Annotated in this window: 51 protein-coding genes and 1 pseudogene (2 of these 52 only partly in view); 39 read left to right on the top strand and 13 right to left on the bottom strand. The window is 61.3% G+C overall.

The window, feature by feature from the left end:
* The 14 genes and pseudogenes from ACUN9Y_RS05640 to ACUN9Y_RS05575 form a co-directional block, all read left to right on the top strand.
* Window positions 1-1,749 carry the 3' portion of a type VI secretion system Vgr family protein gene (locus ACUN9Y_RS05640; protein WP_445459707.1) on the top strand. The gene continues 912 nt to the left of window position 1, outside the view, so the window shows 1,749 of its 2,661 coding nt (coding positions 913-2,661); its start codon lies off the left edge, out of view; its stop codon occupies window positions 1,747-1,749.
* A 6-nt stretch (window positions 1,750-1,755) separates the two neighbouring features.
* Window positions 1,756-2,646, top strand: a complete 891-nt coding sequence (locus ACUN9Y_RS05635; protein ID WP_445459706.1) for a DUF4123 domain-containing protein — start codon at window positions 1,756-1,758, stop codon at window positions 2,644-2,646.
* Window positions 2,643-5,477, top strand: coding sequence for a T6SS effector BTH_I2691 family protein (locus ACUN9Y_RS05630; RefSeq protein WP_445459705.1), 2,835 nt, complete (start codon window positions 2,643-2,645; stop codon window positions 5,475-5,477). Before ACUN9Y_RS05635 ends, ACUN9Y_RS05630 begins: the two co-directional genes overlap by 4 nt.
* Window positions 5,478-5,480: 3 nt before the next feature.
* Window positions 5,481-6,503, top strand: coding sequence for a DUF6708 domain-containing protein (locus tag ACUN9Y_RS05625; RefSeq protein WP_445459704.1), 1,023 nt, complete (start codon window positions 5,481-5,483; stop codon window positions 6,501-6,503).
* A 552-nt stretch (window positions 6,504-7,055) separates the two neighbouring features.
* Window positions 7,056-8,075, top strand: a complete 1,020-nt coding sequence (locus ACUN9Y_RS05620; RefSeq protein WP_445459703.1) for a DUF6708 domain-containing protein — start codon at window positions 7,056-7,058, stop codon at window positions 8,073-8,075.
* Window positions 8,076-8,455: 380 nt separating this feature from the next.
* Window positions 8,456-9,481 (top strand): DUF6708 domain-containing protein, encoded by a 1,026-nt coding sequence (locus ACUN9Y_RS05615; protein WP_445459702.1) that lies wholly within the window; start codon window positions 8,456-8,458, stop codon window positions 9,479-9,481.
* 589 nt (window positions 9,482-10,070) lie between these two features.
* On the top strand, window positions 10,071-11,117 hold the full coding sequence (locus tag ACUN9Y_RS05610) for a DUF6708 domain-containing protein (RefSeq protein WP_445459701.1): 1,047 nt from the start codon (window positions 10,071-10,073) through the stop codon (window positions 11,115-11,117).
* A gap of 164 nt (window positions 11,118-11,281) precedes the next feature.
* The gene (locus ACUN9Y_RS05605; RefSeq protein ID WP_445459700.1) at window positions 11,282-12,199 is read left to right on the top strand and encodes a tetratricopeptide repeat protein; all 918 of its coding nucleotides are present in this window, start codon (window positions 11,282-11,284) and stop codon (window positions 12,197-12,199) included.
* 141 nt (window positions 12,200-12,340) lie between these two features.
* Window positions 12,341-12,649: pseudogene (locus ACUN9Y_RS05600) on the top strand (transposase); the annotation flags it as partial.
* A 75-nt stretch (window positions 12,650-12,724) separates the two neighbouring features.
* Window positions 12,725-13,645 (top strand): tetratricopeptide repeat protein, encoded by a 921-nt coding sequence (locus ACUN9Y_RS05595; protein WP_445459699.1) that lies wholly within the window; start codon window positions 12,725-12,727, stop codon window positions 13,643-13,645.
* A 364-nt stretch (window positions 13,646-14,009) separates the two neighbouring features.
* Entirely contained in the window at window positions 14,010-15,032 is a 1,023-nt protein-coding gene (locus ACUN9Y_RS05590) for a DUF6708 domain-containing protein (protein ID WP_445459698.1), read from the top strand.
* Window positions 15,033-15,293: 261 nt separating this feature from the next.
* Complete coding sequence (locus tag ACUN9Y_RS05585; RefSeq protein WP_445459697.1) at window positions 15,294-15,572, top strand: PAAR domain-containing protein; 279 nt, start codon at window positions 15,294-15,296, stop codon at window positions 15,570-15,572.
* Window positions 15,573-15,891: 319 nt separating this feature from the next.
* Entirely contained in the window at window positions 15,892-16,134 is a 243-nt protein-coding gene (locus ACUN9Y_RS05580; RefSeq protein WP_445459696.1) for a FitA-like ribbon-helix-helix domain-containing protein, read from the top strand.
* Window positions 16,131-16,553 (top strand): type II toxin-antitoxin system VapC family toxin, encoded by a 423-nt coding sequence (locus tag ACUN9Y_RS05575; RefSeq protein ID WP_445459695.1) that lies wholly within the window; start codon window positions 16,131-16,133, stop codon window positions 16,551-16,553. The genes ACUN9Y_RS05580 and ACUN9Y_RS05575 overlap by 4 nt, the downstream gene beginning before the upstream one ends.
* Window positions 16,554-16,939: 386 nt before the next feature.
* Here ACUN9Y_RS05575 and ACUN9Y_RS05570 read toward each other — a convergent pair whose 3' ends face one another.
* The 5 genes from ACUN9Y_RS05570 to ACUN9Y_RS05550 all read right to left on the bottom strand — a co-directional run bounded on the left by ACUN9Y_RS05570 (window position 16,940) and on the right by ACUN9Y_RS05550 (window position 24,037).
* A complete protein-coding gene (locus ACUN9Y_RS05570; protein WP_445459694.1) occupies window positions 16,940-18,574 on the bottom strand; it encodes an ABC transporter ATP-binding protein in 1,635 nt (544 codons plus the stop codon).
* A 24-nt stretch (window positions 18,575-18,598) separates the two neighbouring features.
* Complete coding sequence (locus ACUN9Y_RS05565) at window positions 18,599-19,483, bottom strand: ABC transporter permease (RefSeq protein ID WP_445459693.1); 885 nt, start codon at window positions 19,481-19,483, stop codon at window positions 18,599-18,601.
* 42 nt (window positions 19,484-19,525) lie between these two features.
* On the bottom strand, window positions 19,526-20,452 hold the full coding sequence (oppB, locus tag ACUN9Y_RS05560; RefSeq protein WP_445459692.1) for an oligopeptide ABC transporter permease OppB: 927 nt from the start codon (window positions 20,450-20,452) through the stop codon (window positions 19,526-19,528).
* Window positions 20,453-20,516: 64 nt separating this feature from the next.
* Window positions 20,517-22,271, bottom strand: a complete 1,755-nt coding sequence (locus ACUN9Y_RS05555; protein WP_445459691.1) for a peptide ABC transporter substrate-binding protein — start codon at window positions 22,269-22,271, stop codon at window positions 20,517-20,519.
* Between the two features lie 143 nt (window positions 22,272-22,414).
* The gene (locus ACUN9Y_RS05550) at window positions 22,415-24,037 is read right to left on the bottom strand and encodes a peptide ABC transporter substrate-binding protein (protein ID WP_445459690.1); all 1,623 of its coding nucleotides are present in this window, start codon (window positions 24,035-24,037) and stop codon (window positions 22,415-22,417) included.
* 377 nt (window positions 24,038-24,414) lie between these two features.
* On the opposite strand from ACUN9Y_RS05550, the gene prfB reads away from it, so the two are divergent.
* The 7 genes from prfB to ACUN9Y_RS05515 all read left to right on the top strand — a co-directional run bounded on the left by prfB (window position 24,415) and on the right by ACUN9Y_RS05515 (window position 31,229).
* A protein-coding gene (prfB, locus tag ACUN9Y_RS05545; protein ID WP_445459689.1) for a peptide chain release factor 2 occupies window positions 24,415-25,513 on the top strand; the annotation gives its coding sequence in 2 pieces (ribosomal slippage) (window positions 24,415-24,489 and window positions 24,491-25,513; 1,098 coding nt in all).
* A 164-nt stretch (window positions 25,514-25,677) separates the two neighbouring features.
* Entirely contained in the window at window positions 25,678-27,204 is a 1,527-nt protein-coding gene (lysS, locus tag ACUN9Y_RS05540) for a lysine--tRNA ligase (protein ID WP_445459688.1), read from the top strand.
* Window positions 27,205-27,386: 182 nt separating this feature from the next.
* Window positions 27,387-27,773 carry a hypothetical protein gene (locus tag ACUN9Y_RS05535; RefSeq protein ID WP_445459687.1) on the top strand — a complete coding sequence of 129 codons (387 nt, stop codon included), beginning with the start codon at window positions 27,387-27,389 and terminating at the stop codon, window positions 27,771-27,773.
* A 229-nt stretch (window positions 27,774-28,002) separates the two neighbouring features.
* On the top strand, window positions 28,003-29,418 hold the full coding sequence (locus tag ACUN9Y_RS05530) for an MFS transporter (RefSeq protein WP_445459686.1): 1,416 nt from the start codon (window positions 28,003-28,005) through the stop codon (window positions 29,416-29,418).
* 55 nt (window positions 29,419-29,473) lie between these two features.
* Window positions 29,474-29,785, top strand: coding sequence for a BolA family protein (locus ACUN9Y_RS05525; RefSeq protein ID WP_445459685.1), 312 nt, complete (start codon window positions 29,474-29,476; stop codon window positions 29,783-29,785).
* A complete protein-coding gene (locus tag ACUN9Y_RS05520; RefSeq protein WP_445459684.1) occupies window positions 29,782-30,657 on the top strand; it encodes a hypothetical protein in 876 nt (291 codons plus the stop codon). Before ACUN9Y_RS05525 ends, ACUN9Y_RS05520 begins: the two co-directional genes overlap by 4 nt.
* Window positions 30,654-31,229 (top strand): GNAT family N-acetyltransferase, encoded by a 576-nt coding sequence (locus ACUN9Y_RS05515; RefSeq protein WP_445459683.1) that lies wholly within the window; start codon window positions 30,654-30,656, stop codon window positions 31,227-31,229. The genes ACUN9Y_RS05520 and ACUN9Y_RS05515 overlap by 4 nt, the downstream gene beginning before the upstream one ends.
* Before the next feature lie 217 nt (window positions 31,230-31,446).
* On the opposite strand, the gene ACUN9Y_RS05510 is transcribed toward ACUN9Y_RS05515, so the two are convergent.
* Together ACUN9Y_RS05510 and rsmD are read right to left on the bottom strand one after the other, a co-directional pair.
* Window positions 31,447-31,677 carry a cell division protein ZapB gene (locus ACUN9Y_RS05510; RefSeq protein WP_445459682.1) on the bottom strand — a complete coding sequence of 77 codons (231 nt, stop codon included), beginning with the start codon at window positions 31,675-31,677 and terminating at the stop codon, window positions 31,447-31,449.
* A gap of 119 nt (window positions 31,678-31,796) precedes the next feature.
* Window positions 31,797-32,414, bottom strand: a complete 618-nt coding sequence (gene rsmD, locus ACUN9Y_RS05505; protein ID WP_445459681.1) for a 16S rRNA (guanine(966)-N(2))-methyltransferase RsmD — start codon at window positions 32,412-32,414, stop codon at window positions 31,797-31,799.
* 92 nt (window positions 32,415-32,506) lie between these two features.
* Between rsmD and ftsY the strand changes: the two genes are divergently transcribed.
* The 4 genes from ftsY to rpoH all read left to right on the top strand — a co-directional run bounded on the left by ftsY (window position 32,507) and on the right by rpoH (window position 36,923).
* Window positions 32,507-34,153, top strand: a complete 1,647-nt coding sequence (gene ftsY, locus ACUN9Y_RS05500; protein ID WP_445459680.1) for a signal recognition particle-docking protein FtsY — start codon at window positions 32,507-32,509, stop codon at window positions 34,151-34,153.
* Window positions 34,150-34,818 (top strand): cell division ATP-binding protein FtsE, encoded by a 669-nt coding sequence (gene ftsE, locus ACUN9Y_RS05495; protein ID WP_445459679.1) that lies wholly within the window; start codon window positions 34,150-34,152, stop codon window positions 34,816-34,818. Before ftsY ends, ftsE begins: the two co-directional genes overlap by 4 nt.
* Window positions 34,815-35,915: a permease-like cell division protein FtsX gene (ftsX, locus tag ACUN9Y_RS05490; protein ID WP_445459678.1), complete on the top strand. Its 1,101-nt coding sequence runs from the start codon at window positions 34,815-34,817 to the stop codon at window positions 35,913-35,915. Before ftsE ends, ftsX begins: the two co-directional genes overlap by 4 nt.
* Before the next feature lie 141 nt (window positions 35,916-36,056).
* Window positions 36,057-36,923 carry an RNA polymerase sigma factor RpoH gene (gene rpoH / locus ACUN9Y_RS05485; protein ID WP_445459677.1) on the top strand — a complete coding sequence of 289 codons (867 nt, stop codon included), beginning with the start codon at window positions 36,057-36,059 and terminating at the stop codon, window positions 36,921-36,923.
* A gap of 192 nt (window positions 36,924-37,115) precedes the next feature.
* On the opposite strand, the gene slmA is transcribed toward rpoH, so the two are convergent.
* The 5 genes from slmA to coaBC form a co-directional block, all read right to left on the bottom strand.
* Window positions 37,116-37,727: a nucleoid occlusion factor SlmA gene (slmA, locus tag ACUN9Y_RS05480; RefSeq protein ID WP_445459676.1), complete on the bottom strand. Its 612-nt coding sequence runs from the start codon at window positions 37,725-37,727 to the stop codon at window positions 37,116-37,118.
* Window positions 37,728-37,825: 98 nt separating this feature from the next.
* Window positions 37,826-38,740 (bottom strand): acetylglutamate kinase, encoded by a 915-nt coding sequence (gene argB, locus ACUN9Y_RS05475; RefSeq protein ID WP_445459675.1) that lies wholly within the window; start codon window positions 38,738-38,740, stop codon window positions 37,826-37,828.
* 34 nt (window positions 38,741-38,774) lie between these two features.
* On the bottom strand, window positions 38,775-40,157 hold the full coding sequence (locus tag ACUN9Y_RS05470; RefSeq protein ID WP_445459674.1) for a phosphomannomutase/phosphoglucomutase: 1,383 nt from the start codon (window positions 40,155-40,157) through the stop codon (window positions 38,775-38,777).
* A 36-nt stretch (window positions 40,158-40,193) separates the two neighbouring features.
* Window positions 40,194-40,667 (bottom strand): dUTP diphosphatase, encoded by a 474-nt coding sequence (gene dut, locus ACUN9Y_RS05465; RefSeq protein ID WP_445459673.1) that lies wholly within the window; start codon window positions 40,665-40,667, stop codon window positions 40,194-40,196.
* 45 nt (window positions 40,668-40,712) lie between these two features.
* Window positions 40,713-42,107: a bifunctional phosphopantothenoylcysteine decarboxylase/phosphopantothenate--cysteine ligase CoaBC gene (gene coaBC, locus ACUN9Y_RS05460; RefSeq protein WP_445459672.1), complete on the bottom strand. Its 1,395-nt coding sequence runs from the start codon at window positions 42,105-42,107 to the stop codon at window positions 40,713-40,715.
* A 471-nt stretch (window positions 42,108-42,578) separates the two neighbouring features.
* Between coaBC and radC the strand changes: the two genes are divergently transcribed.
* The 12 genes from radC (at window position 42,579) to ACUN9Y_RS05400 (ending at window position 52,976) form a co-directional block, all read left to right on the top strand.
* Window positions 42,579-43,253: a RadC family protein gene (radC, locus tag ACUN9Y_RS05455; RefSeq protein ID WP_445459671.1), complete on the top strand. Its 675-nt coding sequence runs from the start codon at window positions 42,579-42,581 to the stop codon at window positions 43,251-43,253.
* Between the two features lie 341 nt (window positions 43,254-43,594).
* Window positions 43,595-43,831 carry a 50S ribosomal protein L28 gene (rpmB, locus tag ACUN9Y_RS05450; protein ID WP_445459670.1) on the top strand — a complete coding sequence of 79 codons (237 nt, stop codon included), beginning with the start codon at window positions 43,595-43,597 and terminating at the stop codon, window positions 43,829-43,831.
* A 49-nt stretch (window positions 43,832-43,880) separates the two neighbouring features.
* Window positions 43,881-44,036: a 50S ribosomal protein L33 gene (gene rpmG, locus ACUN9Y_RS05445; RefSeq protein ID WP_021819788.1), complete on the top strand. Its 156-nt coding sequence runs from the start codon at window positions 43,881-43,883 to the stop codon at window positions 44,034-44,036.
* A 165-nt stretch (window positions 44,037-44,201) separates the two neighbouring features.
* Entirely contained in the window at window positions 44,202-45,032 is an 831-nt protein-coding gene (gene mutM / locus ACUN9Y_RS05440; RefSeq protein ID WP_445459669.1) for a bifunctional DNA-formamidopyrimidine glycosylase/DNA-(apurinic or apyrimidinic site) lyase, read from the top strand.
* Between the two features lie 78 nt (window positions 45,033-45,110).
* Window positions 45,111-46,307 carry a class I SAM-dependent rRNA methyltransferase gene (locus ACUN9Y_RS05435; protein ID WP_445459668.1) on the top strand — a complete coding sequence of 399 codons (1,197 nt, stop codon included), beginning with the start codon at window positions 45,111-45,113 and terminating at the stop codon, window positions 46,305-46,307.
* A 224-nt stretch (window positions 46,308-46,531) separates the two neighbouring features.
* On the top strand, window positions 46,532-46,891 hold the full coding sequence (locus tag ACUN9Y_RS05430; RefSeq protein ID WP_445459667.1) for a putative signal transducing protein: 360 nt from the start codon (window positions 46,532-46,534) through the stop codon (window positions 46,889-46,891).
* A gap of 172 nt (window positions 46,892-47,063) precedes the next feature.
* Window positions 47,064-47,489 carry an acyl-CoA thioesterase gene (locus ACUN9Y_RS05425; protein ID WP_445459787.1) on the top strand — a complete coding sequence of 142 codons (426 nt, stop codon included), beginning with the start codon at window positions 47,064-47,066 and terminating at the stop codon, window positions 47,487-47,489.
* Window positions 47,490-47,658: 169 nt separating this feature from the next.
* On the top strand, window positions 47,659-48,018 hold the full coding sequence (locus ACUN9Y_RS05420) for an XRE family transcriptional regulator (protein ID WP_445459666.1): 360 nt from the start codon (window positions 47,659-47,661) through the stop codon (window positions 48,016-48,018).
* Window positions 48,015-48,551, top strand: a complete 537-nt coding sequence (locus ACUN9Y_RS05415; RefSeq protein WP_445459665.1) for an RES family NAD+ phosphorylase — start codon at window positions 48,015-48,017, stop codon at window positions 48,549-48,551. The genes ACUN9Y_RS05420 and ACUN9Y_RS05415 overlap by 4 nt, the downstream gene beginning before the upstream one ends.
* A gap of 336 nt (window positions 48,552-48,887) precedes the next feature.
* A complete protein-coding gene (gene ald, locus ACUN9Y_RS05410; protein ID WP_445459664.1) occupies window positions 48,888-50,003 on the top strand; it encodes an alanine dehydrogenase in 1,116 nt (371 codons plus the stop codon).
* 111 nt (window positions 50,004-50,114) lie between these two features.
* Window positions 50,115-51,167: a tryptophan--tRNA ligase gene (trpS, locus tag ACUN9Y_RS05405; protein WP_445459663.1), complete on the top strand. Its 1,053-nt coding sequence runs from the start codon at window positions 50,115-50,117 to the stop codon at window positions 51,165-51,167.
* A 129-nt stretch (window positions 51,168-51,296) separates the two neighbouring features.
* The gene (locus tag ACUN9Y_RS05400) at window positions 51,297-52,976 is read left to right on the top strand and encodes an NAD-dependent malic enzyme (RefSeq protein ID WP_445459662.1); all 1,680 of its coding nucleotides are present in this window, start codon (window positions 51,297-51,299) and stop codon (window positions 52,974-52,976) included.
* A 265-nt stretch (window positions 52,977-53,241) separates the two neighbouring features.
* Here the strand turns inward: ACUN9Y_RS05400 and acnA are convergent, their stop codons facing one another.
* Complete coding sequence (acnA, locus tag ACUN9Y_RS05395) at window positions 53,242-55,986, bottom strand: aconitate hydratase AcnA (protein WP_445459661.1); 2,745 nt, start codon at window positions 55,984-55,986, stop codon at window positions 53,242-53,244.
* Between the two features lie 171 nt (window positions 55,987-56,157).
* Here acnA and ACUN9Y_RS05390 point away from each other — a divergent pair, with 171 nt between their 5' ends.
* Window positions 56,158-56,367: a CPXCG motif-containing cysteine-rich protein gene (locus ACUN9Y_RS05390; protein WP_445459660.1), complete on the top strand. Its 210-nt coding sequence runs from the start codon at window positions 56,158-56,160 to the stop codon at window positions 56,365-56,367.
* A gap of 222 nt (window positions 56,368-56,589) precedes the next feature.
* A protein-coding gene (locus ACUN9Y_RS05385; RefSeq protein ID WP_445459659.1) for a peroxiredoxin crosses the window boundary here: on the top strand, window positions 56,590-56,741 show its start. Its footprint extends 451 nt past the window's final position; only the first 152 of its 603 coding nucleotides appear in the window; it begins with the start codon at window positions 56,590-56,592; its stop codon lies beyond the right edge, outside the window.

The raw sequence follows: 56,741 nt of genomic DNA, 5'->3' as shown, positions 1-56,741 counted from the left end.
GACGATCACTTTCGCGGCGAGCGCCTGACGCTTAATCGCCTGGAGGCGCTGGAATCCAAGGCCAAGCGCTTTCATGGCGCCGGCGGCGCCCGCCAGCTCGAAGTGGGGCGCTGGTTCGAGCTCAGCCAGCACGCCCGCCACGACGGTGGCGGCAGTGACGAGCGCGAATTCCTGGTGCTGGGCCTTACCATTCATGCCGAGAACGCCCTGCCGGTCTCGGCTCATCTCAATACCCTGCCGGGCAGTCTGCAGGCGCCGCTCGATGACGCCCGCCGTGCCCATGGGTTAGAAGACGATAGCCTCCACCACGATGACTACCAGCGCGCCGGCACCGGTCATTATCTGGTCGACTTCGAGACACAGCGACTAAGCCAGCCCTACCGCAGCACCCTCGACCACCCGCGCCCGACCGTCGGCGGCCCCCAGACCGCCATCGTGGTCGGCCCGGAGGGCGAAGAGATCCACACCGACCACCTCAACCGGGTCAAGGTCCGGTTTCACTGGGACCGGCAGGCAACATCCGGCCAGGGCAATGATCAATCGAGCTGCTGGCTACGGGTCTCCCAGCCCAATGCGGGTCAAGGCTGGGGCGGGGTATTCGTGCCGCGAGTCGGGCAGGAGGCCATGATCGAATTTCTCGAGGGCGACCCCGACCGGCCCCTGATCACCGGACGCGTCTACAACGGTGACCAGACGCCCCAGTGGCATTCCAACGGCCTGCTGTCGGGCTTCAAGACCAAGACCTATCGCGGCGGCAAGTACAACGAACTGGTGTTCGATGATGCCACCGACCAGGAGCGGGTGCGGCTCAATTCCGAGCACGCCAAGAGCCAGCTTAACCTCGGCTACCTGATCCACCAGAACGGCAATACCCGCGGCGCCTTTCGCGGTACCGGCTTCGAGCTGCGCACAGATGCCTACGGCGCCGTTCGCGCCAACGAAGGCCTGCTGCTGACCAGTTGGGGCCAGATCGGGGCCGGCGGAGAACAGCTTGCGCTGTCACCCGCGTATCAGCAGTTGTCGAGTGCATACCGGTTGGCAGAATCGCTTAGCGACAGTGCCACCGGTCATAACGCCGAAGCCCTCGACGCGCGTGATGATATCAAGCAGGCCAGCGACGACGCCCAAGGCACCTATGGCGTCGCCGACGCCAGCCGCGACCTGGACCAGAGCACCGCCAGAGGGGCAAGCCAGGGCGGCAGGGGGGAGGCCGATCACTTCAAGCGCCCCTGGCTGCACCTTGCTTCTCCTGCCGGTATCGCCATGAGCACCCCGCAATCGACCCACCTCGCCCAGGGGAAGTCCCTGAGCATCACCAGCGGCGAAGACATCAACCTGGCCACCGGCAAGAGCCTGATTGCGTCGCTGTCACAGCGGTTGTCGTTATTCGTCCAGCGCGCTGGCATCAAGTTGTTTGCGGCCCAAGGCAAGGTCGAGGTCCAGGCGCAAAGCGACAACCTGGAGCTGACCGCCGAGAAGGATGTGACTGTTACCTCGACGGAAAACCGCGTGCACATCGACGCCAAGGAAGAGATCCTGCTGTCCAGCGGCGGCGGCTATATCCGCTTGAAAGGCGGCAATATCGAGATCCACGGCCCCGGCAAGATCGACGTCAAGGGCGCCCAGCACAGCTTTGCGGGTCCTGCGAGTCTTAACAGTCAGTTGCAAGAGCTGCCGGAAGGGGGGTGTGAAACCCAAATGATGGGTGCCGATCAGCAGCGAGCGGGCGCCACCCCGCTAGGGAGTTAGAGGCCCATGTCCGAGAACCCGGTGTTGGCAGATGAGCCGATGGCTAGCTGGCTGAAGACCTATCGTTACGCCTTGTTGAACCCGTTGACGGTGGAAGCGGATGCGTGGGCGGACCTCCCCAGCGAGCCGCTGGCGAACCCCTTGGCCAAGGTTCGGCCACACCTGCAACCCCATTTGGTTCTCTTGGAGGATATAGATGCCGGCGAGCGGGCGGCTCTTTCCGAGCGAATCGAGCGCTATCGGCGCCGTGGCGTTGCCTACTTTTGTGCTCTTCTCGACAGTCCCGCCCCTGCCGGTCACGTCGTGGAGCACTTAAAACAGCACCTGGTGCAGCGTCGTCCAGGCGACCAAAGGCGGTGGTGGCTGAGGTATTACGATCCCCACGTATTTCGTCACCTCTGCTGGCAGTGGGACGATGGACAAATGGATCGATTGCTTGGGCCCATCAATGCATGGTGCTGGCCGAATGATCGCGGGCAGTGGCACCGCCGCGGCCACCAATCCAGCGAGCCTCAGCAGTTTCATCATTTACTGTTATCCGGGCGACAGTGGTCGCAAATCGATAGACTGGCGTTGCTGAACAGCACCCTGGTCACCTTGATGATGTCTGCCCCCGAGCGAGAGCAAAATCAGGTGCTCTGGCAATGGACCGATGCCCTGCTGGAACAGGCGAGGCAAGCATCGGTGAAGGATGATGACGGTTGTAAACTCTATGTGGAGCAAGCCGTCTGCTTCCATCCGAACATCCATGCTCATCCCGCACTGCGGTCACGGCTCGATCAAGTCCGTCAACAGGGTCACAGCTATATCGAGGTCTGCGCTGATCTTGATGAGGCCACGATGGAACGTCTGGCCGGTGAGTTGGATGACCGAACCGATAGCAAGGAGGCTCCATGAGCGAAGAACCGAACAAATCTATCGGGGACTGTCCCTTCTGCCAGAAGGGGGGATTACCCATCCTGCCTCTGCGTTATGCAGTGACGAGAACCGATAGTGGCAGCTCGGCTCCCCAAGGGCCCGCGTTGAGCGCACCCTTTGGCGCTGGCGTAGCGGATATCGCTCTGCCAGAAGGGCAAGCCTATACATTGAGGTTGGCGCGGGGTGGCTACCTCTATGTCTTCAATGAAGTACGAGGTAGTTGGTCAGGTTACGTGGTGACAGAGCGAGGTTTTCTGTTTCCCTACGTCACGGAAGTCAAACAGAGTGTCCTGGCAAGGATCGACCCGAACAATGTGCAGGAAGGCATTGATGCCTTGTTGCAGCCGCCTGCCAACGAGACCGAGTTTTCATGCGCCTCGAACCCTGATCATCACTACCCAGGGCGCTGTATCACGATTCCCGATGCCGACCAGGCCGACAACATCTATCTGGCCTTCTCCGATACCGCCTGGACCAAGCGGGTGTGGCATGAGCACGCTACCAATGTGCCAATCGAGGGGACGGAGATACGTCGGCGCGATCATATGCGGAAAGTATCGCTTGCCGAGTGGCGTGGCGGGAGTGCCGACCACGCAGCGGCGATGTCTGAGCTGGAGAGCCGTGTGGCGGAAAGCCACTACCAGTGGTCTCCCCTCAGTCAGTGTTCGGTATCTGGAGCAGCGGAGGGCGAGATTGCTCCCTCATCTCCGTTTGGGCATAGTCGAGTAGACCTAAATGGTCTCCTGGGGCATACCGGAGGGCTCATGCAGTGGGCCGACGAGCAGGTCGAGCCCCTTTCCGCGCCGGCCATGATGATCGCCGTGGATGATCCGGTAGGGGTGGCTGCCGACCTGGCAGACTTGATGAGAGTGCGGCTTCAGGAGTTCATGAATCAGGACGATTGGCAGCGACCGCTGGCGATCTCGGCCTTGATTGACTCGCTCCAGGAAGCGATTCGCAATCAAGCCGAGGTCTCGACGATTCGCGCCGAGCAACAGAAAGCCGTGGATCGAGTAACACCCGGCCATGGGATGCTCGCAAGGGATGGTGGGCTCGACCTGCGCAATCATCATGCGAGACAACTCGAGAACAATAACGATTACCGACGCCGCTGGGAGCAGCGGTTGAAAGATGCCAAGCAGGAAGCCGTTGACGGTTTGAGTGGAGAGGACCTGGATACGGCCGCGGACGATGCTTGGGAAAAGTACGAAAGCAAGTTGGAAGACGGTCAGCCGAGGCAGTGGCGTGAAAACGTCTATCAGAGAGCGCTGGCCGAATATGATCAGAACCATCTGGTACCTCTGGCACGGGCTCACCAGGCTTGGCTACGCGGCGAAGCGATGTTCCGGTCGTTTGCTTGCAACCATGACGATGCGGACGCCGAATCGGGGGTGGGCTACATCCAAGCATTGTTGCTGTGTATACAGGATACCCAGGAAAACCAGATATGCTTCGACAACTATCAAGCCTGGTTGGAGGCGAGTACTGCCGATGGCACCAACTTGCTGCAACGTGCTCTCGTTCATAACCAACAGTCCGTGCTCGATGCCTTTACGGGGGTCGATACATCCTCTCCGGATATCCCCTATGACAAATGGGCCTCGCTGATCGGCCTGTACAACAGCTCCCTTAAACACCTGGAATCAGATGGCAAGAACCTTGTAGCCCAGTTGGTCGTTGCAGTAGGCGGGCCGATCATGCTGATCCTCAACAAGGTGATCGATACCGGACTCGAGAGGCTGGTTGTATTTCTCGGCGTCATCGGCGGCTCGCCGATCAAGATGGTGCGGCATACCGGGACGGTCAGCGACGCTCTGGATGCCATGGTCAACATGATGAAGAAGCTCAACCCCGAGGCGCTAGGGGACGTTGACGCCCAATTACTGAAGCGGCGGTTGGAGATACGCTCACGTGGCCAACGTCGAGAAGTGGCATTAGGGCGTAACTCGCAGGGCCAGCCGGTGCAACAGGTGAGGATGCGAGTCGACCGCCTCGCCTTGATAGATATTGAAGGAGAACTCGGCGACCGCCAGTCGATAAACCGGGCAGCCAATGCACTGCTGGAAATGGACGAGTGGCCGACCAATCAAGTGGCGCGATATAAGGCAATCTTCGATACCAATGCCAGGCTCGCAGTGGTCGGTTTGATTTTTCAGGTGTTTTCTTCCTACCAGTTAACTAAGAAGCTGGATGACAGTATGGATCATAAGCGCACTGAGAATAACTGGCGTAATTTTTCTAGCTGGGGGGCGGTTGTAGCTGGGGTTGGGAACATAATGCATGATGGGATTGAGAAGGGAGCAGGATCTGGCTATAGAAGGCTAGCAGAGTTGGCGAATAAATCGTGGGTGAAACGGTTTGGAGGGTTCTCGCGCGCACTTGGTTTTGGGGCAGCAGTTATCATGTCGGCCTTTGATGTCTATCATACTGTCAGAGAGTTGCGTAGCGGTAATGTTGGGATGGCGGGGCTCTATCTTACGTCCGCTTTCTCGGGTGTCGGGGCCGCTTTGCTTTTAGGTGGATATTTGGGAGCGGGTTTTACGACCTTTGGTATTTTTCTTTCGGCGACAGGTATTGGTGTTGTTCTGGTTCTTGTTGGCATTGGAATTGCGCTCTTGATAGGGTTTCTTGAAAATGATGCGATCCAAGAGTGGATGAACAGGTGTGCCTTTGGAAAGTTGAAAAATGAACGTTATGGAGAGCTCGGTATAGAGCTTTCGCAGTTTGAGATGGCTATGAAAGAGATGGGTGTCGATGCCAGTAATAGAGGACAGATTGAGACATCGCCATGTTTGGTTTTAGGGGGGTAGTGAATGGATTTTACTGGACTTGGAAAGTTGTCTGCATACGAAGTCGGTCGCCCGTTGAGTGATGTTGAATATAAAGGAAGGCTGGATAGTAAAAAGTCGGTGACAGATAGGGCTATGGATTGGATTTCTGTTGTCAGAATAAATAGCTCTTATCTGGATCTTGTCGATCGCTGGTATGCAGGCAAAGGTGCAGCAGCGTGGCTGGGTTGCGCGGTTATTGTCACTTTGTTCGCTATGATTGGTGGGATTTTGGTCGTTTCGTTAGAGAAGAATGATCTTGCTACATGGGTTTTTTTTGCAGTTGCTTTTATTCTCTCTATTCCATTTTTTTGGGGAGGGTTATATGTTTTGCGATTAGATTCTTTTCGCCAAACACACTATCCTGTGCGGCTCAGTCGTCGGGATAGGTTGGTCTATGCTTTTAGACCTGATGGAACTGTGATTCGAGCCGATTGGGATGAATTGGTTTTTTGTGAAATAAAAAACAAACTAACCATGGGAAGAACTTCTTACGATGTTAGGGCGTATGTTTTGTATGACGATGGCGTAACTATTAAGGACGTCTTCACACTCTGTTATCCAGATTATGGTGATAGAGAGTCGCTAATGATGCTATGGGAGTACGTCCGACAGTATATGGAAGACCCGGAGGGCGTCAAGGATTGTTATGCCATCACTGAGTTATGTCCTCCCGTCGATGGCCGTCGGGAAGGCTTGGCGTTCGGTGTGGTTCGTATCTTTGCGGGTACTGCGCACCACTTTGTTGTGCAGTTGTTAGTATCGCCAATAGCAGCACTGGAAATTCTTGGACGCTGGTTTGCCATGTACACGTGCAAAGTGCCGCGCTGGCCGGATGAAATAGAAGCTGCTTGTCAGATTGATCCCGACGACCCCTATCAAAAGGACTGGCGTGATAATGGAAAGTACGACTTCTGGGAATTCGGTTGGCCGCTGATCTGCTTTTTTGTAGGGCTTGGTGTGCTGGGAGTTGGGCTCACTTTCCTGGTGCGAGAGTTATTGGCTTAAACGCCGAAACATGACCGATTTTTCTGGTCAAGCTGGCTGTAGGGTCTCGAATGTCCAATTGACGAAGAGGGGCTATGCTTTGATTACTGAGGAAGCCTCCTTCGTCAGTTCGTCCAGAAGCATCGAGATGGATATCGAGCTTGTGTAAGCCAGCGAAGACAATACTCAAAATTCGTACTGAGATCGAGGACGTTCCTGGCCATCGGATGATAGACGCAAGTCAACAGGGCTGTATTTCTTCGGAAAATCTCTTCAACAGCGTCAGGTGTTAGGCACCTGTTGCTTGGCCATTGACAGTATCTTTACTGCCCTCGCCGAGACAACTCTCTGTCGTCGCGGCCTTCAAGCCCCCAAGGTTTTTATCTCTCAGTGTGTAACTTCTTGACCATCGTGGCTAGCGCTCGTCGGCCTGTTGTCCGATAAAAGGCGCTGCGAGTATTTTGACCAGGAGATAGAAAGGTCCAAGTTGGCTATGAATGAGTTGGGTGTTACTAAGGTAAGTGAAAGTGGCGCCAGTGCTGACGTCGGGGTTTTGACAAGGGAAGGCTGCTAATGGATTTCACCGGGTTGAATCGCTTCACAGCCTACAAAGTTGGTAGGCCGATAACCGATGCGGAGAAAAAAGGGTGGTTAAATCAAAAAGAGTCAGCAAGTGATGATTTAATAGACTGGCTTTCCGTGATAAAAATAAATAGTTCTTATGTTGAAGTTGTGGATCGCTGGTACTGTATCAGAGGGTTTTCGGCATGGATGGGAGGTGTGATAGGAATTCCGCCTTTAGTTTTTTCGCTTTTATTTTTATTCTCTTCTTTTAAGGAGGAGGGGGTTATGTTAGTGACCGGAGTGTTATTTTCTCTGGTCTTGTTTTTGTTTTCATTGGTCGGGTGGTGGTTGATGCGCCATGATATCCTACGTCTGACTCATTATCCCGTCAGGCTGAATAGAAAGACACGAAAAGTCTATGTTTTTCGTCATGATGGGAGTGTTTTTTGTGTGGACTGGGATCGTCTTTTTATATTTTTAGTGCCCGATTCTTCCTCCGTGTTTAATTCCAGTGATATTCGAGCTCATGTGTTAGGGGAGGATGGTCAAACGGTAACTGACACCTTCGCAATCGGGTATCCATTTCTTGGCGATGATGCTGGGGCTATGAAGCTTTGGGAGTATATCCGCCGATATATGGAAGACCCGGAGGGCGTCAAGATTTGCTCTGATATTGCCGAGATTTGTATGCCCATTGATGGACGTCGAGAGGGAGTGAGATTCGGATTGATTCGCACCTTTTCTTCGATGGTCAAATGGCCTTTTTTCGGACAGTTTTTATTTTCTCCGATTTGGTCGATGACGACGATCGGTCGATGGGTTGCCATGTATACAAGCAAAGTGCCGCACTGGCCGGAAGAAATAGAAGCTGCTTGCCCGATTGATCCCGACGACCCCTATCAAAAGGATTGGCGTGATAATGGCAAGTACGACTTCTGGGAATTCGGTTGGCCGCTGATCTGCTTTTTTGTAGGACTTGGTGTGCTGGGAGTTGGGCTCACCTTCATGGTGCGGGAGTTATTGGCTTAAACGCCGAGCCACGGCCGATTTTTTTGGTCAGTCTGGCTGTAGGGTCTCGAATGTTCAATTGACGAAGAGTCAATTTTTTCTAGGTCGAGTTTTTGGGGAAGTTCTCTAGTTATTGGGATGGTTTTGTCATCTGCCGGGGTTGGTATTGTCTTGGTGGTTTTGCGATAGGTTTTTCGGTATGTATAGACTTTATTAAAGATGATTCGCTTCACGACTGGATGTAACTCTGTATTTTTTGAAAATCGTCTGGCGAGAAAGACAAAAACATAGAGGAAGAAATGAAACAGCTTGAGTTTTCAATGAAGGAACTTGGAGTCAGATGTGTGAATAGTTCATCCCGAAATTCGACAGCAGAATCTATTCCGCATGCGGGGTGAGAGATGGATTATACGGGTTTGGGAAGATTTTCTTCTTATAAGGTAAATCGTTGCTTAAAAGAGGATGAGAAAAAAGGACGTTTGGACCAAGGTCGATGTGCTAGTAGCCATCCCTTGAACTGGATGTCGGTTATCAGGATTAATAGTACATATTTAGACCTTGTGGATCGATGGTATGTTTGGAAAGGGTTCTCGGTTTGGCTTGGGGGCATGGTCCTTCTTATTTCCTCGGGATTAGCAATAGGGATTTTTTTGGCCGCCTTGCAGCGAAACGAGACAGCCGGTTGGTTTTTTGCTGGAGTAATAATAGCGCTTTGTCTATTTTTTTTTCTTCTTTCCGTTTGCACGATTAGATTGGATGCCTTTCGCTACACGCACTACCCGATTCGCTTGAATAGAAAGTCAAGAAGGGTTTATGCCTTTCGCCCTGATGGAACTGTTATTCATGCATGCTGGGATGATCTTTTTATATGCTCGGTTTCTAGTGAGTCGTCAATGGCGTTGGAGGTTAATGATATCCGAGCGCACGTTCTCGCTGATGATGGTGTGACCGTAGTAGATACTTTTACCCTCGGTTATCCTCACCTTGGAGATAAGGATGGGCTTCTGAATTTGTGGGAGTTTATTCGTGCTTATATGGAGGCGGGCGATGGTGTAAAAGAGGGTTATCGGAATGTGGAGCTTTGTTTGCCCGTATACGAAAATAGAGAAGGAATGGCGTTCGGGATTTTTTCGTCTTTTTCAGTGGCGGCGAAGTGGCCTTTTATAGGTCAGTTGTTATTCTCATGGCTGCTTTCGCTGAATGTTTTAGGTCGCTGGTTTGCCATGTATACAAGCAAAGTGCCGCGCTGGCCGGAAGAAATAGAAGCTGCTTGTCAGATTGATCCCGACGACCCCTACGAGAAGGATTGGCGTGACAATGGAAAGTACGACTTTCGGGAATTCGGTTGGCCGCTGATCTGCTTTTTTGTAGGGCTTGGTGTGCTGGGAGTTGGGCTCACTTTCTTGGCGCGAGAGTTATTGGCTTAAACGCCGAGCCAAGACTGATTTTTCTGGTCAGTCTGGCTGTAGGGTTTCGAGTGTCCAATTGACGAAGAGGGGCTATCCTTTGATTGCTGCAGAAGCCTCCTTCGTCAGTTCGCCCAGAAGCATTGAGATGGATACTAAGCTTGTGTAAGCCAGGGAAGACAGTACTCAAAATTCGTACTGAGATCGAGGACGTCCCTGGCCATCGGACGATAGACGCAAGTCAATAGGGCTATATTTCTTCGGAAAATCTCTTCAACAGCATCACGTGGAATATTGGCTCATCCGTCCGGGATACCCCCAGCCTAAAGGGATGGTAGAACGCTTCAATGGCGGCATCAGCGCTGTACTGGTCACCGTCGGTGCGAATCAAGGGAGGATCTTGAGAAAACGTCCAAGCGTTGCTGTTGAATCTGCATTTACTGCACCCAGCAGAAAGCGCTACACCACCAGCCACCGATAACGGCGATGATGTACTGATTGAAAAGTGCTCTGATATTTTTCACAGACGAGTCATTAATCACTCGGGATCGGTAGCTACGAAAGAGATGAGTGTCGAAGCCAATAATGGAGATAGGCGTGAGACATTGCCATGCTTGTCTTTAGGGGGGGGGGGGGAGTGGATTTTACAGGGCTAAATAAATTTAATGCGTATAAAGTTGGTCGGGCTATAAGTTATGACGAGATGTCGGTAGAGCTCGATAAGTATAGTTCGGTCAGCGAGGAAATTGTTGATTGGATTTCAGTAATAAAGATCAATGATACGTATTTAGAGGTTGTTGATCGCTGGTATGCTCGCAAAGGATTCTCTACATGGTTGGGGATGCTGTTTTTTGTGCCATTTTTGGTGACGATTTTTGCATTTTTATGGCTAATGATCGAAAAGAATAGTTTGTCAATGTGGCTGGGCGGGGCTTTAGTTATCGCCATTTTCTCGTTATGTGTGTGGGTTGCGGCCTGGGGGATTAGTATGGATGCGTTCCGCCAAACTCATTATCCCATTCGTCTCAATAGAAAGACTAGGGATGTGTATGCTTTCCGGCCGAATGGCACTATTATTCAGGCCAAATGGGAGGACCTTTTTATTTTTGAAGTAAAGAATCAGTTGACGATGGGGCAAGTGTCTTATGATATTAGGGTCCATGTGCTAGGAGAAGATCGAAAAACTATCGAAGATACATTTACGTTGGCATATCCTGACCATGGCGATAGGGAGTCGTTGCTGATGTTGTGGGAGTATATTCGACGCTATATGGCAAATGATAATGTTGAGGGGTGCTATAAGGTGACAAAAATTTGCCCTCCTATAGATGGTCGAAAGGAAGGTTTTATATTTGGAGTCGTCCGTGTCTTTGCGACTACTGCCAATCATCTTTTTGTGCAGATGTTGATCTCCCCAATGGCGGCATTAGAGGTTCTTGGACGCTGGTTTGCCATGTGCACGTGCAAGGTCCCGCGTTGGCCGGAAGAGATAGAGGCTGCCTGCCCAGTTGATCCTGACGACCCCTATCAGAAGGATTGGCGTGACAATGGAAAGTACGACTTCCGGGAATTAGGTTGGCCATTGATCTGCTTTTTTGTAGGGCTTGGTGTGTTGGGAGTAGGGCTCACCTTCCTGGTGCGAGAGTTATTGGCTTAAACGCCGAAGCATGACCGATTTTTTTGGTCAAGCTGGCTGTAGGGTCTCGAATGTCCAGTTGACGAAGAGGGGCTATGCTTTGATTACTGCAGAAGCCTCCTTCGTCAGTCTATCCATTGGAGAAGGTGTTCGACTACATGTTCTCTTTTTTGGGGAGGCGAGAAGTGGACAGAAGCAAGCCTTGTTTGAGATGCACTTTTCGTTTTTCAATTGTTCTCATTTTCTTTCTTTTTTCGCAGATGGCAGTTTCTGATATTATCTACGAAAATCCAGATGGCCGAGAGTATGGTGAAGATTTAAGAGAGGGGACGCTTCAAGACTTCGAGAGGGCGTCATCTCAGATTCCCGTGACAGAAGCCGCCGTAAAAGCACAGTATATTATTGGGTTGTTATATACAAAAGGATATGAGCGGTGGGGGGTTGAACGTGATCTTGATCAGGGCCTGACACTCCTTCAGAGTGCATGGAAGAATGGTGCCGCTGATGCAGGGTATACATTGGCACATATTTATTTGCAAGGCCTTGGTGTGACGAGAGATTCGGAGCTGGCGCTCGAGTATTTGCGAGAATCTTCTAACATGGGATTTCTTCTTTCCTTGAGAGAACTCGGTCGGGCTTATATAGGTGAGGAAGAGGATTGGGAAGACCAAGTTGGACAAGATGTATCTTGTGGCCTGGCTTTATTGGAGCGTGCGGCTAACTCGGGTGATTTGAAATCTGCAATGTCCCTTGCAAGTATTTATGCTAAAGGAGAGCTAGTCGAGAAGGATTTTGTAGCGGCGCGCGAATGGACATATAAGTGGGCCGAATCCCAGTATGGTACCGACCCGAATGCATTTTCTTGGCTAGCGCGCTTCTATGAACAAGGGTTAGGTGTTGGAAGGGATTTGGTTCAAGCTTACAAATTTTATGATTTGATGGACCCGGCAGGAGCAGATGGTAAGGCCCGCCTAGCGGAAGAAATGACCGATGAGCAGATCGCTGAGGCGATTCGGCAGTCCCGAGCCTGGCAGGAAGAGCATAATACGTTTGTGCCAAGCTACTATAATCTCGAATATCAGGAAGACGGTAGTTTTCGATAGGTAGTTTTCGATAGGTAGCTTTCGATAGGTAGCTTTCCATATCCATATCCAAATCCATATCCGAACCCATACGACTAGATTCCTGAATCTGTGGTGCCGATGCCGGCACCACGGACCTAGGGGCCAGCCAGTACCAGTGTCTGGGCTGAAATGGCGAAGGCACTGGCCACCCTAGCACGACGTTCAGAGCAAGTGGTGAGGCGTCGGACCTCCGGCCTGACCAACGCGCGCCTGGAGGGTATGAATCGTTTTTTCCAGGCCGCGCGTTCACACGCACGTGGTTATCGGAACGAGGCCAGCTTCATCGCCATGAACTATCTGATTGGCAGCCCGGAGGGACGTCTGCCTGACAGGTTAAATCCACATGAAGTGGAGAAGAACCGAAAAATGACAAGTCGAATCCGCCAGTTATTACTGGTAGCGGCGAAGGTGGGTGTTGTGTATCGATAACGGCTAACTACGAAGACGATCATTTAGGGAAGAATGTCAGCCTGGTTGTTGTTTTTCGGGATTATGGATTAGGACATGGTAGAAAAATTGCTAGATTCACGATGCTTCTATAAGGTTGCTTTTTTATTGTGCCTTTTTTCTTTTGGGACGCCTAGCGCTTTTAGTGAGGTGATTTACAGTAACCCTGTCGAGAATGAGTATGGCCAAGACTTAAAGGATTCTTCACTTGAAGAACTGTTGTTTGAGGCTAGTGATCAGAGTGGTGGCGAGCAGAGCGTTAAAGCTAACTATCTGTTAGGGATTATTTTTATTAATGGCGATGAAAAATGGGGAGTGCGTCGGGACTTTAACAGAGGAAGAGGTTATCTTCTTGATGCTTGGGAGGATGGAGCGGCTGATGCCGGTTATACATTGGCCAGCATTTATTTAAAGGGTGTTGGTGTTGAAGTGAATCATGGTAAATCACTTATGTATCTCAGGAAGTCTGCTGAAATGGGACTTCTACTATCTCAGCGAGCGCTGGGGCGAGCTTGTTTAGGGGGCAGTGAACAATGGTCAAGTCTCCTTGAGATGAATGTAGAAAAGGGATTGTTTTGGCTTGAGATGGCTGCAAATTCAGGAGACATAAAGTCGGCTATGTCTTTAGCAAGTGTATACGCACAAGGTGAGTTGGTGGATAGAGATTTTGAAGCGGCTCGTGCCTGGGCATACAAATGGTCAGAGTCTCGCTATGGTGTAGATGTAAATGCATTCGAGTGGCTTGCGCGTTTTTATGAGAGGGGGCTAGGGACTGAAAAAGACCTTGTGCAGGCATATAAATACTATGACCTTATTGACCCTTCTGGCGCAGATGATAAAGCTCGTTTGGCCGAAGAAATGACTAGTGAACAGATCAGTGAAGCTATACGCCAATCTCGTGAATGGCAAGAGGAACATAATATATTTGTACCAAGCTATTACAATCTTGAGCACCAGGCAGACGGTAGCTTTCGATAAACCTCTTGCCGCTATCCAAAGCCTTATCCTGAATCCGTGGTGTCGACACCGGCACCACGGATTCAGGGACCTGCTAGCACCAGTGTGTGGGCAGAAATGGTGAAGCAACTTCACCCGGAGCATCGGTCAGGTGACGTCGACACTAATGGTTTAGACGCCTGTCGTCGCGGACTTCAAGCCTTCAGGGGTTCGATTGTTAAGTGTCCAGTCTCTTTTCCGTTGCGACTAGCGCTCGTCTCCCTGCTGGCCGATGTAGATGAAACGGAGAAATCCGAGCTGGCAATGAAAAATATCGGGGGTAAGTCCGGTGAGAAAGTTTCTAGTGTTGCGACAGCAGGGACCTCCCTGCAGGGCTGTTAATTAGATGGATTTTACCGGTCTTAATAGATTTAATGCGTATAAGATTAATCGGCCGCTGAGTGACGAGGAGCGGGTTGAGAGTTTGGACACGAACCGGTCAGAAGAACTTGATCCTTTTGATTGGTTGTCTACGATAAAGTTAAATAGTACGTATATGGAGTTGGTGGACCGTTGGTATCCATGGAAAGGTTTTTCTTCGTGGCTTGGTATTATTTTTTTTGCTCCCCTTTTGTTTTCCATTGTTACCGTTGTATTGTTGATGTTTGAGAAGAACGAGTTGGACGTGTGGGTTGCTGGGTCATTTATTGTTGTTTTGTTTTCATTGTGCGCTTGTTTATTTGCCTGGGTTGTTAGCATGGATGCGTTTCGGATGACGCACTATCCTGTTCGGCTGAACAGGAAAGATAGAAAGGTGTATGCGTACCGGCCAGACGGGTCGGTGATTCGAGCAGATTGGGATAGTCTTTTTCTGTGTAGAGTAAAGAATAAATTGACTATAGGTCAGGTTTCATTTGATATTCGTGCTCATGTGTTAGATGAGAGCGGGGAAGTTGTTAAAGAGACCTTTACACTTGGATGCCCTTGTCTTGGGGGCGCGAATGACGCGTTGCAATTTTGGGAGTATGTCAGGATCTATATGGAGGATCCTGACGGTTTAGAGAAAGTTCAAGACGGCGTCGGAATGTTACTTCCCATAGATGGCCGAAGGGAAGGTTTTTCGTTTGGGGTGGTCCGTGTTTTTGCCTCAACTGCTAATCATCCATTTGTCCAGTTACTTGTGTCGCCCATAGCCGCCTTAACCATTCTTGGACGCTGGTTTGCCATGTGCACGTGCAAGGTCCCGCGTTGGCCGGAAGAGATAGAGGCTGCCTGCCCAATTGATCCTGACGACCCCTATCAGAAGGATTGGCGTGATAATGGAAAGTACGACTTCTGGGAATTCGGTTGGCCGCTGATCTGCTTTTTTGTAGGACTTGGTGTGCTGGGAGTTGGGCTCACCTTCTTGGTGCAGGAGTTATTGGTTTAAACGCCGAGCCAAGAACGATTTTTCTGGTCAAGCCGGCGCAGAGCACCGGGGTGTTCAGCGACGCGCTGGCTGTCATGGTCAATATGATGAATAAGCTCAATCCCTAGGCTCTATGGGACGATGAAAACTGGCCAAAAACGCCCTGGGCTTTTTCACAGGTGAGTCATTAACTAGTCGGGATCCGACAATTAGACTAAACGTCGTCCATGTGGTCGACTTTCGGCTGGCTACTGCGCGACACATCAACAAGGAGTGTTTGCCATGTTTGGTTCTGGAGACGGTGTCATCGTGTTGGGCGATGCCACTTCCCATGGCGGGAAGGTCATTTCCGCGCAATCCAATTATCTGCTGAACGGGACGGCGGTGGCGGTGGTGGGGGATATGGTCGCGTGCCCGCAGAAGGGGCATGGGGTGTGCAGCATTATCGAGGGGCATCCGACGATAACCATCAACGGCAAGAGCGTGGCCTTTCATGGCTGCCACACCGCCTGTGGGGCGACGCTGATCTCCGCAGCCGGTGGGGTGCATGGCCTGGGGTGAGGCGGTGTTGTCGACCCCGGTTGCCGGCCACTTTCGGTGGCGTTACCGCCTTCGCCGAGGCGGCGTTCTGTCGTCGAGGCCGTCAAACCTTCGATCCGCCTTACGTCACCGGGCGTGTATAGAAACGACGGTGGCGAGTGGTCCTCTGGAATGAGGTTCTTGTCGGAACGTTCTGATTTTTCACGAGAATACCATTCGCTATCCTTGTTTTCAGGCTGTCCTCATGAATCAGCCAGCATGACATCTGTTGCCATGCATAGGCGCACGCGTTTGCTCTGCGCTATCATTGATATCAATGCAATCATATGATGAGGTTGGCATGGCATCGATCACGATTCGCAATTTGGATGAAGAGTTGAAGGCCCAGCTTCGCATGGAGGCGGCCAGGCATGGCCATTCCATGGAGGAAGAGGTCCGTATCATTTTGCGTCGTGCCCTGAATCAGCCTAAGGCAAAGGGGCTAGGGACTCGCATACGTGAGCGATTCGCAGATGCGGAAGGTATCGAACTGGACGTGCCGCCAAGGTCTGATACGCCTCGTGATTCGGGCTTCGGCGCATGATAGTTCTTGATACCAATGTGCTATCCGAACTGATGCGGCCCAAGCCGGACGCTCGGGTTATCGACTGGCTGGATAGGCAGGACGCTAATTCCGTTACCATTTCCGCTATTACAATTGCAGAAATTCTCTATGGCATCGAGCGCCTGCCAGACGGTAGGCGCAAGCGTAGCTTTGCGGCCAAGGCGGCGGCAATGTTCGAGGAAGATTTCTCAGGACGCATTCTATCGTTCGATAGCGGGGCTGCGATTCACTACGCAGAGCAAGTCGCTGCCAGTGAGAGTGCTGGAAGGCAGGTTCACATGGCCGATGCCCAGATTGCGGCCATCTGCATCCAGTATGGAGCGGAATTGGCGACACGCAATATAAAGGATTTCGAGACCTTCAGCGTCGAGACGATCAACCCGTGGGAAATGGGCTAATACCGGTATCACCGACGGTACGGCGGCTGGTTCGGATGTAGTGGTCAGGTATTCTTTTGCCACCGATTTTTGCGCATTCCACCCGCCTTATTCACGACCCTAGCGAATAGGGGTGTTAACCGAATGGTGCACGGCCTCTGCTCGCACTTAGGCGTTGGAGCCGACGGGTGGCCGGTGGCAATACTCGCGTGGCGTTTCACAGGTCGGGTCTTTATGATGTTTTACACACAGTTCTGTGCAAAGAGACAGCCGTGTTCATCGGCCAACATCGCCGGGGCGGCGTTCTGTCGTCGCGGCCGTCAAGCCTTCAAGGATTTGAGCGTTCAGCGTTGAGTTTTTTTACCTTCGAGCGAGTGCTCGTCGGCCCTTCGGCCGACGAGCCTCGATCAGGCCACGTCATCGAGCATGGCGGCGGCCAGCAGGCGCTGGGTGTACTCGGTCTTCGGGTTGGCGAACAGCGCTTCGGCGCTGCCCTGTTCCACCACTTCGCCGTCCTTCATGACCAGCACGGTATCCGATAGCGCGCGGACCACGGCCAGGTCGTGGCTGATGAACAGGTACGTCAGGCCGTGCTTGTGCTGTAGATCGCGCAGCAGGTCGATCACCGTGACCTGCACCGAACGGTCCAGCGCCGAGGTCGGCTCGTCCAGCAGCAGGAACTCGGGCTTTAGCACCAGGGCGCGGGCAATGGCGATGCGCTGACGCTGGCCACCGGAGAACTCGTGGGGGTAGCGGTTGCGCATGGACGGGTCGAGTGAGACTTCCTCTAGTGCCGCCATGACCTCGCGGTCACGCTGGGCGCGGGTCAGGTGCGGGGCGTGGACCTTGAGCCCTTCGCCGATCACTTCGCCCACCGTCAGGCGCGGCGAGAGCGAGCCGTAGGGGTCCTGAAAGACCACCTGGAGGCGCGAGCGCAGCGGTCGCATGGCGTTCTTGTCGAGGGTGTCGATGCGCGTGTCGCCGAAGTGAATCTCGCCCTTGCTCTTCAGTAGGCGCAGTAGGGCACGCCCCAGAGTCGACTTGCCTGAGCCGGATTCGCCGACGATGCCCACGGTCTGGCCGCGCCGAATCGACAGGCTGATGCCGCGCACGGCCTCGAAGTAGTCGCTCGGCCCAAACAGGCGTTTTTTCAGCGCGAAGCGCACCCGCAGGTCACTCGCTTGCATCAGCATGGGCTCGGTGTCGGCCACCATGGCCTTGCGCCCGCGCGGCTCGGCGTCGATCAGCATGCGGGTGTACTCATGGCGTGGGTCGCGAAACAGTGCCTGGGTCTCGCCGCTCTCGACGAGCTCGCCCCGGCGCATGACGCACACCCGGTCGGCGAAGTGACGCACGATGGTCAGGTCGTGGGTGATAAATAGAATTGCCATGCCGTAGCGGCGCTGCAGATCCTTGAGCAGTTCCAGAATCTGGGCCTGAACGGTGACGTCCAGCGCCGTGGTGGGCTCGTCGGCGATCAATAGCTCGGGCTCACCGGCCAGTGCCATCGCGATCATCACGCGCTGGCGTTGGCCGCCGGAAAGCTCATGGGGCAGGCTCCGGGCGCGCCGCTCGGGCTCGGGGATGCCGACCTGGTTGAGCAGGTCGATGGCCTTGGCAGTGGCGGCGCGGCCCTTGAGCTTCTGGTGGCGGTCGAGTACCTCCTTGATCTGGTCGCCGATGCGGTGCAACGGATTGAGCGAGGTCATCGGTTCTTGAAAGATCATGGCGATGTTGCCGCCGCGAATCCGGCGCATGCGCTTGGACGTGGCGGCAAGCAGGTCCTCGCCCTTGAAGCGAATCGCACCGCGGGTCCGGGCCAGGTCCGGCAGCAGGCGCATGGCGGCGGTCGAGGTCACCGACTTGCCGGAGCCGGACTCGCCGACCAGGGCCAGGGTCTCGCCGGGTGCGATGGTGAAGCTGACGCTCTTCACCGCGGGCACGGCGCCGTGGGGCAGGTCGAAGTCCACCGACAGCCCATCGACCTCGAGCAGGGGCGTTACCGGCCCTTCGCTGGTGTCGTGCGTTGATGTGTCGCTCATGGCGATCTCCATTGCTGGGCTGAGTTAGCGCGTCTTGGGGTCGAGGGCATCGCGCAGGCCGTCGCCGAGGAAGTTCAGGCAGAACAGGGTCAGGGCCAAGAAGACCGAGGGCACCAGCAGCATCCACGGCGAGGTCTGCATCATGTCTGTACCCTCCGAGATCAGCACCCCCCAGCTGGTCAGCGGTTCCTGAACGCCGAGGCCGAGAAACGACAGAAAGCTCTCGAGCAGGATGACCTTGGGCACGGTCAGGGTGACGTAGACGATGACCGGGCCGATGGCGTTGGGGATCAGATGGCGGGTGACGATCTTGCCGTCCTTGACGCCGAGGGCGTGGGCGGCCTCGATGAACTCGCGCTGCTTCAGCGCCAGGGTCTGGCCGCGCACGATACGCGCCATGTCGAGCCACTCGACGGCGCCGATGGCGGCATAGATCAGGAAGATGTTGCGCCCGAACACCACCATCAGCAGGATCACCAGGAACATGAACGGCAGCGAGTACATGATGTCGACGAAGCGCATCATCAGGTTGTCGAGCCGTCCGCCGACGTAGCCGGAGATGGCGCCGTAGAGTACGCCTATCACCAGGCTTACGAAGGTCGCGACCAGAGCCACGGACAGCGACACGCGACCGCCATACAGGGTGCGGGTAAGCAGGTCGCGGCCGTTGGCGTCGGTGCCGAGCCAGTGGCCGCCTTCCAGGGTCGGGCCGGTGTCGAAGGCGTTCCAGTCGACGTCGGCGAGCCCCCAGGGGGTCAGCCAGGGCCCGACGATGCAGGCCAGGGTGACCAGGCCTAGAAGGGCCAGGCTGACCATGGCGGCGCGGTTCTGTGACAGGCGCCGCCAGGCGTCTTTACCGAGGCTCTCGCCGGCGACGGCGGGGCTCGCCTCGAGGGTCGATGCGGTCATGGCAGGGGTCTCCAGCACGGGTGGCGCGGGGAATTCGTTACGTCAGTCGTCATAGCGAATCTGCGGATCGAGGGCCGAGTAGATCAGGTCGACAATCAGGTTCATGAGTACGATCAAGGCGCCATAGAACACCACGGTGCCCATCACCAGGGTGTAGTCGCGGTTGAGCGCGCCCTGGACGAAATAGCGGCCGATGCCGGGGATACCGAAGATCTGTTCGATGACCACGGAGCCGGTGATGATGCCGGCGATGGCCGGGCCGAGATATGACGTGACCGGCAGCAGCGCCGGTCGCAGGGCATGGCGCCAGACCACCTCGGTCTCGGTCAGCCCCTTGGCCCGGGCGGTGCGAATGTAGTGGCTGCCCATCACCTCGATCATGCTGGCCCGCATCATCCGCGCGATGTAGGCGATCTGCTGGATCGACAGCGCGATCACCGGCAGCACCAGGTTGGGCAGGGCGCCGTCGTTCCAGCCTCCCGCCGGTAGCCAACCGAGCAGTACCCCGAACACCAGGGCGAGCAGGGGCGCGACGACGAAGTTGGGCACCGCGATACCGGCGAGCGCGGTGCCCATCACCGTGTAGTCGATGGCGGTGTTGCGTTTGAGCGCGGCGATGATGCCGAGTGGCAGGCCGATGAGCAGGGCGAGCAGAATCGCCAGGCCGCCGATCTCGAGGCTGACCGGAAAGCCCTGGGCGATCAGCTCGCTGACGCTGAAGTCCTTGTACTTGAACGAGGGGCCGAAATCGCCTTGGACAATATTTCCCAGGTAGCGGATGTACTGCTGCCACAGGGGTTCGTCCAGGTGATAGGCCGCCATCAGGTTGGCCTCGATCTCCGGGGGCAGCGCGCGTTCGCCGTCGAAGGGGCCGCCGGGGGCGACCCGCATCAGGAAGAAGGCGATGGTGATGACGATCAGCATCGTCGGAATCGCCTGGGCGAGGCGCTTCAAGGTATACATCAGCATCGCCGGGGCTCCTGGGGTGAAAGGAAGAGTGAAGTGAAGGGTGAAGTGACGGGCTGAGGGCGCGTCATGGTTGGGTCTCCTGGCGTTTGCCGCCGTCATCGTCGCCGTCATCGTCGCCGTCATCGCCGCGGCCGCCATCGTCCTCGGTCGCGGGTTTGGATACGGGCTTGGACACGTAGCGCAGCGGGTGCACGTCCAGGGCGGTGGACTGCCAGCCCTGCACCCGCGGCGACACGAGATGGGCGCTGATGTAGTCATAGATCGGCAGCAGCACGTTGGCGTCGAGCAGGCGCTGCTCGGCCTCGGTCATGAGTGCGGCGCGCTTGGCGGGATCGAGTTCCAGGGTGCTACGGCGCACCAGTTCGTCGTAGTCGGGATCATCGAATCCGGTACTGGTGGCCGCCGAGCCGCCGGTGGCATAGGCATTCAGGAAATCAAACGGATCGTCGACGGTGGCGATCATGCCATAGCGGGCAAGCTCGAAGTCGCCCTGGCGCAGGGTGGCGAAGTGTACGGCGGCCTCGCGGTTGATCAGTTCTAGCTCGACGCCGAGCGGTTTCCACATGGCGGCGATGGCCACGGCGATCTTCTTGTGATCTTCCAGAGTGTTGTAGGAGAGCGTCAGGCGTAGCGGTCGCTCCGGGCCGTAGCCGGCTTGCTCGAGCAGTTGCCGGGCCCGTGCAAGGCGCGCTGGCATATCGGCCGCGGCCAGGGGCTCGTCGCCGAGGCCGAGCCGGCCCTGGGAAGAGCCGCTCACCGAACGCGGCACGTACCAGTAGGAAGGCGTCTGGCCCATGCCGATCAGGCGTTCGGTGATCACCTCGCGGCGCAGGGCCAGGTTCAGCGCTTCGCGAATGCGAGCATCGCTAAGCGGCTGGCCGCCGCGCACATTGGCCATATAGAAGTAGCTGCCGGTCAGCGGCCCGACCTTCAGGGCGTCCGGCAGGTTGTCCTGCACCCAGGAGAAGCGGGAGGACGGCACGCCGGAGTAGGAGATATCCAGGTCACCGGCGCGGAAGCGATTAAGCGCGGCGCTAGGGTCTTCGATGGCATGGAAGACCACGCCGTCCAGCGCCACCTCGTCGGCGGCGTAGTAGCGGGGGTTGCGCTCTACCTCGATGCGATCCTGGGGTCGCCAGTCGGCGAGCACGAAGGCGCCGCTCGAGACCATGACCCCGGGCCGAGTCCATTCATCGGGGCCCCCTTCGATCAGGTGGCGCGGCAGGGGGGCGGCCTCGGTCATCGCCAGGGCCTGCAGGAAGTACGCGGTGGGCTCGGACAGGCGGATGACCAGGGTCTGATCGTCCAGGGCCTCGACGCCCAGCGTCTCGGGCGGCGCCTGGCCGGTATTGATCGCCCGGGCATTGACGATGGGGTAGTAGAGGTTGGCGTTATGGTTGGCGGTCTCCGGCATCAGCAGCCGGCGAAAGCCATACACGGCGTCGTCGGCGGTGAGCGGCTCGCCGTCTGACCACTCGGCCTCGCGCAGGTGAAAGGTATAGGTGGTGCCGTCGTCTGACAGCTCCCAGGAACTGGCGAGTCCCGGGACCAGGCTGCCATCGGCGCCATAGTCGATCAGGCGATCGAACAGCTCTCGGGTGATGCGGCTTTCCCAGTTGCCGCTGACCTGCTGCGGATCCAGGGTGCCGGGTTCGGCGCCGTTGCCGACCTGCAGGGTGGCGGCCTGGGCGCTTTCGGTGGCGCCCAGCAGGGCGATCGCCGCCAAGGCGGATGCCGTCATGCCACGCACGGCGCCAGACCTGGCAGCAGACCTGGCAGCAAAAGGGCGCAGGCCCTGAAACAGGTGTCTTGGCAGCATGCTGTCATCCTCTCGTTAGCCGGGCTTCTCGTCAGCCGGGCCTTTCGTCTGCCGGGCCTTTCGTCTGTCGGGCTCTGGATCCCGGCGAAGGCGGCCAAGGGCTGGCCGCCGTCACTGGTTTATCGTGCTAGGTGCCAGCGGCCTTACTCGTCAAACGAGATCCAGCGAGAGGGGTGGTCGTCATCGATGTTGTCTTCCCAGCCGGAGATCGCCGGGTTCACCAGGTTGCGCGAGACGTAGTACAGCATCGGCACCAGGGCATTGTCGTTCAGTGCCAGTGCCTCGGCCTGCTCGAGAAGGGCCTTGCGCGCATCGCTATCCAGGGTCTGGGCGGCCTCGTCGTAGAGGGTGTCGAACTCCTCGTTGGCATAGGCGCCGTAGTTGTTTCCGGCCCCTGCCTGGAGCAGCGCCAGGTAGTTTTCGGCGTCGTTGTAGTCGGCGATCCAGCCGGCGCGGGCCACGTCGAAGTCACCCTCGGCGATGGTCTGGTAGTGCACCGTGGCCTCGGCGTTGACGAGTTCCACCTCGACTCCCAGCGGGCGCCACATGGATGACACCGCGATGGCGATCTTCTTGTGCTCGTCGGTGGTGTTGTAGCGCAGGCGCAGGGTGAGGGGGTTGTCGGAGCTGTAGCCCGCTTCTTCCAGCAGTGCCTTGGCCCGGGCCATGCGCGCATCCATGTCGCCGGTGATGTCGTTGCCGTCGGCGTCGGTGAAGGTGACGGTCTGCACGTCATAGTTGTTGATACCGTCGGGCACGAAGGACAGCGCCGGCTGGAAGGTGCCGCCCATGATCTGCTGTGACAGCACATTGCGGCGCACCGCCATGTTCAGCGCCTCACGCACCTTGGGGTCGGTGGTGGGATGGCCTTCACGGTGGTTGAAGACGTAGTAGTAGCTGCCGAGATAGGTGGCCATGTGGGTGGCCTCGGGCACTTCTTCTTTCAGCAGCGGGTACATGCTGGAGGAATACTCGGTCATGATGTCGAGCTCGCCGGCGCGAAAGCGCGAGACGCCGGCGTTGCGGTCTTCGATGGTGTGATAGCGGATGCCATCGAGGGCCACCTCGTCGGCATCGTAGTATTCGGGGTTCTTGCTCACCGTGATGCGCGACTGGGAGATCCACTCCTGGGGCGTGAAGGCGCCGTTGGTGACGATATTGTCCAGGTCAACGAACTCGCGACCGAATTCGTCGTAGGTGTGCTTCGGCGCGGGATAGGCCGTGTAGTGGGTCAGCAGCTGAACGAAGTAGGGGGTCGGTGCCTTGAGGTGAACGACGAAGGTGCTCGCGTCCGGGGCCTCGACGCCCAGCGCCTCAAGCGGCTTGTCGCCGGTATTGACCGCCTCGGCGCCCTGCACCGGGTACAGCATGTAGGCGTACTTGGAAGCGTTGGCCGGGTCGAGCAGGTGCTGCCAGCCGAACACGAAGTCGGCGGCGGTGACCGGCTCGCCGTCGGACCAGCGGGCGTCCTCGCGCAGGTGGAACGTGTAGGTCTTGCCGTCTTCCGAGACCTCCCAGTCACTGGCCATGCCGGGCAGGATCTCGCCGCTGGGGGACTTCTTGACCAGGCCCTCGTAGACATCCATCAGCACCTGGGACTCCCAGACACCGCCGGAGACCTGAGAGGTGTCAAAGGAGGCCAGCTCCCCGGTCACGCCAAGGTCGAGGGTAGCGGCGAGGGCGGCGGTGGGCGCCATGGCGAGGGCCGACAGGGACAGCCCGGAGGCGAGCGCCAGGCGCGCCCAGGATGGACGAATCGAGGTCATGATGAGTTCCTTGCGTGGGTTGTTGTTGTGGCAGGACGCGCACATTGGGCTAATTTCGCTTAGCGCTCCGGCCTTCTTTAGACCATCACGGCTGGCGCCTGCCATGTCCATGTGAAAATTTTCATAGCGTCTTTCATTTCGTGGATGACCCCCGGCGGGTGGCGTCGAGTCGTGGTTCACGGGATGACGACGTACGACGTTTTGGCTACAATGCTTCCCCTTTATGGCGGCCCGGTTGGCCGTTTTTTTCCCTTTGATCCGCGTCCCCCTGACGCGCGCGGCTTCTAGCGGGCATGACTTAGCGGCTTCGCCCGACAAGTCGGCTCGATGGACCAGTGACGCACGGGCACGGCGGCGGATGTGGAAAGGCGACGCCCATGTTGGAAACCAATCCGATTCACAACCTCATCAAGGACCTGTCTGAACGGACAGACGTCCTGAGGGGGTATCTTTGACTATGCCGAAAAGAAAGATCGGCTAGAGGAAGTCACCCGCGAGCTCGAGGACCCGAACGTCTGGAATGATCCGGACTATGCCCAGAAACTGGGCAAGGAGCGGGCCTCGCTGGAGCTGGTGGTCGCGACCATCGACGAGCTGGATCAAGGCCTCGGCGATAGCCGTGACCTGCTTGAGCTTGCCGAGATGGAAGACGACGAGGATACCGTCGGCGAAGTTCAGGCTGAGCTTGCCTCGCTTCAGGCGGGGCTCGAGAAGCTCGAGTTTCGGCGCATGTTCTCCGGCGAGATGGACGCCAATAACGCCTATCTCGATATCCAGTCCGGGTCCGGTGGCACCGAGGCCCAGGACTGGGCCAACATCTTGCTGCGCATGTACCTGCGCTGGGCCGAGAGTCACGGCTTCAAGGCCGAGATCATCGAGCTCTCGGCCGGTGATGTGGCGGGGATCAAGTCGGCGACGATTCACGTCCAGGGCGACTACGCCTTCGGCTGGCTGCGCACCGAGACCGGTGTGCACCGCCTGGTGCGCAAGAGTCCGTTCGACTCCGGCGGTCGCCGTCACACCTCGTTTGCCTCGGTGTTTCTGTCGCCGGAGATCGACGACAGCTTCGAGGTCGAGATCAATCCGTCGGACCTGCGCGTCGACACCTACCGCTCCAGTGGCGCCGGGGGCCAGCACGTCAACACCACGGATTCCGCGGTGCGTATCACCCACGAGCCGTCGGGCGTGGTGGTGTCGTGTCAGAACCAGCGCAGCCAGCATGCCAACCGCGACTTCGCCATGAAACAGTTGAAGGCGAAGCTGTGGGAGGTGGAAATGCAAAAGCGCAATGCCGCCAAGCAGGAAGCCGAGGATGCCAAGGCCGATATCGGCTGGGGCAGCCAGATTCGCTCCTATGTGCTGGATGACCAGCGCATCAAGGACCTGCGCACCAGCGTGCAGTCGAGCAATTGCGAGAAGGTGCTCGACGGTGACCTCGACCAGTTCATCGTCGCTAGCCTCAAGCAGGGGCTCTGATCCGAGGGCGAGAACGCGCTTGGGAACTCAGCTCTCTGGTGTCGTCGCCACGCTCCGTGGCGGCGACCCACATCATTTATTCGTCCCGTCGTGACGGGGCCGCATGGGAGGCCTTCGTCGCCGCGGCGACGAAGGCCCCCCGGATCGATTCGAGACAGGTAGCCATGGCCAACCAGGACAATCCCTCCCCCGTCGATGTAGCGCAAGAAGAGAACCGCTTGATCGCCGAGCGTCGCGCCAAGCTGGCGGCCCGTCGTGAGCACGTCGCCGAGCACGGGGGCAGCGTCTTTCCCAACGATTTTCGTCGCGACAGCCTGGCGGCCGAGCTGATCGAAGAGCTCGGCGAGCACGACAAGGAGGCCCTGGAAGGCCTTGGCCGCGAGGCCGCCGTGGCCGGCCGGGTGATGCGCAAGCGTGGCCCCTTCGTGGTGCTCCAGGACGTCAGCGGCCAGATCCAGGTCTACGTCGACAAGAAGGGGTTGCCGGCCGAGACCCTTGAGGAGATCAAGGGCTGGGACATCGGCGACATCGTTGCCGGCGCGGGGCCCGTGCACAAGTCCGGCAAGGGCGACTTGTACGTGATGATGCGCGAGGCGCGTCTGCTGACCAAGAGCCTGCGCCCGCTGCCCGACAAGTTCCACGGCCTGACCGACATGGAATCGCGTTATCGTCAGCGCTACGTCGACTTGATCATGAACCCGGACTCGCGCCGGGTGTTCGAGACGCGTGCCGGCATCATCAGCGCCATGCGCCGCTTCTTCGAGGATCGCGGCTTCATGGAAGTCGAGACGCCGATGCTGCAGCAGATTCCTGGCGGCGCCTCGGCCCGGCCCTTCGTCACCCACCACAACGCGCTCGATATCGACATGTACCTGCGCATCGCCCCGGAGCTGTACCTCAAGCGTCTGGTGGTGGGCGGCTTCGAGCGGGTCTTCGAGATCAACCGCAACTTCCGCAACGAGGGCCTGTCGACGCGGCATAACCCCGAGTTCACCATGGTCGAGTTCTACTGGGCCTATGCCGACTACCGGGAGCTGATGGACCTGACCGAGGCGATGCTGCGTCAGATCGCCGAGAAGGTGCTCGGTACCACCACATTGACCTACCAGGGCGCGATCTACGAGCTGGGCCAGCCGTTCGTGCGCATGACCCTGCGCGAGGCGATCCTGGCCCACGCGGACGGCGTCTCGGCTGCCGATATCGACGAGCTGGAGGCGGCGCGTGCACTGGCCGCGCGCCTGGGCATCAAGGTCAAGGATGGCTGGGGGCTCGGCAAGCTGCAGACCGAGATCTTCGAGGAGGTCGCCGAGGCCAAGCTCGACCAGCCGACCTTCATCACCGAATACCCGGCCGAGGTCAGCCCGCTGGCGCGGCGCATGGACGCCGATCCCTTCGTCACCGAGCGCTTCGAGTTCTTCGTCGGCGGCCGCGAGATCGCCAACGGCTTCTCGGAGCTGAACGACGCCGAGGATCAGGCCGAGCGCTTCCGTGCCCAGGCCGCCGAGAAGGATGCGGGCGACCTGGAGGCGATGTACTACGACGCCGACTACGTGCGTGCCCTCGAGGTGGGTCTGCCGCCCACCGCGGGCGAGGGCATCGGTATCGACCGCTTGGTGATGCTGTTCACCGACAGCCCCTCGATTCGCGATGTGCTGCTGTTCCCGGCGATGCGTCCCGAAGTCGTGGAATGATCCACGCCGGCGACGCTGTGCCGTGACACCGGGCCGGGTCGCCCATCGGCCCGGTCAGACAGTGCCGCGGCAGGCCGCTGGCGGGGCAATATCGTTGCCCCGCCAGGATCTGGCATGCTGGCGCTGGCAAGGGAAACCGACAGCGCCCATAATGGCTGCGTTTCGACGTCGAGGAGACTGTGATGAAACTGCTCAACCGCTCCGCCCTGAGCGTCAGACCGACCCAGCACTTCGTTGACTGGATCAATGCGCTCGAGCCGACCATGGGCGATGACGACCTGACCCTGGCCGACGTCGAACGGGAAAGTACGATCTATCTGATTCCCGAGATGGATACGCCCGAGGCGCTGGAAACCTTCGTACGTGAGCGCTATCTCGATGTGCTTGAGACCGAGCTGCGGGCCTGGGAAGAAGACCAGCGCCAGTGGCCCGAGACCCTGGATTGGGCGCTGTTTCAGCGCTTCTTGCAGGTCGAGCACAGCTACCTGGCCATCGATCTCGACAACGAGACGGCGCTCGAGATTTCCGAGGTCGACGATGAGCTGGTGGGCGATCTGGAACAGGACTGACGCATCGCCTGCCGGGCTGTCCCGGTAGCGCTGTGGCGGTTCTCAGGGGCCTGGCAGCGCGTCGCCGGGCCTCTGCAAGCGCGTCTCGGCGGCTTAGCAAGCGCGTCGCCGGGCCTCTGCAAGCGCGTCGCAAGGGCTTTTACAAGCGCGTCGTAAAGAGTCCCAAGACCGGCCCAGGCCGGTCTTTTTTGTATCGAAGGAGCCAGGCTCCCGTGTGGTGGAATGCGTAATGAGTCGACTCTTCTCGACCCGTGACGGCGACGATGGACTCCCCGGCCCCGAACGGCGGTTGGCGGTCATCGCCCTGGTGCTCGGCACGCTGTTGGCGGTGATGGATACCACCATGATCAATATCGCCTTGCCGACCATGGCGCGTGATCTCGAGGTATCGGCGTCCCGGGCGGTGTGGATCACCAACCTGTTTCAGGTGGTCTGCGCGGCCATGCTGCTGGTGTTCGCCGCGGCCAGCGAACTGCTGAGCCGGCGCAAGGTATACGTCGCAGGCCTTGGCCTGTTCGTGGTGGCCGCGCTCGGCAGTGCCCTGGCACCCAACTTCGAGACCCTGCTGGTGTTTCGGGCGCTGCAGGGCGTGGGGGCGGCGGCCACGCTGTCGATTGGCCCCTCGCTGTACCGGTCGATCTTTCCGTCGCGGCTGCTGGGCAGCGCGCTGGGGCTGTCGTCGCTGGTGGTGGCCGGGGGCTACGCGGCGGGGCCATCCATCGGCGGCTTGGTGCTGTCGGTGGCCAGCTGGCCGTGGCTGTTCGCACTGAATCTGCCGCTGGGCATTGCCGCGGCGATCATGGCCTGGCGGGCTCTGCCCCGGGAGGCGCGCCGCGAGGGCAGCTTCGATGGTTATGGCGCGCTCGCCAGCATGGCCATGCTGGCAGGGCTATTCATGGCCATGGATGCGATCGGCCATCGCGCCGCCATCACCGAGGTGCTGGGCTGGCTGGCGCTGTGCCTCGGAGCCGGCACGGCGTTCGTGCTTCGCCAGCGCCGTGCGCCGCATCCGCTGCTGCCGCTGTCATTGTTCAGTGAGGCGCGCTTCTCGCTGGCAGTGGGCGCCCAGGGCACCGCCTTCATCGGCCAGGGGCTGACCTTCGTCGCGCTGTCGTTTCTGTACCAGCAGGAGATGGGCTATTCGGCGCTGCACACCGCCTGGTTGTTCACGCCTTGGCCGCTGACCATCATGCTGGTGGGGCCGCTGGCCGGGCGGCTGGCCGATCGCTTCAATCCGAGCGTGGTGGCGAGCCTTGGCCTGGTGCTGCTGCTCATCGGCCTGGTCAGCCTGGCGGGGCTATCGTCTGACGCGGCAGCGATCGACAGCCTGTGGCGTACGGCGCTATGTGGTGCCGGCTTCGGGTTGTTTCAGCCGCCGAACAACCGCGAGCTGATGACCAGCGTCCCCAAGGCCCGCAGCGCCAATGCCTCTGGGGTGATGAGCACCACCCGCACGGTTGGGCAGTCGCTCGGGGTGGCCTTGGTCGGCCTGAGCCTCGCCGCCGGCGCCGGTGTACAGCAGTCGCTGTGGCTGGGGGCCGCGACGACGCTCCTGGCGCTGATGATCAGCCTGGCGCGGATCGGCCGGGCCAGTCGTGCTCATCGTCAGGCTCGAGCCGAGCGGGCATCGTCGCGAATGCCCTGAAGGCGTACAATGGCACAGGCATGATTTTCCATTCTTTCCTACGCGAGAAGCGACCATGAGCATTCAGACGACCATCGAAGACAAACTCAAGGCCCTCGAGCCCACCGAGTTGGTGGTCGAGAACGAGAGCCATATGCACAGCGTGCCGCCGAACTCGGAGACCCACTTCAAGGTGACGCTGGTCTCCGAGCGCTTCGAAGGGCTGATGCCGGTCAAACGTCACCAGCAGATCTATGCGCTGCTGGCCGATGAGCTGTCGGGTCCGGTGCATGCCCTGGCCTTGCACCTGTACACGCCGCAGGAGTGGAACCTGCGCGGCGCGGCTCGCCCCAACTCGCCCAATTGCCTGGGTGGCGGACGCTCGTGACAGCCGAACCGGCGCGGCTGGCCTATCTGGATGCCATGGGGCTCACCGCCTGGGTGGCCCGCTACCAGTTGCCCAATGCCCGCGAGAGCGAGGCCTGTGAGTGGCCCCAGGCGGAGCCTGAAGCCCCTCGCCGCGTCGGCGCCGATAGCCTGCATGCGTTACTCAGCGACAACGAGGCAGCGACGGCACTGACGGCAGAGGTGCCCGGTGAAGCCGGTCCGCCCAGCGCCCAGAAGGCCGAGTCGGCGCCGAGGGCCCCCCAGGGGCAGCGCAAGGCGCGGGCCCTGCTGGGCGATTTCGCACTGGACAGCGCGCCGGACGGCACACCCATCGACGAGCCTTCAAGCCCCGCGCCACCGGCCAGCGGTGCCCCGGACGTGCCGGCAACGGCGTCGGCCTCTGCGGCGGCTCAGCAAGCGTTGCGCTTCGAGTGCCAGGTGGGGTGTCTCGACGGTCGTTGGCTGATGCTTGTCGCGCAGTCCGCGCCCCTGGCGAGCGCTCACCAGCGCCTGCTGGTCAACCTGTTGAGGGCCGGCGGTGTGGCGCCCGAACAGCGGCCGAGTTTCGAGGCCTTGCGTTGGCCGCTCGACGAGGGCCTGGCGGTGCGCCAGCCCCAGGACGAGGCGCGCCAGGGGCTTGCCGCCTTCATCGCCGGGCGCCGGCGTCGCGGCTGGAGTCCTGAACGCGTGCTGGTGTTTGGCGAGGACGCGGCCCTCGGCGAGGTGCTCGATGTCCAGGACGGTGCCAGCCAGACCCTGGCGCTTCCCCTGTGGCAGATGCCGAGCCTCGACGCCCTGCTCGAGGGCGCCGAGGCCAAGCGCCGGCTGTGGCCGACGCTGCGGCGCTGGCGCGAGGCCTGGGGACAGGAATGACCCCCACGCAGCGTCTTGGCCCAGGCCACCTCGAGGCGCTGCTGGCGCTTGAGGAGCGTGGTGGTGCCCGGCTGTCCTCGCCAGATGAGCTGGAAGGCGCGCTCGGCGGGGGCGATCGCGTGGTGCTGGGGATCTTTGCGGGTGGGAATGGCGCCGGCGAGCGCACACCGGGCGATGGCGTCCTTGCCGCGGATGGGCGATGTCCCGGCGCCAAGGCCGCGCCCTTGCCGGGCGATGTCGAGCCGGGCGATGTCTTGCTGGGCGATGTCTTGCTGGGCTATGCCCTGGTGGCGCTGGCGAGCTTCGACGCTGAACTCGAGGCCATTCTGGTCGCGCCCCAGGCCAGGGGCACGGGCGTTGCCAAGGCGTTATTGCAAGCGGTGATCGAGAGCGCGCGGGACGCCGGTGCCGAGCGGCTGCTGCTCGAGGTGCGCGCCAGCAACGCAGCGGCCATTGGCCTCTACCAGGCCGCGGGCCTCGCCCTCGATGGGGTGCGCCGCGGCTACTATCCCGCCGCCGAGCCGGGGCAGCCCCGTGAAGACGCCTGCCTGATGTCGCTCGGCCTTCGCTAAGCAGCGACGCCTTCGCTGGCATAAACCCCGTGCCGAGCCGTCGCGAGCCCGCCGTTATGGCCGCCGGCGCAGGCATCGCCGGTGCCGAAGCTCTCGTAGGTCTTGAAGGTCTCGAAGGTCTTGAAAGAGACGCATAACGAAAAACGGCTCCCCGAGGGGAGCCGTTTTCGTTGTCACATAGCGTTTTCGTATCGTCGCTGACGCGGCGGCGATTGCCTCAGACGCTGTGAGCCTGCTGGTGAGCCGGCGCCGGGGTGCTGTCGGAGCCGTCGTCCAGGTCGTCGAACTTGCCCAGCAGTGCGCTTAAGCGGCGCTCCCATTCCTCGCGCTCCTGCTTCAGGCGAGCGTTGTCCTCGCGCAGCTCCTCGGCTTCCATTTTCAGCAACTCCAGCGCCTCGACGGCACTGGTGACTTTCTGTTCGAGCTGGTTGAAGAGTTCCGTGCTCATCCTCGTCTCCTGGCGTGGTATGCAGGTCGAGCGCCGACGGCGCTCCTGGTGGAGTCGAGCGTAACGCCGCCGGGGCCAGGCGACAAGCGTCGCCGTGAGGCGACGCCGAAACTTCTGATCTAGTCTTGACGTCGGTAGAGTCGACCGTGACTGTCACCGGCGCGCACGTCGCGCCGCAGCTGCCAGGTGTCGGGCACCATCGGTGTCAGTTCGGCTTCGGTTTCGAGATAGATCCAGGCGCTATCGGCGAGCCACCCCCCGGCCTCCAGTGCCTCGCAGCAGGCATCGGCCAGGCCGAGGCGAAACGGCGGGTCGAGAAACACCAGCTCATGCGCTTCGGCCTGGCCCTTGAGCCAGGCGGTCGCATCGTGGGTGACCACGGTCGCCTCGTCGATGCCGAGGGTCGCCAGGTTCTCCGTCAGGGCCGTGGCGACGTCGCTATCGCGCTCGACGAAGGTGGCGCGAAGGGCACCGCGCGACATAGCTTCCAGGCCGAGGGCGCCGGTGCCGGCGAACAGGTCCAGCACGCGGGCGCCGTGGAGCTCGCCGGTGAGCCAGTTGAACAGCGTCTCGCGCACCCGGTCGGGGGTGGGGCGCAGGCCGGGCTTGTCGAGTACCGGCAGTAGCCGGCGTCGATGGTCACCGCCGATGATGCGCAGTTTACCCTGGCGCAGGGCGCCACCTTTGCCCTTGGCAGGGCGCCGCGGGCGGGCAGAAGAGGAGCGTCTTGGTGTCATGGCAGGCGATTCTACCCGGCGCCGTGTCCACAGTCATGGGGCGCGATGGTAGGATGTGACGGTTCGTTCACCGGCTGAGGCGTTGGTCATCCATGTTCGGTTTTTTAAAGCGCAAGAAGAAACACCAGGATCACGAAGAGGAGCCGACCCCGCAGGCGCCGGTCGAGTCCGCCGACGAGGCGCCGTCAGCGCAGCCCGGCGACACCCCGGAGGGCGGCAAGCGCACGGCGTCTGGTGACACTGGCGATCGGGCCGAGGCCGTGGCGTCGGGCGATGCCCTCGACACGCCTGCCGAGCGAGATATCGCGTCGGCGTCGGAGGCCGAGGTGCCGGAGCCCGTGGCTCCGCCGGCGCCGCACAGCCCGGTAACAGAAAGCCCGGTAACAGAGAGCCGGGCAGCGGAGAGCTCGGTAACAGAGAACCCGGTAGCAGAGAGCCGGGCAGCGGAGAGCTCGGTAACAGAGAACCCGGTAGCAGAGCGTCCGGCACAAGATAGTCCGGCACAAGATAGTCCGGTAGAAGAGAGCCCGGTAGAAGAGCCCCTGGAGCCCGATCCCCCGGTCGCCGAGACACCGGTCGTCACGAAGACGCCCGGCGAGCCGGAGGCGACGCAAGGGCCTGGGGGGGATGTCGAGCCGCCGCCCGAGTCCCGTTCGGAGCCGGAGCCGGCCCAGCCCGAGCGTGAGCGGGCCAGCATCATCGAGCCCAGCGGTCGCCGCGATGGCCCGGCGCTGCAGCAAAAGCCCGTAGCCGCCGCTCAAGGCTCGCCCGGGGCGGCCGACAAGGGCGCCGACAAGAAGGGCTGGTTCGCCAGGATGCGCGAGGGGCTCGGCAAGACCCGCGCCAACTTGAGCGACGGCCTGGCCGATCTGTTCCTCGGCAGCAAGCAGATCGATGATGACCTGATCGAGGAGCTCGAGACCCAGCTGCTGATGGCGGACGTGGGCATCGAAGCCACCTCCGAGATCATCGAAAAGCTCACCGCGCGGGTCTCGCGCAATGAACTGGACGACTCCGGCGCCTTGTATCGGGCGCTGCAGGAAGAGCTTGCCACCATGCTCGCGGGCGTCGCCACACCGCTGGCGCTGCCGCCCAAGGGCGAAGGGCCCTTCGTCATCCTCGTGGTTGGCGTCAATGGCGTCGGCAAGACCACTACCATCGGCAAGCTCACCCAGCGCTTCCAGCGCGAAGGGCGCAGCGTGATGCTGGCCGCGGGGGACACCTTCCGCGCCGCGGCGGTGGAACAGCTCAGGGTCTGGGGCGAGCGTAACAGCGTCCCCGTGGTCGCCCAGCACACCGGTGCCGACAGCGCCTCGGTGATCTTCGATGCGGTGTCCGCGGCCAAGGCCCGGGGCGTCGATATCCTGATCGCCGACACCGCCGGTCGCCTGCACAACAAGGGCCACCTGATGGAAGAGCTGAAGAAGGTCCATCGGGTGATGGGCAAGCTCGATGGCACGGCTCCCCACGAGGTGATGCTGGTCCTCGACGCCGGCACCGGTCAGAACGCCTTGTCCCAGGCGGCGACCTTCAACGAGGCGGTGCCGGTCACCGGCATCACCCTGACCAAGCTCGACGGCACCGCCAAGGGCGGCATCATCTTCGCCCTGGCCAAGCAGTTGAAGACGCCGATTCGCTTCATCGGCGTCGGTGAGACGCTGGATGACCTGAGACCTTTCGTGGCTCGGGAATTCGTCGATGCGCTGTTCGATCGACGCGCGGGTGACGGCGATCAATGATCGCGTTCGAGCACGTCGGCAAGCGCTATGGCGGCCGTTTCGAGGCCTTGGCCAACATCGACTTTCGCGTCAGTCGCGGCGAGATGGTGTTCCTGACCGGCCATTCGGGGGCGGGCAAGAGCTCGCTGTTGCGCTTGATCATGCGCCTGGAACGGCCGAGCCGGGGGCGGGTAGTGGTCGCCGGCCACGACATCGATCGCCTGCACGCCAGCCAGTTGCCGTTTTACCGCCGTCAGATCGGGGTGGTCTTTCAGGACCACCAGTTGCTGTTCGACCGCTCGATCTTTCACAACGTCGCCCTGCCGCTGGAGATCCGCGGCCTGCCGCCGCGGGATACCGCTCGCCGGGTGCGGGCCGCGCTCGACAAGGTTGGACTCTTGCATCGTGAGAAGGCCTTGCCCATCGAGCTCTCAGGCGGTGAACAGCAGCGGGTCGGCATCGCTCGTGCGGTGGTCAACAAGCCGGCCCTGCTGCTCGCCGATGAACCGACCGGTAATCTGGACCCTCAGCTGTCTGCCGATATCATGGCGCTGTTCGAGGACTTCAACCGCATCGGCACCACGGTGATGATCGCCAGCCACGATCTGGCGCTGATCGCGCGGCTACGCCACCGCACTCTGCGCCTGAGTGACGGTCGCCTGGTCGCGGACGAGGGGGGCGTATGAGCCGGCGCGGAGCAACCCCGCAGGACACGACTCGGCACGGGGCAAGCCGTCAGGGGGCGACCCGACACGCCACCGCTCAGCCCAAGGCAACGGCCCACAAGAGCGCGGGGAAAGGCGCCGGCGCCCCGGCAGCCACCACCAAGGCCTCGGCACGGGGCACGGGGCAGCGGCGCGCCTCCCAGGGGCAGTGGCGAGCCTGGCTGCGCCACCACCGGGCGATGTGTGGCGATAGCGCCGCGCGCCTGCTGCGCCAGCCGGTGGGAAGTCTTCTGACCATGCTGGCCATCGCCATTGCCCTGGTACTGCCAAGCGCGCTGTGGCTGACGCTCGATAGCGCCAAGCTGGTAAACGCCGAGCTCGATGCCAGCGCCACCCTGACGGCCTATCTCGAGCCCGGGGTTGGCGAGGGCGAATCGGGGCGCATCCTCGAGGCGCTGTCGGCCCAGGCCGATATCGCCTCGACACGCTTCATCAGCGCCGACGAGGGCATGGCAGAGTTTCAGCGCTCGCTTGGCCTGGACGATGCCCTGGCGCGGCTCGAGGGCAATCCGCTGCCCGCCGCGGTGGTGATCACCCCGGTGCGGCCCGACCCCGAGGCCATGGGCCAGATGGCCGAGCGCCTGGATGCCATGCCCGGCATCGACGAGGTACGCCTGGACCTTGCCTGGATCGAGCGCTTGCGTCAGCTGGCCGAGCTGGGGCGCCGGGTGACCCTGGCGCTTGGCGTACTGTTTGGTCTGGGCGTGCTGCTGGTGGTGGGCAACACCATTCGCCTGGCGGTGGAGAACCGCCGCCAGGAGATCGAGGTGGTGACGCTGGTCGGGGCCACGCATGCCTTCGTGCGCCGTCCGTTCCTCTACAGCGGCGCCTGGTATGGCCTGGGAGGAGGCTTGCTCGCCTGGGGCCTGTTGACCCTCGGCGGCGACTGGCTGGCGGCACCGGTGGCGGCGTTGGCGGCGAGTTACGGGGCCGCCTACAGTCTGCCGACGCTGGGGCTCGCCGGCTCTACACTGTTGCTATCCTGTAGTACACTATTGGGCTGGTTAGGAGCCTGGATCGCCGTGAGCCGTCATCTGGCCGGCATCCGTCCCCGCTAGGAAGGGCATCATCACAGTCATTAACGTCATTGCGTTCAGGGCGTTCGAGGGCCTACGCCGAAAGGGGAACTTTCATCTCGTTACTCCCTCTAATCGGGCATTCGATCACCCTGTTGGTCTTCAAGGGGAGACACCCTGCATATGAGCACTAGTCTTCTGCCGGTGGGTCATCTGTCACCGGGGCACGACCTCAACGGTTATATCCAGGCCGTCAACGGCATCCCGATGCTGACGGTGGAGGAAGAACGTGAGCTGGCCTATCGCCTCTATGATGATGGCGATCTCGAGGCCGCGCGTCGCCTCGTCATGTCACACCTGCGGTTTGTCGTGCACATCGCACGCAGCTATTCCGGCTACGGCCTGCCCCAGGCCGACCTCATCCAGGAAGGCAACGTCGGCCTGATGAAGGCGGTCAAACGCTTCGACCCCAATCAGGGGGTGCGTCTGGTCTCGTTCGCCGTGCATTGGATCAAGGCCGAGATTCACGAGTTCGTGCTGCGCAACTGGCGCATCGTCAAGGTGGCGACCACCAAGGCGCAGCGCAAGCTGTTCTTCAATCTGCGCAGCGCCAAGAAGCGCCTGGCCTGGCTGAACAGCGACGAGGTCAATGCCATCGCCAAGGATCTGGACGTCAAGCCCGAGGTCGTGCGCGAGATGGAAGGGCGCCTGTCGTCCCACGACGCCGGCTTCGATGCCGGGCCGAACGACGACGAAGAGTCCGCCTATCAGGCGCCGGCGCATTACCTGGACGACGCCACGCTCGATCCGGCCACACAGCTCGAAGACAGCGACTGGGAGCAGGATTCTACTCGTCGCCTGCAGGGCGCCTTGTCTGATCTGGACGATCGCTCGCGGGACATCCTGACCCAGCGCTGGCTGGCCGAGAACAAGTCGACGCTGCATGAGCTGGCCGATATCTATGGGGTCTCCGCCGAGCGCATTCGTCAGCTCGAGAAGAACGCCATGAAGAAGATCCGCGAACGCATCGGCGACGCGCTGGTGGCGTGACGGGTCGCCGAACCGGCGAGCGTGGGTCGCATCGAAGAGCGTAAAAGCGCAAAAAAACGCCCGGGCCTTTTCAGGCCCGGGCGTTTTTGTGAGTCTGCGTGATCTTTTGGTCTGCGTGATCTTTTTTGATCTGCGTGATCTGGCGCGTCGTCTGGTCGATCAGGGGCAGGGCCCGTGGGCCCCTGCCGCTGGTCAGGCCGGTATGGCGGCATCGCGCAACAGCCGCGATGACAGGGCGCTCCACTGGTCGTCCCAGAACTCGGTCGGACGGCGGCGGTAGTCGCTTCTGACGTACTGGGAAATGCGTCCTTCGAGCTGGGCGGTCAGCAGGTTGGCGCCGGCCGGGGCCGGCAGCAACGGGCGGCGTCCCTCGCGCAGCTCGGCCTCCCTCAACACCTGCTTGAACTGCGTCTCCAGGCGTTCAAACAGCTGATGGATACGCAGCCTGAGCCGCGCGGTCTCGCCGGTCAGGACGTCGCCGCCGAGCAGCCGTGACAGCCCCGGGTTCTTCTCGGCGAAGGCCAGGATCAGGGTCATGATCTGGTGGCAGCGGGCCAGCGCCTCCGGCTGGTCGTCGAGGATGCGGTTGATGCGCTCGAACAGCGTCTCCTCGATAAAGCTGATCAACCCTTCATACATCCGTGCCTTGCTCGGAAAATGGCGATAGAGCGCGGCTTCGGACACACCGACCTGTCGGGCCAAGGCCGCGATGGTGATGCGCTTGCCGCTGTCTTCTTCCAGCATCAGGGCCAGGGCCTGCAGAATCTGGTCCCGGCGGCTGGGCGTCGTGGTTTCCTGCGTCATGATGTCTGTTCTTTATCGTTTGGTGACGCCACCGGTGGGTTCCGGTGGTCGGGTTCCCTTGCGTTGTTGCCACCCGGGCTGCGCCGGGCCGAGCTTCCTTAGCTGTCTGTCTCCTGGTGCGAATTGGTGATCAAGGTGCCGACGCCTGCGTTGGTGAAGATCTCCAGCAGCGTGGCGTGGGGCACTCTGCCATCGACGATATGCGCGCTGACGACGCCGCCCTTGACGGCGTCGAGGGCGCAGCGAATCTTCGGCAGCATGCCGCCGTGAATGGTGCCGTCTTCGATCAATTCATCGACCTGGGTCGTGGTCAGGCCGGTCATCACCTCGCCGTCGCGGTTCATCAGCCCGGCGACGTTGGTCAACAGCATCAGCTTCTCGGCGTCCAGCGCCTCGGCGACCTTGCCGGCGACGAGGTCGGCATTGATATTGTAGCTGCGCCCGGCGCCGTCGACGCCAATCGGTGCGATCACCGGGATGAAGTCGCGCTCGGCGAGCATTTCGATCAGGTCGGTGGAGACATGCTCGACCTCGCCGACGTGGCCGATATCGATGATCTCCGGGGCGGTCATCTCCGGGCTCTGGTGCTCGACCTTGAGCTGACGCGCGCGAATCTGGGCGCCGTCCTTGCCGGTCAGGCCGATGGCCTTGCCACCGCACTGGTTGATCTGGTTGACGATGTCCTTGTTGACCAGGCCGCCGAGCACCATCTCGACCACGTCCATGGTCTCGGCATCGGTGACACGCATGCCGCCGACGAAGCGTGACTCGATATTGAGCTTGGCCAGCAGCTCGCCGATCTGCGGGCCGCCGCCGTGGACGACCACCGGATTGATGCCGACTTCCTTCATCAGCACCATGTCGCGGGCGAAGGAATCGATCAGGGCATCCTCGGTCATGGCGTTGCCGCCGTACTTGACCACCACCGTCTTGCCGGAGAAGCGCTGGATATAGGGGAGGGCCTCGGAGAGGACCTCCACCACCAGGCGCGGATCGCGGGCCTGTTCGCTCATGGGCGTTGTGTCTCCTGTCGGGTCTGTGGTGCCGTTACTGGGGCAGGCTCAGTTCGGGGGCGATGTCGGCCAGTGCCTTGGCGAAGCGCGTGCGAATGCGGTCCAGGGCGGCGGCGTCGTTGCCCTCGAAGCGCAGCACCAGCATCGGTGTGGTATTGGAGGCGCGGCACAGGCCCCAGCCCTCGGCGTAGTCGACGCGGATACCGTCCAGAGTCGTCTTGATGCCGTCGTCACCGAAGTCTCCTTCCTTGGCCAGGCGCCCGACCAGGTCAAACTTGGTTTCGTCGGTGACCTCGATGTTGATTTCCGGTGTGCTGACGTTCTGCGGGTAGCGCTCGAAGAAGGCATCGGCATCGCCATCATAGTGCGACAGCACCTCGAGCAGTCGAGCGGCGCCATAGAGGCCGTCGTCGAAGCCGTACCAGCGCTCCTTGAAGAAGATGTGGCCGCTCATCTCGCCGGCGAGCAGAGCGCCGGTTTCCTTCATCCGTGCCTTGATCAGGGAGTGACCGGTGCGCCACATTTCCGGGGTGCCGCCGGCGCCGTCGATGACGTCGATCAGCTTGCCGGTGCATTTGACGTCGAAGATCACCCGAGCGCCGGGGTTGCGCGAGAGCATGTCCTCGGCGAAGGCCATCAGCAGATGGTCGGGGTAGATCAGGTGCCCCTTGGGGGTGATCACGCCGAGGCGGTCGCCGTCGCCGTCGAAGGCCAGGCCAATGTCGGCCTGGTGCTCTGCGACCGCCTTGATCAGGTCCTTCAGGTTCTCGGGCTTGCCGGGGTCGGGGTGATGGTTGGGGAAGGTGCCGTCGATCTCGGCGAACAGCGGAATGGTTTCGGCGCCGAGGGCCTCGACCAGACGCGGCCCCAGCTCACCGGCGACGCCGTTGCCGCAGTCCACCACCGCCTTGAGCGGGCGGTCGAGCTTGACGTCACCCAGGATGCGCTTCAAGTACGCCTCGCGCAGGTCCTGTTCGCTGACCTGGCCCTGGCCTTCGCTGAGATCGTTGTTCTGAAGGCGCTGGTAGAGGGCGGTGATGGCGTCGCCCGACAGCGTCTCGCCGCCGAGGACCATCTTCAGGCCGTTGTAATCCGGTGGGTTGTGGCTGCCGGTGAGCATGACGCCGGAGGCGGTGCCTTCGATGACGTTGGTGGCGAAGTACAGCACCGGGGTCGGCACCATCCCGATATCGATGACGTCGCAGCCGCTCGCCGTCAAGCCGCGAGTCAGGGCGGCGAGCAGCCGAGGGCCAGAGAGGCGGCCATCGCGGGCGACGACCACGCGGTGCTCGCCGCGAGCCTTGGCTTCACTGCCGATCGCCTGGCCGATGGCCACGACGCCATCTTCAGTCAGGGTGTCGTCGACGACGCCACGAATGTCATAGGCGCGAAAGATCGTTGCGGGTACCTGGGTCATGAGTGCCGTCCTGTGATTGGCGAAGAAAATTTGGCGTCAGTGCCGCCCGGAGCTGCCGAAGCCGCCGTCGGCACGCAAGCTGGCGTCGAAGTCATCGACGATAGCGAGCTCGGCCTGGACGACGGGCACCAGCACATACTGCGCCATGCGCTCGAAGGGCTCCAGAGTGAAGCGCGTTTGGCCACGGTTCCAGACCGAGACCATGAGTTCGCCCTGGTAGTCGGAGTCGATCAGCCCGACCAGGTTGCCAAGCACGATGCCGTGCTTATGGCCGAGCCCCGAGCGCGGCAGGATCATGCCGGCAAGGCCTGGGTCGGCGATATGAATGGCGAGACCGGTGCGCACCAGTTGGCAGTCGCCGGGGTCAAGCGTCAGCGGCTCGTCGAGCAGGGCGTGCAGGTCCATGCCGGCGGAGCCGTCGGTGGCGTAGCGGGGCATGCGATCGCGCAGGCGCTCATCGAGGAGCTTGACCGCGAGACGAGGGCGGTGGGGAGAAGTGGGTTGGGACATGACGATCCTTGAGGCAAACGGAGGCGACCGACGGCGTATCTGCCGTCAGGAACAAGAGGTAGGGGGCGGTGTGTCGGTAAGCGCTGGGCGCTGGCCGATCAAGCCCAGGGCACGCTCGATCACGGTGGCGGCGAGGCGGGCCTTGCTTTGCGGCGGCTCATCCACCGACTGCAGGCCATCGACGCTGCGCCACAGGAGGGTCGCGGCGTTGTCGTCGCTGCCGAAACCGAGTCCTGCCTGGGACACATCGTTGGCGACGATCATGTCCAGGCCCTTGCGCGCGAGCTTGTCGTGGGCGTAGCGCGATACGTCCTGGGTCTCGGCGGCGAAGCCGACGACCAGGGGGCGGTCGGCGCGAGCGGCCACGGCGGCGATGATATCGGGGTTCTTCACCAGGCGCAGGACCAGGCCTTCGTCGGCGTCTGTCTTCTTGATCTTGTGCTCGGCCAGGGTCTCGGCGCGATAGTCCGCCACGGCGGCGCAGCCGATGAAGACATCGCAGGCCCCGGCCAGGCGCTGGGCTTCGGCGTGCATCTGCTCGGCGGTCTCGACATCGACTCGCTCGACGCCCGCGGGCGTTGCCAGCGCGACGGGGCCCGCGATCAGGGTGACCCGGGCGCCGCTCGCCACGGCCGCCTCGGCGAGGGCGAAGCCCATCTTGCCGGAGCTGTGGTTGGACAGGTAGCGCACCGGGTCCAGTGGCTCCCGGGTCGGTCCCGCCGTGATGACCACATGGCGACTGCCTGGCGCCGGAGTAAAGGCCGGTGAAGCGTTGTGCATAGTGTTATGCATAGTGTTGCAAATAGTGCTGGGCGATGCCCCGGGCGATGCGTTCGGCGATGCCCCGGGCGATGCGCCGGGTGATGCACCGGGCGATGCGCCGAGCAGGGCGTTGGCGATCTGCTCGGGCTCCATCATGCGCCCGGGGCCGACGTCGCCACAGGCCTGGTCGCCCTGGTCGGGGCCCAGCAGCGTCCAGCCATCCTGGCGCAGCTGTGCGGCATTGCGCTGGGTGGCCGGGTGACGCCACATGGCCTGATTCATGGCCGGGGCGATGATCTTGTCGGCACCGCTTGCCAGGCACAGGGTCGTGAGCAGGTCATTGGCCATGCCATGGACGAGGCGCGCCATCACGTCGGCGGTGGCCGGGGCGATGACGATGCGCTCGGCCCAGCGCGCAAGCTCGATATGCCCCATGCCGAGCTCCGCGTCGGGGTCCAGCAGCGAGGTGCGCACGGCGCGACCGGTCAGCGCCTGCAGCGTCAGCGGCGTAATGAAGGCCTGGGCACCGTCGGTCATCACCACCTGAACGTCACAGCCGGCCTGGACCAGCAGGCGCGCCAGCAGCGCACTCTTGTAGGCCGCAATGCCGGCGCTGATGCCGAGCAGGATGCGTTGGCCCGGCCGAACGGCCAAGGCGGGGGATGTGGGTGAGGGCATGGAAAATTCCGCACAGACATTCAGTTCATACCTTACCACCGGTCCGAGAGCATGCGTAGCCGAGCATGACGGCGAAGGTCATGTCAGGTCTGACTAAACTCACCGGGTATGTCGGCGCTTACCGACAGGCGCCGTGGCCTCACGCGGTGGCGGTCTTTGGCACGACTGGGGCTGCCGGGCGACCGCAGGCGAAGCGGCCAGCGCCGGAGCGGCAGCCGGAGCATCGACGGTCGGAGGGATGCCGGCTGGAGCACCAACGTCTGGAGCACCAACGTCTGGAGCACCAACGTCTGGAGAAATAGCGGCTGGGGCAGTAGCGGCTGGGGCACCAACGTCTGGAGCAATAGCGGCTGGAGCACCAACGTCTGGAGAAATAGCGGCTGGGGCAGTAGCGGCTGGAGCAGCAACCGTCGGGGCTTCAGCCTGAGGCACCAGCCGTCGCGCCAGCAGCAGGAGACACAGGAGACAAGGATGTCGATACGACACTGGCCCGAGGGCGAGCGCCCCCGGGAGAAGCTATTGAGCCTAGGCCCGGGCGTGCTGTCGGATGCGGAGCTTCTGGCCATCATGCTGCGGGTCGGCATCGCCGGTCGCTCGGCGGTGGACCTGGCGCGCGACGTGCTGGGGGCTTTCGGTGGGCTGCGGCCCTTGCTCGAGGCCGACTGCGAGGAGCTCTGTGCCCAGCGCGGTCTTGGCAGTGCCACCTATGTTCAGCTGCAGGCGGCTCTCGAGATCTCGCGGCGACATCTTGCCTGTCGCCTGCAAAAAGGCCAGGCGATGACCTCGCCGGCGCTGGTGCGGTCCTATCTGACCGCGCAGCTGCGTCATCTGGATCACGAGGTGTTCGCCGCGCTATTTCTCGATAGCCAGCATCGGGTCATTCGCTTCGACGTGCTGTTTCACGGCACCCTGGACAGCGCCTCGGTCTATCCGCGCGAGGTCGCCAAGCGGGCCCTGGCGCTCGGCGCCGGCGCCCTGATCCTGTCGCACAACCATCCCTCCGGAGTGGCCGAGCCGAGCGATGCCGATCGGCGTATCACCGAGCGCCTGCGGGAGGCCCTGGGGCTGTTCGATATCCGCGTGCTGGATCATTTTGTCGTCGGAGATGCAGAAGTGGTGTCCTTTGCGGAGCGAGGTTGGGTATAATGCCGCGCAGCGTTCGAGACAACAGCGATAAACGCCACGCGTTTTTGTCGATGGGGACTCGACTTGCCCAGTAGCGCCCGCTTTCTGTCATTCCGCCATGGTGGGATGGCGTACTGCCTTACGGCAAATTTTGGCGTTTTCCTTGCCCGTTGGGCGAGGCTCTGGTATAAAGTGCACCCTTTGAATTCCCTTGGGTCAAAAGCACGGGGCTTATGCCATGGGCTCGACGTGACGCCGCGCCGGTCTCTGGTCATTGGTTGGACCGAGACACGCAGCATCGCTCGCCCTTCCCGGTTTGCCCGACAGGTTTTGAACAACTCGCCACGCGGTTGGAGGCTCTCATGTCCAAAGTATGTCAGGTTACCGGCAAGCGCCCGGTGACTGGTAATAACGTTTCACACTCCCAGCGCAAGACCCGTCGTCGTTTCTTGCCGAACCTGCATTCCCATCGTTTCTGGGTGGAGTCCGAAAAGCGTTTCGTGTCTCTGCGCGTCTCGACCAAGGGCATGCGTATCATCGACAAGAAGGGCATCGAAGAGGTGCTCAGCGATATCCGTAAGCGTGGCGAAGCCGTCTAAGACAGCTCAATAGCTCGCTCACCAAGCGCGTAACTCTGGGAGATTTCTCATGCGTGACAAGATTCGTATGGTGTCCAGTGCCGGTACCGGCCACTTCTACACCACCGACAAGAACAAGCGTAATACGCCCGACAAGCTGGAAATGAAGAAGTTTGATCCGGTCGTACGCAAGCACGTGATGTACAAGGAAGCCAAGATCAAGTAACCCTTGATGGCTTCAGCCGCAGGCGAGTCGCCTGTCAGCAGAACCCGGCCTCGAGGTCGGGTTCTTGCGTATGGGGCCGGTCGAGGTGCGGTCGGTGGATCGGTTGATGTATCGGTGCCTTTACCGCTCCGTGTAGCGACCAATGCCAGCAAGGATAAGACGTCCATGCCCGAGTTGCCCGAAGTCGAGACGACCCGCCGTGGTATCGCGCCGCACGTCGAGGGCCGCGAGATTCGCGAAGTCATCGTGCGCCAGGCGCGGTTGCGCGTGCCGGTGCCGGAGGATCTGGTCGATCGCCTGGTGGGCGCGACCATTGCCCCGCTCAGGCGGCGCGCCAAGTACCTGATGGTGCCGATCGAGGGCGGCGACGGGCCGCCCTCGACGCTGCTGTGGCACCTGGGCATGTCGGGCAGTCTGCGCATCGCGCGCCTGGGCGAGTTGCCGAAGAAGCACGACCATGTCGACGTGGTGCTCGAGGGCGGCGCCATCCTGCGCTACCACGACCCGCGACGGTTCGGCTTCGTCGACTGGCTGCGCGGGGACGAGGCCCAGGACTCACGCCTTTCCCGGCTGGGTCCCGAGCCGCTGTCCGATGCCTTCGACGGCCAGCGCCTGTTCACCCTGTCGCGGGGGCGGCGCATGGCGGTCAAGCCGTTTCTGATGGATAACGCCGTGGTGGTTGGGGTCGGGAACATCTATGCCAGCGAGGCACTGTTTCTGGCCGGCATCGACCCACGCCGGGCGGCCGGGCGGATCTCGCTGGAGCGCTATGAGCGTCTTGCCAGCGCCGCTCGCGAGGTGCTGGCCGCGGCCATCACCCAGGGCGGCACCACCCTGCGTGATTTCGTCAGCGGTACCGGGGAGCCTGGCTATTTCGCCCAGCGCCTGAATGTCTATGGACGCGATGGCCAGCCCTGCCAGCGCTGCGGTGCCGAACTTCGGCGCGTCATCCTGGGCCAGCGCGCCAGCGTCTTCTGCCCGCACTGCCAGCATTGAGTCGAGCAAGGCCGGTTTTCTTGGCCATCACGTCACCCGCTGGCCCACCACTTTTCGCCCTTTCCCATGAGCTTTGATATGACCACGACCCCCACCTTGCGTCTGAAGAAACACGCCGATCGCCGCCTCAAGGCCGGCCACCTGTGGCTGTACTCCAACGAGATCGATATCGGCGTGACGCCGCTCAAGGATATCGTCCCGGGCACCCAGGCCATCGTCGAGGCGGCCAACGGCCGGCCCATGGGCGTGGCCTACGTCAATCCGCATTCACTGATCTGCGCGCGCATGGTATCCCGCGATCCGAGCATGCAGCTGGATCGTTCGCTGCTCGTGCATCGCTTGAATCAGGCGCTGTCCCTGCGCCAGCAACTGTTCGCGGAGCCGTACTACCGTCTGGTTCACGGTGAGGCCGACCTGCTGCCGGGCCTGGTCATCGATCGTTTCGGCGACGTGGTCGTGGTCCAGATCAATACCGCCGGCATGGAGGCGGTGAAGGAGGCGCTGCTGGATGCCCTCGACAAGGTCATCAAGCCGTCCTGCATCGTGCTCAGAAACGACACCAGCGGTCGCCGCCAGGAAGGCCTCGAAGAGATCGTCGAGGTGGTCAAGGGGGAGCTTCCGGAACAGGTGCTGCTCAAGGAAAACGGCGTGTCTTTCGCCGCGGCGGTGCTCGACGGGCAGAAGACTGGCTGGTTCTACGATCACCGCGTCAACCGTGCCTGGCTCAATGAGCGAGTGGCCGGCAAGCGCGTGCTGGACCTGTTCAGCTATGTCGGGGGCTGGGGCGTTCAGGCCGCGGCCCACGGTGCCAGTGAAGTGCTGTGCGTGGATTCGTCGGCCACGGCCCTCGATCGTGTCGCCGAGAATGCCGCACTCAATGGGCTGCATGAGCAGGTCGCGGTCGGCCAGGGCGATGCCTTCGAGGTGCTCGCGGCGCTCAAGGCAGACGACGAACAGTTCGATGTGATCATTCTCGATCCGCCGGCGTTCATCAAGCGGCGCAAGGACATTCCTAACGGCGAGCGCGCCTATGGCAAGCTCAATCGCGAAGCGATGCGCTTGCTCGGGCGTGACGGTCTACTGCTGTCGGCCTCCTGCTCGATGCACCTGGCGCCGGAGCGCCTGACCGAGGTCGTGCGTGGTGCCGTGCGCCACCAGGATCGTCAGGGACAGATCCTGTTCCAGGGCCACCAGGGGCCGGATCACCCGGTGCACCCGGCGATCCCCGAAACCTCTTACCTGAAGGCGTTGGGCGTGCGAGTTTTCCGCGACTAGGAGGCTGCGGCCCGGGGCGCGGGCGCCAGGTTATCTGCTACGAGAATTTTCCGCGACTCGGGCTTTCGCGATACGCTAAGCCATAGGGCGGCTTTGCGTGAGGGTGCGTGAAGGCGGCCTATGGGCAAGCCACATCCGATGCCTGGTCGGGGGTGCCTAGCCGAGGACGTCGAGCTGAGGACGTTGAGCCAGGGACACCGAGCCGGGGGCGGCGAGGAGAGACAATGGAACAAGTGGCATGGGTACGAGTGTTCAGCCACGGGAATGCCATGTTGGCCAGCCACGTGCGCAATGTCCTGGCCGCCGCTGGCATGCCCTGCGAGTTGCGTAACATGACGCTCGGCGGTGCGACCGGCGAGCTGCCGCCGCTGGAGTGCGAGCCCCAGGTGTGGGTCGCGGCGCATAACCAGCAGCGTGCCGAAGCGCTGATTCAATCGGCCCTCGATCCGGCGCAGGGCGTGCCCGACTGGGTCTGCGCCGGGTGCGGCGAGCACCTCGATGGCGCTTTCGATACGTGCTGGAACTGCGCGCGGCCAAGGCCTGCAGGGGCGTTAGGCGATTGCGGCCCCGGGGCGGCTAGCTAGGGAGATCAAGATGGACACGGACAGCACCAGTGAGAACACCAGCGACAGTGCCGCTGATAGATCCGCTGATAGACCTGTTGACAGACCCGCTGAGCGCAGCGGTGACAGCCCAGGTGATGGGCGTTGCAACAGCCCAGGTGATGGGCTTCTCGCCAGCCCCGGCGACTGGGATCTGCCGCATCCTTTCGTCATCGAGATTCTCGTAGGCGAGAGCGCCATCGACCACTACGGTCACGTCAACAATGCCGAGTACCTACGCTGGGTGGAGCGCGCCAGCTGGGAGCATTCCGGCCATCTTGGCCTGACGCTGGCGCGCTATCGCGAACTGGACAGGGCCATGGCGGTGCACCGCCATGAACTCGACTACCTGGCGCCGTCCTTCGCGGGCGAGCGTTTGGCCATGGCGACCTGGATCGTCGCCTGTGATGGCCGTCTCACCCTGACTCGCCGCTTCGAGCTCAAGCGCCTGGAAGACAACGTGACCTTGCTACGCGCCCGCACCCGCTACGCCTGCATCGCCTTGTCCAGCGGCCGTCCCCGGCGTTTGCCGCAGGAGTTCGTGGACGGCTATGGAGGGGCGTTGGTTGTCGAGGCTTGAAGCAGGACGCGGGAACGACGGCTAGCCCCAGACCTGACTCCGGTGTGCCCCGTTGATCTATCCTCTCGGACGGCGTTCTTGAGCATCGCTGGACGTGGGTCGGCGTCTTTGACGGCTCGTAGGGTGGCAGCTAATCTGACATAGATATATGTCATATGAGGTGACGGCCATGATTGCCGAGTATCGAGTCACCTACGATATGCAGGGCTATATTGACGCAGATGACCTGGTCGGCGAGCTGCATATCACCAAGCGCGAATTTGCCCATGCCGTAGGACTGAAGTATTCCGCCATTACTCGCCGTGAACGGCTTCACTCGGTATCGACTCAGCAGCGTCTTCGTCAGGCAGTGGAGATACTCAAGCGTGTGGAGCCATGGGCCGGTTCGATCCACTCCGCCTGGTCGTGGTTCCGGACGTACCCCATTGCCCCATTAGGCGACTTTACTGCCGAAGAGCTCGTGACGCGTGGTCGGGCCGATGATGTTCGGGCCTATCTATCCCATATCGCCGAGGGAGGCTATGCGTGAGCCTCTTGGCGCTTGGCTTTCGGCATCAGGGGCTGGTGTATCGCGGACACAATCCCCGCTGGCAGCACGCTCCCGAGTCGGGGGCAGGCGCGGTTCGTTGTGGGGGGCGCTGGAACCCTCCAGGCTTGTCTGCTCTGTGCACCAGCCAGCGCTTCGAGACGGCCTGGCTAGAAGCGCAGCAAGGGTTTCCCTTCAAGACCCAGCCCCTGACGCTATGCACGTACCGGGTGGACTGCGGCCCGATGCTGGATCTGTGCGATCCGGCGATTCGGCAGCAAGTCCATCCTGACCCGGAAGATTGGCTGCACGAAGCCTGGTTGGAAAAGGCGCTTCTGGGGCAGCCGGTCATCGCCTGGGGTATCGCTAATCGCCTTATAGCGATGGGCTTTTTCGGAATCCGTGTTCCATCGCAAGCGCAGGGAGCCACGCAGCGCGATATCAATATGGTGTTTTGGCGATGGACGAAACGAGCCCCTTCGATGGTTCGAGTCATCGATGATGAGCACCGACTTCACCGCCGCGTGGAGGCGTGAAGCACCGCCTTCGGCGAGCCATACGCGTGACACAGGGGGCTCTACGCAAGGCCAGCCCCGAGCGCAAGCACTGCGGGCCATCTCGCGCCAGGGCGGCGGTCAGGCCGGTGCCCTGAGGGGCTCCTGCTTCCAGGGGGCTTTTCCGCCGTTGGCTTTCAGCCATCCTCAGGAGCTCTTTCTGCCATCAGGCTCGCAAAAAGAGCAATTTTTCGCCATAAAAACAGCTTTCTCGCGATTTTTCCGTTTTTTGGTTGGCCTCTGCGCAGTAAAACATCCCTGTGCTGTAATTGGGTGGAGATCATCGGATCACCGCTTTTCAACGCAGGGGAAGACACCATGCGCATTGCCGTACCCAAGGAAATCAAGAATCACGAGTACCGTGTCGCCTTGACCCCGAGTGGCGCGCGGGAGCTGACCAGCCGTGGCCATCAGGTTGTTGTGCAGGCATCCGCGGGTGAGGGAGCGGGCTTTCCTGACGCCGACTTCGTGGCCGCCGGTGCCGTCATCGAGGCAGACGTCGATGCGCTGTGGGGAGCCGCCGAGCTGATTCTCAAGGTCAAGGAGCCCCAGGCCGAGGAGGTCGCTCGACTCAAGGCCGACCAGACGCTATTCACCTACCTTCACCTGGCCGCCGAGGAGTCGCTGACCCGGGGGCTGATCGAGAGCCGGGCGACCTGCATTGCCTACGAAACCATTACCGCGCCCCAGGGCGGGTTGCCCTTGTTGGCGCCGATGAGCACCGTGGCCGGTCGCATGGCCGTTCAGGCCGGCGCCCATAGCCTCGAGAAGGCCCAGGGCGGCGCCGGAGTTCTGCTGCCTGGGGTGCCGGGGGTGGCGCCGGCGCGCGTTACCGTGATCGGTGGCGGCGTGGTCGGCGAGAATGCCGCCCGCATGGCGCTGGGGCTCGGGGCCGATGTCACGGTGTTGGACAAGTCGATTGCGCGCCTGGAAACCCTCGATGACCGCTATCAGGGACGCATGAAGACGGTGTTCTCCTGCGCCGATGCGCTGGAGGAGGCGGTGCGCGAGTCGGACCTGATCATCGGGGCGGTGTTGGTGCCTGGCGCCGCCGCCCCCAAACTGATCACCCGGGCCATGCTCGCCGACATGAAGCCAGGCGCCGTGCTGGTGGACGTGGCCATCGATCAGGGGGGGTGCTTCGAGACCAGCCGTGCGACGACCCACGCCGAACCGACCTATGTGATCGACGGCGTGGTGCACTACTGCGTGGCCAATATGCCGGGTGCCGTGGCTCGTACGTCGACCCAGGCGTTGACCAATGCGACCCAGCCGTTCGTGGTGGCACTGGCCGACAAGGGCTGGCAGCGGGCGTTGAGGGAAGATTCACACTTTGCCGCGGGGCTTAATGTCCACGATGGCCAGGTGACCTACGCCGCCGTGGCGGAGGCCTTTGGCCTTGCGCATGTTGCCACCGAGTCGCTGCTCGGCTAGGCCAGGCATTGTCGCAGCACGTCATGGCGGCAGACTCGCGCCGCCCCGTTCGCCTTGATCGGGGCGGCGCGTTAGTATAGCGGGCATTTACGAGTCAGCAGAGTCCCGTCCATGAGCGCAACGCCGTCAGCACCTTCAGGTACCCCCGCACGAAAGACCACCCGAGTTCTCACCGGGATCACCACCACCGGTACGCCGCACCTTGGCAACTACGTCGGGGCGATCAAGCCGGCCATCGAAGCCAGCCTCGATCCGAGCGTGCAGTCCTACTACTTCCTCGCCGACCTGCATGCGCTGATCAAGTGCCAGGACCCGAAGCGGGTAGAGGAATCGCGACGTGAAATTGCCGCCACCTGGTTGGCACTCGGCCTCGATACCGACAATGCCATCTTCTATCGTCAGTCGGATATCCCCGAGATTCCCGAGCTGACCTGGATGCTGTCTTGCGTCTGCGCCAAGGGGCTGATGAACCGTGCCCATGCCTACAAGGCGGCGGTGGCCGAGAATGACGAGGCGGGTAACCAGGATCCCGACAAGGGCATCACCATGGGCCTGTTCGGCTATCCGGTGCTGATGGCCGCCGACATCCTGATGTTCAATGCCAACAAGGTGCCCGTGGGGCGTGACCAGATCCAGCACATCGAGATGGCTCGGGACATGGGCGGGCGCTTCAATCATCTGTTCAAGGGCGATTTCTTCACCCTGCCGGAGGCGGTAGTCGACGATCGCGTCCAGGTCCTGGGGGGGCTCGATGGACGCAAGATGTCCAAGAGCTACAACAACACCATTGCGCTGTTCTCGTCGGAGAAGAAGCTGCAGAAGCTGGTCCGCAAGATCAAGACCAACTCGCTGGAACCGGGCGAGCCCAAGGATCCGGACACCTGTACCTTGTTCCAGATCTATTCGGCCTTCGCGAGCGCCGATGAGGCCCAGGCGATGCGTGACGACTATCTGGCCGGCATTGGCTGGGGGGATGCCAAGAACCGCGTCTTCGAGTATCTCAACGAGCAGCTGCGCGAACCACGCGAGCGGTATCAGGCGTTGCTCGAGGATCCCGGGCACATTGAAGCGGTGCTCCAGCGCGGTGCCGAGCGGGCCCGTGAAGAAGCCGCTCCGTTGATGGATCGCGTTCGCGTAGCGGCGGGGCTTGGCCGTTTCGTTTGACCCAAATTGAGCATTCTGCACAGGATGTCGCCGCGATTCCCTATGCGAGAGCGGCGGCGTGCTAGAGTGGCCTGAAAGGCGTCGCGAGAGCGCCCACGGCCCGGACCCAGTCACCGAACGAGACGAGAGATGAGCACTGAAATCAAGCGTCCCCTCTATATTCCCTACGCTGGCCCCGCGCTGCTGGAAATGCCGCTGCTGAACAAGGGTAGCGCCTTCACCGAGCGCGAGCGTCTTCAGTTCAACCTGATTGGTCTGCTGCCCCAGAATGTCGAGACCATCGACGAGCAGGTCGAGCGCGCTTATCACCAGTATCAGCAGTGTCACAGCGACCTGGATCGACACATCTATCTGCGTGCCATCCAGGACGACAACGAGACGCTGTTCTTCCGTCTCGTGTCCGAGCATCTCGAAGAAATGCTGCCGATCATCTATACCCCGACGGTCGGCCAGGCCTGCGAGGAGTTTTCCAACATCTATCGCAACCACCGCGGGCTGTTCATCTCCTATGCCGATCGCGAGCACATGGATGACATCCTGCGTAGTGCGACCAAGGACAACGTCAAGGTCATCGTGGTCACCGACGGCGAACGTATCCTCGGTCTCGGCGACCAAGGCATCGGCGGCATGGGGATTCCTATCGGCAAGCTGTCGCTGTATACCGCCTGTGGCGGTATCAGTCCGGCCAATACCCTGCCGATCACCCTCGATGTGGGGACCAACAACCCGACGCTGCTCGACGACCCGCGTTACATGGGGTGGCGCCATCCTCGGGTTGGTCAGGAAGAATACGACGCGTTCATGGCGACCTTCATCGCCGCCGTGAAGCGTCGCTGGCCGCGTGTTCTGCTGCAGTTCGAGGATTTCGCCCAGGCCAATGCGATGCCGCTGCTCGAGCGCTACCGTGACGAGCTGTGCTGCTTCAATGACGATGTCCAGGGCACCGCCGCGGTTTGTGTCGGCACCCTGATGGCGGCCTGCCAGGCGCGCGGCGAGGGCATGGCTCAGCAGCGCGTGGTCTTCGTCGGTGCCGGTTCGGCCGGCTGTGGCATCGCCGAAATGGTGGTGGTGGCGATGATGGCCGAGGGGCTCACGGAAGCCCAGGCCCGAGCGCGGGTGTTCATGGTCGATCGCGAAGGCTTGGTGACCGATGACCAGGCCTGGCTGCGGGATTTTCAACAGCGTCTGGCACACCCCACGACGCTCGTCGAGCATTGGGATGGTCAGTCCCTGCTCGAAGTCGTCCGGCAGGTGGAGCCTACGGTGTTGCTCGGCGTCTGCGGCCAGCGCGGTATTTTCACCGAGGACGTGGTCAAGGCCATGCACGCCAAGTGCGAGATGCCGCTGATCATGCCGCTCTCCAACCCCACGTCGCGGGCCGAGGCGCTGCCCTCCGACGTGCTCGCCTGGACCAATGGCGCTGCCCTGGTGGCGACGGGCAGTCCCTTCGCACCGGTCGAGATCAATGGTCGCAGCATTCCGATCGCCCAGTGCAACAATGCCTATATCTTCCCGGGCATCGGTCTTGGCATCGTCGCCAGCGGGGCGCGTCGGGTCACCGATGCCATGCTGATGGCGGCGTCTCGGGCACTGGCCAGGGAAGCGCCCATCGTCAAGACCGGTGAAGGTGCCATGCTGCCGTCGCTGGCCCGTATTCGCGAGATCTCCAAGGCCATCGCCTTCGATGTCGCCGCCCAGGCTCAGCATGAAGGCGTGGCACTCAAGAGCGACGGCGTGAAGCTGCGTCGTGATATCGAGAAGAGCTGCTGGACGCCAAATTACCGCGACTATCGTCGTCGGGCGTTCTAGTTCGTGTGCGGGGCGTCGCGCCTCGTCGGCACCGATGCGGGCGTGCCTCGCTGTCGCGGTGTACGGGATGGCCCGTATCGATAGCCCGTATCGATAGCCCGTATTGATAAAGAATGGCCCAACCGGTCAGCCGGCTGGGCCTTTTTGCTGCGTTTGAGCCGCTCGCGAGAGCCCCTCACTCAAGAGCCCCTCACTCGAGAACCCCTCTCGGAAGAGGGGCGAGCGGAAGAGGGGCAAGCGGAAGAGGGGCGAGCCCGCCTTCTTATCAGGCGGCGCCGATCATCTTGCGCAGCACGTAGTGCAGGATGCCGCCGTGGCGGTAGTACTCGAGCTCGTTGGCGGTGTCGATGCGGCACAGGGCGTCGAGGGTCTTCTCGCCCTTGTCGCCCTTGATGGTCACCTTGACCTTGCCGCCGGGGCTCAGCTCGGCCAGGCCCTCGATGGATACCGTCTCGTCGCCGGTCATGCCGAGCGACTTGCGGTCTTCGCCCTCGGGGAACTGCAGCGGAACCACGCCCATGCCGATCAGGTTGGAGCGGTGGATACGCTCATAGGACTCAGCCAATACGGCACGCACGCCGAGCAGCAGGGTGCCCTTGGCCGCCCAATCCCGAGAGGAGCCGGTGCCGTACTCCTTGCCGGCTACGACCACCAGCGGGGTGCCGTCCTGCTGATACTGCATGGCGGCATCGTAGATCGCCATCTGCTCGCCGCTTGGCACGTGGCGAGTCTCGCCGCCGATGACCCCGTCCAGCATCTCGTTTTGAATGCGCACGTTGGCGAAGGTGCCGCGCATCATCACCTCGTGGTTGCCGCGCCGGGAGCCGTAGGAGTTGAAATCAACCGGCTTGACGCCGTTCTCCTGCAGGTAGCGGCCGGCGGGACTGTCGGGCTTGATGGCGCCGGCCGGCGAGATGTGGTCGGTGGTCACCGAGTCGCCCAGCATGGCCAGGATATTGGCGTCCTTGACGTCCTCGATCTTGGCCGGCTCCTTGCCCATGCCTTCGAAGAACGGCGGGTGCTGGATGTAGGTCGAGTTTTCGTCCCACTCGTAGACTTCGCTTTCGGGCACGTTGATGGCTTTCCACACGTCGTCGCCGTCGAAGACCTCGGCGTATTCCTTGTGGAACATCTTGGTGTTGACCTTCTCGACCGCTTCGGCGACTTCGGCCTGGCTCGGCCAGATATCCTTGAGGTAGACCGGCTTGCCGTCGCTACCCTCGCCGAGGGGTTCGGTGCTGAGGTCGCAGCGCACGTTCCCGGCCAGGGCGAAGGCCACCACCAAGGGCGGAGAGGCCAGCCAGTTGGTCTTGACCAGCGGATGCACGCGGCCCTCGAAGTTGCGGTTGCCCGACAACACCGAGGCCACGGTCAGATCACCGTCCTTCACCGCTTGCTCGATAGGCTCGGGCAGGGGCCCGGAGTTACCGATGCAGGTGGTGCAGCCGTAGCCGACCAGGTTGAAGCCGAGCTCGTTGAGGTCATCCTGCAGGTCGGCGGCGGCCAGGTACTCGGTCACCACCTTGGAGCCGGGAGCGAGTGATGTCTTGACCCAGGGCTTGGTGGTCAGGCCCTTCTGCTTGGCCTTGCGGGCCAAGAGCCCTGCGGCCATCATCACGCTGGGGTTGGAGGTGTTGGTGCAGGAGGTGATGGCGGCGATGACCACGGCGCCGGGATCGAGGCTGAAGTCCTGGCCATCGTAATTGACCTGCTGGCTGGCCGCGTGCTTGTAGCTACGGGCCACCCCCACGGCGGTCTGGCCACCCTCCGACTCGAGCTTGTCGTCCCGGGACTCGCCGGCCGATTGGCTCTCGTCTGCCATCAGCTTTTCGAAGGTGGCGCCCAGGTTCGACAGCGCAACGCGGTCCTGGGGACGCTTGGGCCCGGCCAGGCTGGCTTCGACCTCGTTCATATCCAGCGCCATGGAATCGCTGAAGATTGGCTCATGGCCCGGCTCGCGCCACAGACCCTGCGCCTTCGAGTAGGCCTCGACCAGGGCAACCTGTTCGTCGTCACGGCCGGACAGGCGCATGTAGGTCAGGGTCTCGTCATCGACCGGGAAGAAGCCGCAGGTCGCGCCGTACTCGGGCGCCATGTTGGCGATGGTGGCGCGGTCGGCCAGCGGCAGGTCCTTCAGGCCGTCGCCATAGAATTCGACGAACTTGCCGACCACGCCCTTCTTGCGCAGCATCTCGGTGACGGTGAGCACCAGGTCGGTGGCGGTGATGCCTTCGCGCAGCTTGCCGTTGAGCTTGAAGCCGATCACCTCAGGGATCAGCATCGACACCGGCTGACCCAGCATGGCGGCTTCGGCTTCGATGCCACCCACACCCCAGCCGAGCACGCCGAGGCCATTGATCATGGTGGTGTGGGAGTCGGTGCCGACCAGGGTGTCGGGGTAGGCCAGGGTCTTGCCGTCCTCTTCCTTGGTCCAGACGGTCTTGCCCAGGTACTCGAGGTTGACCTGGTGGCAGATGCCGGTGCCCGGGGGGACCACGCGGAAGTTGTCGAAGGCCTGTTGACCCCAGCGCAGGAACTCGTAGCGTTCGCGGTTGCGCTCCATCTCGATGGCGACGTTGTCCTTGAACGAGCTTGGGTCGCCGAACTTGTCGACCATCACCGAGTGGTCGATGACCAGGTCGACCGGCGATAGCGGGTTGATCTTCGACGGCTGCTCGCCGAGGCGTTCGACCGCAGCCCGCATCGAGGCCAGATCGACCACGCCGGGGACGCCGGTAAAGTCCTGCATCAGCACACGCGCGGGGCGGTAGCCGATCTCTCGGGTGGAGCGAGCTTCCTTCTGCCAGTCGACCAGCGCCTGAAGATCGTCGTGCGAGACGCTCTCGTCGTCGGCGAAACGCAGCTGGTTTTCCAGCAACACCTTGAGGGTCATCGGCAGTCGATCGATGTTGCCCAAGGCCTTGGCGGCCTTGGGCAGGCTGTAAATGGCGTAGTCCTTGTTGCCGACCTTCAGTGTGTCCTGGGTATCCGGTAGGGAATCGGTACTCATTGCAGTCCTCCTGATGCGGTGGGTGTCGAACGGTCCTGTTCTTATAGGGTACATGGTCATCATAGATGGACTCTTCAACCGCTGTCTGCCGCTATGCCTGCTTCGACACGGCTTGAAAAGTGACGCTATCGTCGCCATATGGCTATGACACCAAGGTGTCAGGAGCGTGTCGTGCACGAAGAAACGTTACCGACCTGGGGCGTGAACTGTCCCTATTGCGATGCCGGCTACGACTTGCTGGTCGATGTGTCTCAGGGCAGTCACGAGACCTGGGAGGATTGCCCGCAGTGCTGCGCGCCGATCCACATGCGTATCGAGGTCGACCCGGTCAGCGAAGAGATCGTCTCGGTGGTGGTGGGTTCGGACGACGATGTCATCTAGACGCCATCCCCTCGTTTCCCTGGACCGGCGCCGTTGCATGTCCTGTCATTGCGGCTTCATCGTTCGGGCGAGACAATAGCGCCTCGCTATGCGGTCGATAATCACGATCGTTTGGCATCGGACGTCGCCTTGGCCTAAGGTGATCGGTCCACGATTTTCCGGGAGCCCCGCAGATCGGCTTCCACCGTCAGTTTTTACCCTGCTTCTCAAAAGGAGATTCGCATGAGCGTACTGGTTGGACGTCAAGCCCCTGATTTCGACACCGCCGCCGTCCTTGGCAACGGCGAGATCGTCGACAACTTCAAGCTGTCCGACAGCAACGGCAAGCTTCGCGTACTGTTTTTCTGGCCGCTGGACTTCACGTTCGTGTGCCC

The sequence above is a fragment of the Halomonas sp. V046 genome, assembly GCF_052645355.1.
Note: the sequence above shows the minus strand (reverse complement) of the source record. Positions and strands in the feature narration are given on the sequence as shown.

What these genes read in the sequence shown, in the direction of transcription:
- ACUN9Y_RS05635 (WP_445459706.1), top strand. Translation starts at nt 1,756, where the DNA reads ATGTCCGAGAACCCGGTGTTGGCAGATGAGCCGATGGCTAGCTGGCTG.
- ACUN9Y_RS05630 (WP_445459705.1), top strand. Translation starts at nt 2,643, where the DNA reads ATGAGCGAAGAACCGAACAAATCTATCGGGGACTGTCCCTTCTGCCAG.
- ACUN9Y_RS05625 (WP_445459704.1), top strand. Translation starts at nt 5,481, where the DNA reads ATGGATTTTACTGGACTTGGAAAGTTGTCTGCATACGAAGTCGGTCGC.
- ACUN9Y_RS05620 (WP_445459703.1), top strand. Translation starts at nt 7,056, where the DNA reads ATGGATTTCACCGGGTTGAATCGCTTCACAGCCTACAAAGTTGGTAGG.
- ACUN9Y_RS05615 (WP_445459702.1), top strand. Translation starts at nt 8,456, where the DNA reads ATGGATTATACGGGTTTGGGAAGATTTTCTTCTTATAAGGTAAATCGT.
- ACUN9Y_RS05610 (WP_445459701.1), top strand. Translation starts at nt 10,071, where the DNA reads ATGCTTGTCTTTAGGGGGGGGGGGGGAGTGGATTTTACAGGGCTAAAT.
- ACUN9Y_RS05595 (WP_445459699.1), top strand. Translation starts at nt 12,725, where the DNA reads ATGGTAGAAAAATTGCTAGATTCACGATGCTTCTATAAGGTTGCTTTT.
- ACUN9Y_RS05590 (WP_445459698.1), top strand. Translation starts at nt 14,010, where the DNA reads ATGGATTTTACCGGTCTTAATAGATTTAATGCGTATAAGATTAATCGG.
- ACUN9Y_RS05585 (WP_445459697.1), top strand. Translation starts at nt 15,294, where the DNA reads ATGTTTGGTTCTGGAGACGGTGTCATCGTGTTGGGCGATGCCACTTCC.
- ACUN9Y_RS05580 (WP_445459696.1), top strand. Translation starts at nt 15,892, where the DNA reads ATGGCATCGATCACGATTCGCAATTTGGATGAAGAGTTGAAGGCCCAG.
- ACUN9Y_RS05575 (WP_445459695.1), top strand. Translation starts at nt 16,131, where the DNA reads ATGATAGTTCTTGATACCAATGTGCTATCCGAACTGATGCGGCCCAAG.
- ACUN9Y_RS05570 (WP_445459694.1), bottom strand. Translation starts at nt 18,574, where the DNA reads ATGAGCGACACATCAACGCACGACACCAGCGAAGGGCCGGTAACGCCC.
- ACUN9Y_RS05565 (WP_445459693.1), bottom strand. Translation starts at nt 19,483, where the DNA reads ATGACCGCATCGACCCTCGAGGCGAGCCCCGCCGTCGCCGGCGAGAGC.
- oppB (WP_445459692.1), bottom strand. Translation starts at nt 20,452, where the DNA reads ATGCTGATGTATACCTTGAAGCGCCTCGCCCAGGCGATTCCGACGATG.
- ACUN9Y_RS05555 (WP_445459691.1), bottom strand. Translation starts at nt 22,271, where the DNA reads ATGCTGCCAAGACACCTGTTTCAGGGCCTGCGCCCTTTTGCTGCCAGG.
- ACUN9Y_RS05550 (WP_445459690.1), bottom strand. Translation starts at nt 24,037, where the DNA reads ATGACCTCGATTCGTCCATCCTGGGCGCGCCTGGCGCTCGCCTCCGGG.
- lysS (WP_445459688.1), top strand. Translation starts at nt 25,678, where the DNA reads ATGGCCAACCAGGACAATCCCTCCCCCGTCGATGTAGCGCAAGAAGAG.
- ACUN9Y_RS05535 (WP_445459687.1), top strand. Translation starts at nt 27,387, where the DNA reads ATGAAACTGCTCAACCGCTCCGCCCTGAGCGTCAGACCGACCCAGCAC.
- ACUN9Y_RS05530 (WP_445459686.1), top strand. Translation starts at nt 28,003, where the DNA reads ATGAGTCGACTCTTCTCGACCCGTGACGGCGACGATGGACTCCCCGGC.
- ACUN9Y_RS05525 (WP_445459685.1), top strand. Translation starts at nt 29,474, where the DNA reads ATGAGCATTCAGACGACCATCGAAGACAAACTCAAGGCCCTCGAGCCC.
- ACUN9Y_RS05515 (WP_445459683.1), top strand. Translation starts at nt 30,654, where the DNA reads ATGACCCCCACGCAGCGTCTTGGCCCAGGCCACCTCGAGGCGCTGCTG.
- ACUN9Y_RS05510 (WP_445459682.1), bottom strand. Translation starts at nt 31,677, where the DNA reads ATGAGCACGGAACTCTTCAACCAGCTCGAACAGAAAGTCACCAGTGCC.
- rsmD (WP_445459681.1), bottom strand. Translation starts at nt 32,414, where the DNA reads ATGACACCAAGACGCTCCTCTTCTGCCCGCCCGCGGCGCCCTGCCAAG.
- ftsY (WP_445459680.1), top strand. Translation starts at nt 32,507, where the DNA reads ATGTTCGGTTTTTTAAAGCGCAAGAAGAAACACCAGGATCACGAAGAG.
- ftsE (WP_445459679.1), top strand. Translation starts at nt 34,150, where the DNA reads ATGATCGCGTTCGAGCACGTCGGCAAGCGCTATGGCGGCCGTTTCGAG.
- ftsX (WP_445459678.1), top strand. Translation starts at nt 34,815, where the DNA reads ATGAGCCGGCGCGGAGCAACCCCGCAGGACACGACTCGGCACGGGGCA.
- rpoH (WP_445459677.1), top strand. Translation starts at nt 36,057, where the DNA reads ATGAGCACTAGTCTTCTGCCGGTGGGTCATCTGTCACCGGGGCACGAC.
- slmA (WP_445459676.1), bottom strand. Translation starts at nt 37,727, where the DNA reads ATGACGCAGGAAACCACGACGCCCAGCCGCCGGGACCAGATTCTGCAG.
- argB (WP_445459675.1), bottom strand. Translation starts at nt 38,740, where the DNA reads ATGAGCGAACAGGCCCGCGATCCGCGCCTGGTGGTGGAGGTCCTCTCC.
- ACUN9Y_RS05470 (WP_445459674.1), bottom strand. Translation starts at nt 40,157, where the DNA reads ATGACCCAGGTACCCGCAACGATCTTTCGCGCCTATGACATTCGTGGC.
- dut (WP_445459673.1), bottom strand. Translation starts at nt 40,667, where the DNA reads ATGTCCCAACCCACTTCTCCCCACCGCCCTCGTCTCGCGGTCAAGCTC.
- coaBC (WP_445459672.1), bottom strand. Translation starts at nt 42,107, where the DNA reads ATGCCCTCACCCACATCCCCCGCCTTGGCCGTTCGGCCGGGCCAACGC.
- radC (WP_445459671.1), top strand. Translation starts at nt 42,579, where the DNA reads ATGTCGATACGACACTGGCCCGAGGGCGAGCGCCCCCGGGAGAAGCTA.
- rpmB (WP_445459670.1), top strand. Translation starts at nt 43,595, where the DNA reads ATGTCCAAAGTATGTCAGGTTACCGGCAAGCGCCCGGTGACTGGTAAT.
- rpmG (WP_021819788.1), top strand. Translation starts at nt 43,881, where the DNA reads ATGCGTGACAAGATTCGTATGGTGTCCAGTGCCGGTACCGGCCACTTC.
- mutM (WP_445459669.1), top strand. Translation starts at nt 44,202, where the DNA reads ATGCCCGAGTTGCCCGAAGTCGAGACGACCCGCCGTGGTATCGCGCCG.
- ACUN9Y_RS05435 (WP_445459668.1), top strand. Translation starts at nt 45,111, where the DNA reads ATGACCACGACCCCCACCTTGCGTCTGAAGAAACACGCCGATCGCCGC.
- ACUN9Y_RS05430 (WP_445459667.1), top strand. Translation starts at nt 46,532, where the DNA reads ATGGAACAAGTGGCATGGGTACGAGTGTTCAGCCACGGGAATGCCATG.
- ACUN9Y_RS05420 (WP_445459666.1), top strand. Translation starts at nt 47,659, where the DNA reads ATGATTGCCGAGTATCGAGTCACCTACGATATGCAGGGCTATATTGAC.
- ald (WP_445459664.1), top strand. Translation starts at nt 48,888, where the DNA reads ATGCGCATTGCCGTACCCAAGGAAATCAAGAATCACGAGTACCGTGTC.
- trpS (WP_445459663.1), top strand. Translation starts at nt 50,115, where the DNA reads ATGAGCGCAACGCCGTCAGCACCTTCAGGTACCCCCGCACGAAAGACC.
- ACUN9Y_RS05400 (WP_445459662.1), top strand. Translation starts at nt 51,297, where the DNA reads ATGAGCACTGAAATCAAGCGTCCCCTCTATATTCCCTACGCTGGCCCC.
- acnA (WP_445459661.1), bottom strand. Translation starts at nt 55,986, where the DNA reads ATGAGTACCGATTCCCTACCGGATACCCAGGACACACTGAAGGTCGGC.